Source organism: Colwellia sp. SU-HH01217 (genome assembly GCF_057543495.1).
The window spans coordinates 57,672-115,342 of record NZ_BAAJLX010000011.1; the positions used below are offsets into that span (position 1 = coordinate 57,672).

Annotated in this window: 50 protein-coding genes (1 of these 50 only partly in view); 36 read left to right on the plus strand and 14 right to left on the minus strand. The window is 38.2% G+C overall.

Translation table 11 applies throughout. The annotated features are described in order from the left end of the window. Together AC27G3_RS13350 and AC27G3_RS13355 are read left to right on the plus strand one after the other, a co-directional pair. Positions 1-1,325 carry the 3' portion of a hypothetical protein gene (locus tag AC27G3_RS13350; RefSeq protein WP_487122318.1) on the plus strand. It extends 283 nt beyond the left edge of the window, so only the last 1,325 of its 1,608 coding nucleotides appear in the window; the start codon falls outside the window, past its left edge; its stop codon occupies positions 1,323-1,325. A 108-nt stretch (positions 1,326-1,433) separates the two neighbouring features. After that, on the plus strand, positions 1,434-2,030 hold the full coding sequence (locus AC27G3_RS13355) for a YjaG family protein (protein WP_487122320.1): 597 nt from the start codon (positions 1,434-1,436) through the stop codon (positions 2,028-2,030). Between the two features lie 31 nt (positions 2,031-2,061). On the opposite strand, the gene rsmD is transcribed toward AC27G3_RS13355, so the two are convergent. Continuing rightward, a complete protein-coding gene (gene rsmD, locus AC27G3_RS13360) occupies positions 2,062-2,646 on the minus strand; it encodes a 16S rRNA (guanine(966)-N(2))-methyltransferase RsmD (RefSeq protein WP_487122322.1) in 585 nt (194 codons plus the stop codon). Between the two features lie 77 nt (positions 2,647-2,723). On the opposite strand from rsmD, the gene ftsY reads away from it, so the two are divergent. The 12 genes from ftsY (at position 2,724) to hemB (ending at position 15,248) form a co-directional block, all read left to right on the plus strand. Further along, a complete protein-coding gene (gene ftsY / locus AC27G3_RS13365) occupies positions 2,724-3,941 on the plus strand; it encodes a signal recognition particle-docking protein FtsY (protein ID WP_487122324.1) in 1,218 nt (405 codons plus the stop codon). A 46-nt stretch (positions 3,942-3,987) separates the two neighbouring features. Next, positions 3,988-4,695 (plus strand): cell division ATP-binding protein FtsE, encoded by a 708-nt coding sequence (ftsE, locus tag AC27G3_RS13370; RefSeq protein WP_487122325.1) that lies wholly within the window; start codon positions 3,988-3,990, stop codon positions 4,693-4,695. Beyond that, positions 4,688-5,665: a permease-like cell division protein FtsX gene (gene ftsX, locus AC27G3_RS13375; protein ID WP_487122327.1), complete on the plus strand. Its 978-nt coding sequence runs from the start codon at positions 4,688-4,690 to the stop codon at positions 5,663-5,665. Before ftsE ends, ftsX begins: the two co-directional genes overlap by 8 nt. 233 nt (positions 5,666-5,898) lie before the next feature. Then, the gene (gene rpoH, locus AC27G3_RS13380; protein WP_487122329.1) at positions 5,899-6,762 is read left to right on the plus strand and encodes an RNA polymerase sigma factor RpoH; all 864 of its coding nucleotides are present in this window, start codon (positions 5,899-5,901) and stop codon (positions 6,760-6,762) included. Positions 6,763-7,157: 395 nt separating this feature from the next. Next, complete coding sequence (locus AC27G3_RS13385; protein ID WP_487122331.1) at positions 7,158-9,653, plus strand: TonB-dependent receptor plug domain-containing protein; 2,496 nt, start codon at positions 7,158-7,160, stop codon at positions 9,651-9,653. 228 nt (positions 9,654-9,881) lie between these two features. After that, positions 9,882-10,106, plus strand: a complete 225-nt coding sequence (tatA, locus tag AC27G3_RS13390) for a twin-arginine translocase TatA/TatE family subunit (protein ID WP_487122333.1) — start codon at positions 9,882-9,884, stop codon at positions 10,104-10,106. Positions 10,107-10,109: 3 nt separating this feature from the next. Beyond that, complete coding sequence (gene tatB / locus AC27G3_RS13395; RefSeq protein ID WP_487122334.1) at positions 10,110-10,493, plus strand: Sec-independent protein translocase protein TatB; 384 nt, start codon at positions 10,110-10,112, stop codon at positions 10,491-10,493. Continuing rightward, positions 10,490-11,266, plus strand: coding sequence for a twin-arginine translocase subunit TatC (gene tatC / locus AC27G3_RS13400; RefSeq protein WP_487122336.1), 777 nt, complete (start codon positions 10,490-10,492; stop codon positions 11,264-11,266). Before tatB ends, tatC begins: the two co-directional genes overlap by 4 nt. Next, on the plus strand, positions 11,256-11,786 hold the full coding sequence (locus AC27G3_RS13405) for a hypothetical protein (RefSeq protein ID WP_487122338.1): 531 nt from the start codon (positions 11,256-11,258) through the stop codon (positions 11,784-11,786). The genes tatC and AC27G3_RS13405 overlap by 11 nt, the downstream gene beginning before the upstream one ends. 11 nt (positions 11,787-11,797) lie before the next feature. Beyond that, a complete protein-coding gene (locus AC27G3_RS13410; protein ID WP_487122339.1) occupies positions 11,798-12,634 on the plus strand; it encodes a TatD family hydrolase in 837 nt (278 codons plus the stop codon). Positions 12,635-12,636: 2 nt separating this feature from the next. Continuing rightward, a complete protein-coding gene (locus tag AC27G3_RS13415; protein ID WP_487122341.1) occupies positions 12,637-14,157 on the plus strand; it encodes a sensor domain-containing diguanylate cyclase in 1,521 nt (506 codons plus the stop codon). Between the two features lie 47 nt (positions 14,158-14,204). Then, entirely contained in the window at positions 14,205-15,248 is a 1,044-nt protein-coding gene (gene hemB / locus AC27G3_RS13420; protein ID WP_487122342.1) for a porphobilinogen synthase, read from the plus strand. 45 nt (positions 15,249-15,293) lie between these two features. On the opposite strand, the gene AC27G3_RS13425 is transcribed toward hemB, so the two are convergent. Beyond that, positions 15,294-16,517: a hypothetical protein gene (locus AC27G3_RS13425; RefSeq protein WP_487122343.1), complete on the minus strand. Its 1,224-nt coding sequence runs from the start codon at positions 16,515-16,517 to the stop codon at positions 15,294-15,296. A gap of 249 nt (positions 16,518-16,766) precedes the next feature. Between AC27G3_RS13425 and AC27G3_RS13430 the strand changes: the two genes are divergently transcribed. After that, positions 16,767-17,390 carry a PEP-CTERM sorting domain-containing protein gene (locus AC27G3_RS13430; protein WP_487122345.1) on the plus strand — a complete coding sequence of 208 codons (624 nt, stop codon included), beginning with the start codon at positions 16,767-16,769 and terminating at the stop codon, positions 17,388-17,390. A gap of 298 nt (positions 17,391-17,688) precedes the next feature. Here AC27G3_RS13430 and AC27G3_RS13435 read toward each other — a convergent pair whose 3' ends face one another. Both AC27G3_RS13435 and rhlB read right to left on the minus strand, forming a co-directional pair. Then, positions 17,689-19,221 carry a Ppx/GppA phosphatase family protein gene (locus AC27G3_RS13435; RefSeq protein ID WP_487122347.1) on the minus strand — a complete coding sequence of 511 codons (1,533 nt, stop codon included), beginning with the start codon at positions 19,219-19,221 and terminating at the stop codon, positions 17,689-17,691. Between the two features lie 9 nt (positions 19,222-19,230). After that, positions 19,231-20,514: an ATP-dependent RNA helicase RhlB gene (gene rhlB, locus AC27G3_RS13440; RefSeq protein WP_487122349.1), complete on the minus strand. Its 1,284-nt coding sequence runs from the start codon at positions 20,512-20,514 to the stop codon at positions 19,231-19,233. Between the two features lie 116 nt (positions 20,515-20,630). Here rhlB and trxA point away from each other — a divergent pair, with 116 nt between their 5' ends. From trxA to fre, 4 genes are all read left to right on the plus strand, one after another. Continuing rightward, positions 20,631-20,957 carry a thioredoxin TrxA gene (gene trxA / locus AC27G3_RS13445; RefSeq protein WP_487122351.1) on the plus strand — a complete coding sequence of 109 codons (327 nt, stop codon included), beginning with the start codon at positions 20,631-20,633 and terminating at the stop codon, positions 20,955-20,957. A 225-nt stretch (positions 20,958-21,182) separates the two neighbouring features. Beyond that, on the plus strand, positions 21,183-22,442 hold the full coding sequence (gene rho / locus AC27G3_RS13450; protein WP_487122353.1) for a transcription termination factor Rho: 1,260 nt from the start codon (positions 21,183-21,185) through the stop codon (positions 22,440-22,442). Positions 22,443-22,565: 123 nt separating this feature from the next. Next, positions 22,566-24,050, plus strand: coding sequence for a 4-hydroxy-3-polyprenylbenzoate decarboxylase (gene ubiD / locus AC27G3_RS13455; protein ID WP_487122355.1), 1,485 nt, complete (start codon positions 22,566-22,568; stop codon positions 24,048-24,050). A gap of 66 nt (positions 24,051-24,116) precedes the next feature. Further along, positions 24,117-24,812: an NAD(P)H-flavin reductase gene (gene fre, locus AC27G3_RS13460; RefSeq protein ID WP_487122357.1), complete on the plus strand. Its 696-nt coding sequence runs from the start codon at positions 24,117-24,119 to the stop codon at positions 24,810-24,812. Between the two features lie 52 nt (positions 24,813-24,864). On the opposite strand, the gene AC27G3_RS13465 is transcribed toward fre, so the two are convergent. Genes AC27G3_RS13465 through cyaY form a run of 5 tightly spaced genes read right to left on the minus strand, consistent with a single transcriptional unit; the run spans position 24,865 to position 29,541 of the window. Then, positions 24,865-26,073, minus strand: coding sequence for a heme biosynthesis HemY N-terminal domain-containing protein (locus AC27G3_RS13465; protein ID WP_487122359.1), 1,209 nt, complete (start codon positions 26,071-26,073; stop codon positions 24,865-24,867). Next, positions 26,070-27,449 carry a uroporphyrinogen-III C-methyltransferase gene (locus tag AC27G3_RS13470; protein ID WP_487122361.1) on the minus strand — a complete coding sequence of 460 codons (1,380 nt, stop codon included), beginning with the start codon at positions 27,447-27,449 and terminating at the stop codon, positions 26,070-26,072. The genes AC27G3_RS13465 and AC27G3_RS13470 overlap by 4 nt, the downstream gene beginning before the upstream one ends. A gap of 40 nt (positions 27,450-27,489) precedes the next feature. After that, positions 27,490-28,281 (minus strand): uroporphyrinogen-III synthase, encoded by a 792-nt coding sequence (locus AC27G3_RS13475; RefSeq protein ID WP_487122363.1) that lies wholly within the window; start codon positions 28,279-28,281, stop codon positions 27,490-27,492. Continuing rightward, positions 28,265-29,200, minus strand: a complete 936-nt coding sequence (hemC, locus tag AC27G3_RS13480; RefSeq protein ID WP_487122365.1) for a hydroxymethylbilane synthase — start codon at positions 29,198-29,200, stop codon at positions 28,265-28,267. Before hemC ends, AC27G3_RS13475 begins: the two co-directional genes overlap by 17 nt. A gap of 20 nt (positions 29,201-29,220) precedes the next feature. Next, the gene (cyaY, locus tag AC27G3_RS13485; RefSeq protein WP_487122367.1) at positions 29,221-29,541 is read right to left on the minus strand and encodes an iron donor protein CyaY; all 321 of its coding nucleotides are present in this window, start codon (positions 29,539-29,541) and stop codon (positions 29,221-29,223) included. Positions 29,542-29,724: 183 nt separating this feature from the next. On the opposite strand from cyaY, the gene AC27G3_RS13490 reads away from it, so the two are divergent. From AC27G3_RS13490 to AC27G3_RS13520, 7 genes are read left to right on the plus strand one after another with little or no spacing between them, the layout of a single operon-like run. Next, entirely contained in the window at positions 29,725-29,946 is a 222-nt protein-coding gene (locus AC27G3_RS13490) for a lipoprotein (protein WP_487122369.1), read from the plus strand. After that, the gene (gene lysA / locus AC27G3_RS13495) at positions 29,946-31,193 is read left to right on the plus strand and encodes a diaminopimelate decarboxylase (RefSeq protein ID WP_487122371.1); all 1,248 of its coding nucleotides are present in this window, start codon (positions 29,946-29,948) and stop codon (positions 31,191-31,193) included. The genes AC27G3_RS13490 and lysA overlap by 1 nt, the downstream gene beginning before the upstream one ends. A gap of 37 nt (positions 31,194-31,230) precedes the next feature. Then, on the plus strand, positions 31,231-32,061 hold the full coding sequence (dapF, locus tag AC27G3_RS13500) for a diaminopimelate epimerase (protein WP_487122373.1): 831 nt from the start codon (positions 31,231-31,233) through the stop codon (positions 32,059-32,061). A gap of 18 nt (positions 32,062-32,079) precedes the next feature. Then, on the plus strand, positions 32,080-32,829 hold the full coding sequence (locus AC27G3_RS13505; protein ID WP_487122374.1) for a DUF484 family protein: 750 nt from the start codon (positions 32,080-32,082) through the stop codon (positions 32,827-32,829). Positions 32,830-32,843: 14 nt separating this feature from the next. Next, positions 32,844-33,587, plus strand: a complete 744-nt coding sequence (locus tag AC27G3_RS13510; RefSeq protein WP_487122376.1) for an HAD-IA family hydrolase — start codon at positions 32,844-32,846, stop codon at positions 33,585-33,587. Between the two features lie 59 nt (positions 33,588-33,646). Next, complete coding sequence (gene uvrD, locus AC27G3_RS13515; protein WP_487122378.1) at positions 33,647-35,842, plus strand: DNA helicase II; 2,196 nt, start codon at positions 33,647-33,649, stop codon at positions 35,840-35,842. Between the two features lie 33 nt (positions 35,843-35,875). Then, positions 35,876-37,138 carry a diguanylate cyclase gene (locus AC27G3_RS13520; protein WP_487122380.1) on the plus strand — a complete coding sequence of 421 codons (1,263 nt, stop codon included), beginning with the start codon at positions 35,876-35,878 and terminating at the stop codon, positions 37,136-37,138. Positions 37,139-37,145: 7 nt separating this feature from the next. On the opposite strand, the gene rarD is transcribed toward AC27G3_RS13520, so the two are convergent. Then, entirely contained in the window at positions 37,146-38,048 is a 903-nt protein-coding gene (gene rarD, locus AC27G3_RS13525) for an EamA family transporter RarD (protein ID WP_487122382.1), read from the minus strand. Positions 38,049-38,529: 481 nt separating this feature from the next. Here rarD and AC27G3_RS13530 point away from each other — a divergent pair, with 481 nt between their 5' ends. Further along, on the plus strand, positions 38,530-39,411 hold the full coding sequence (locus AC27G3_RS13530; RefSeq protein ID WP_487122384.1) for an NAD(P)-dependent oxidoreductase: 882 nt from the start codon (positions 38,530-38,532) through the stop codon (positions 39,409-39,411). A gap of 178 nt (positions 39,412-39,589) precedes the next feature. Here the strand turns inward: AC27G3_RS13530 and AC27G3_RS13535 are convergent, their stop codons facing one another. Next, entirely contained in the window at positions 39,590-40,327 is a 738-nt protein-coding gene (locus tag AC27G3_RS13535) for a FadR/GntR family transcriptional regulator (protein ID WP_487122386.1), read from the minus strand. Positions 40,328-40,632: 305 nt separating this feature from the next. On the opposite strand from AC27G3_RS13535, the gene AC27G3_RS13540 reads away from it, so the two are divergent. The 7 genes from AC27G3_RS13540 (at position 40,633) to eda (ending at position 51,981) form a co-directional block, all read left to right on the plus strand. Further along, the gene (locus AC27G3_RS13540) at positions 40,633-43,986 is read left to right on the plus strand and encodes a TonB-dependent receptor (RefSeq protein ID WP_487122388.1); all 3,354 of its coding nucleotides are present in this window, start codon (positions 40,633-40,635) and stop codon (positions 43,984-43,986) included. A 111-nt stretch (positions 43,987-44,097) separates the two neighbouring features. After that, entirely contained in the window at positions 44,098-46,356 is a 2,259-nt protein-coding gene (locus AC27G3_RS13545; RefSeq protein ID WP_487122389.1) for a chondroitinase-B domain-containing protein, read from the plus strand. 9 nt (positions 46,357-46,365) lie between these two features. Then, positions 46,366-48,636, plus strand: coding sequence for a heparinase II/III domain-containing protein (locus AC27G3_RS13550; protein ID WP_487122390.1), 2,271 nt, complete (start codon positions 46,366-46,368; stop codon positions 48,634-48,636). Positions 48,637-48,646: 10 nt separating this feature from the next. Then, on the plus strand, positions 48,647-49,048 hold the full coding sequence (locus AC27G3_RS13555) for a cupin domain-containing protein (RefSeq protein WP_487122452.1): 402 nt from the start codon (positions 48,647-48,649) through the stop codon (positions 49,046-49,048). Then, on the plus strand, positions 49,048-50,346 hold the full coding sequence (locus AC27G3_RS13560) for an MFS transporter (RefSeq protein ID WP_487122392.1): 1,299 nt from the start codon (positions 49,048-49,050) through the stop codon (positions 50,344-50,346). Before AC27G3_RS13555 ends, AC27G3_RS13560 begins: the two co-directional genes overlap by 1 nt. 50 nt (positions 50,347-50,396) lie before the next feature. Beyond that, positions 50,397-51,353: a sugar kinase gene (locus tag AC27G3_RS13565; protein WP_487122394.1), complete on the plus strand. Its 957-nt coding sequence runs from the start codon at positions 50,397-50,399 to the stop codon at positions 51,351-51,353. 13 nt (positions 51,354-51,366) lie between these two features. Beyond that, a complete protein-coding gene (gene eda, locus AC27G3_RS13570; protein ID WP_487122396.1) occupies positions 51,367-51,981 on the plus strand; it encodes a bifunctional 4-hydroxy-2-oxoglutarate aldolase/2-dehydro-3-deoxy-phosphogluconate aldolase in 615 nt (204 codons plus the stop codon). A gap of 32 nt (positions 51,982-52,013) precedes the next feature. On the opposite strand, the gene AC27G3_RS13575 is transcribed toward eda, so the two are convergent. Next, complete coding sequence (locus AC27G3_RS13575; RefSeq protein WP_487122398.1) at positions 52,014-52,469, minus strand: thioesterase family protein; 456 nt, start codon at positions 52,467-52,469, stop codon at positions 52,014-52,016. A gap of 145 nt (positions 52,470-52,614) precedes the next feature. Between AC27G3_RS13575 and recQ the strand changes: the two genes are divergently transcribed. Continuing rightward, complete coding sequence (gene recQ / locus AC27G3_RS13580) at positions 52,615-54,429, plus strand: DNA helicase RecQ (protein WP_487122400.1); 1,815 nt, start codon at positions 52,615-52,617, stop codon at positions 54,427-54,429. A 122-nt stretch (positions 54,430-54,551) separates the two neighbouring features. On the opposite strand, the gene AC27G3_RS13585 is transcribed toward recQ, so the two are convergent. Beyond that, positions 54,552-54,851, minus strand: coding sequence for a c-type cytochrome (locus tag AC27G3_RS13585; protein ID WP_487122402.1), 300 nt, complete (start codon positions 54,849-54,851; stop codon positions 54,552-54,554). A 397-nt stretch (positions 54,852-55,248) separates the two neighbouring features. Between AC27G3_RS13585 and AC27G3_RS13590 the strand changes: the two genes are divergently transcribed. Further along, on the plus strand, positions 55,249-56,520 hold the full coding sequence (locus AC27G3_RS13590; RefSeq protein WP_487122404.1) for a GGDEF domain-containing protein: 1,272 nt from the start codon (positions 55,249-55,251) through the stop codon (positions 56,518-56,520). Positions 56,521-56,535: 15 nt separating this feature from the next. Here AC27G3_RS13590 and AC27G3_RS13595 read toward each other — a convergent pair whose 3' ends face one another. After that, positions 56,536-57,513, minus strand: a complete 978-nt coding sequence (locus AC27G3_RS13595) for a GGDEF domain-containing protein (RefSeq protein ID WP_487122406.1) — start codon at positions 57,511-57,513, stop codon at positions 56,536-56,538. Positions 57,514-57,671: the final 158 nt, after the last annotated feature.

Sequence of the window (57,671 nt, forward strand, 5' to 3'; positions counted from 1 at the left end):
TTAGCGAAGCAGAAATTAAAAAGTTAACAGAAGCCAATGGTTCGAAGTCTTCAGAAAACGAAGCTTTGCTAAAAGCTAAATCTGAAGAAATCGTTGCTTTACAAGCAAAGCTTGACGCCTTTATTAAGCAAGAATCTGAAACTGTTGATAAAATTGCTAGCGCTGAAAAACAAGTAAAAGAACTGTCTGAAAGTAATGCAAAGCTCGAACAGTCTGCAGCTACCTTAATTAAATCTGATTCAGCTAAAGTTGTGGCATTAGATTTACAATCTAAACAAATTTCAGAACTGCAGTTACAAGTTAATAAAGCGAATAGCGATTTAGAACAGCTACAGTTAGAACAAAGTAAGCTGCTAGAAGCAAAAGCAAGTGGCTCTTCTGAAGAAAAGAAACAAATCACCGAGTTAAATGCCAAACTTGCTCAACTTAATGAAAAATTAGCCTTATCAGAAAATAAGCAAAAACAAACAGTTGAAGCAGAAGAGCAACATAAAAAAGCCATTGAAGCTTTGAATAAAGAACAAGAGGCTTTAAAGGCGATTATTGCGACTCATAAAGAAAAAGTAACAACCGATGAGACTGCATTAAAACAAAAAGAGAGTGAAGCGGAAGCTAGCAAGCAGCAAATCGAAAAACTAACGGCAGAGTTAGCTGCAGAAAAACAAAAAGTTGAAGCTCAAAGTGCAGAATTTCAATCACTCAAAGAAGCCAACAGTGATCAAGATAAAGATAAGGCTGCCGCAGCAGATAAACTTAGCGAGTTAGAAGCGGCTAATGCAGCATTGCAAAAACAGTGTGATTCACTAACAGAAGAACAAAAAGCAAGTAGTGAAAAAATACAACTAGCTGCTAAAGATCATCAAGAACAAATGAGCAAATTGAGTGAAAAGCAATTAGTTGATGAAAAAAGATTTACTACAGACAGTCAATTATTGAAAGATTCTCAAGCCGCATTAGCAACTGAAAAACAAAAGCTAGAAACACAACTTACTGAATTACAAGCTAAACTTGAAGGCAGTGAAGCTGAACTTGCTAATCAAAAGTCTGGAGCAGGTCAATATCAAGAAAAACTTGCAGCATTAGAAAAGCAGCTTAGTGAAGCACAAAGCGAACATGGTAATGCTCAACAACGTATTGATAGTGCAAAAGCCAAATTTGCCAGCGATAGCGATCAAGCACGAGAAACCATTAAGTACCTTCGCGATGAGAATCACGAAATTACCACTAAATTTGAGCAACGTGTCGGTGAATTAGAAGATAAACTGACAGAGTATCGTTTACGATTTGAATATGCACAAAGACAATTGGCTAAAAACGAAGGTTAGTTAAACGATAAAAAGGCATTTATGATTAAATGCCTTTTTTCTATTAGCCTTATCTGTATTGAATGAGTAAAAAATACTTCCTTTTTAATTAATAATAGAGTGTTAATTTTGACTACACGCCTTGCGTTAAATACCCTCAGCCAGTGGCAACAAATTGCTTTTTGTGGTGCACTTTTAGAGCGAATGTTACCTAACTATAAAATGTTTAGTGAAGCCCAGGAGTTTGGTGACTATCGGGTAGTTCGTAATCAACTTGATTTAATTTGGCAATGGTTAGATAAAAACAATCGATGTAAAATTAATTTTTCTGCACAGCTTACTAAGTTAGAAGAACAAACCCCAAACCCTGAGCATTTTGACTCTTTTGGTGTTTTTCCTGCCTTGGATGTATGTATGGCATTAATGTCATTGTTACAAGCGATGCAAGATAAAGACGATGAAGGCATGTCGAATGTTGGACGCTTATCTCACAACAGTGTCAGTTTTTATGTGGAGCTTTTGTTGGCAGAAGAACTGGATGCGCAAAGCGAAGATGAGATTAGTCCTGAACAAATAAGTCAACATCCGTTAATGCAATGGGAAGAAGATACACAAACAGAGTTGTTTCATTTTCTCAAAACAGCACCTGAAAATAAACAGAGCTGTATAAAAGCTAAAGCGTTAGTTCTTGAAGAGGGCTTGTCTAATTTAGGGATAGAAATTTAACTCACGCTTAAAAGTGGTTGTTGGGGTGACTTTAACGCTTTTGATAAAGCTGATAACTTACCTGTCCTGCCACTTTTTCTTTTAACAGTTGCCAATTCTCAGGCAAATGCTGTTTTTGTCCATTTGCTTCCATTTCAACATAAATTAAAGCATCACTTGTTAACCAACCCTGGTTAAGTCGAACTGCGCATTGTTCGACAAGCTGTTTATTAAAAGGAGGATCTAAAAAGACTAAATCAAATGGTTCTGCCGTATTTTGTAAATACTCTAAGGTATTCGTCTGCTTTATTGTTATGTTGTCAGCTTTAAGCAGTTGTTTGTTTTCTTTTAGCTGATTAGCAGCGTTTTTATTTAACTCTAACAAGGTAACTTTCTCTGCGCCGCGAGATAGCGCCTCAAAACCCAAACTCCCTGAGCCTGCAAAACAATCTAAGCAGTTAGCCTCTTGAATATAAGGCATTAACCAGTTAAAAACAGTCTCTTTAACTCTGTCTGTTGTTGGCCTTAAACCGTCAGCCATTAATACCGGTAATTTACGTCCACGGTGTTTTCCTGCAATAATTCTAATGCTGCCTTTTGCGCTATTTTTTGTTGGATGCTTTTTTGTATGATTCATATCACTGACAGCTTAATTTTTAGGTGTTACTATAGCGGCAATTATAACCTTATCCCCGTCTTGATTGAAAAAAATTTATGTCTAAGAAAAAAGGTATGTTCTCTTGGTTAGGTTTAGGTGGCCAGAAAGAGAAAGAAGCGAAAGAAACGATAGCGAATGAAGAAGCGCCTACAACTGATATTGACTCACCTCAAGAATCTCCAGAAACTCTAATACCTTCTGACGATACAGAAAATGGTAATAAAGTTGAAGCTGAGCAACAAGAAGTTATTGAAAAAGCTATAGAAACAACAACGAATAACCTGCCAGAGCCAGAGCCAGAGCCAGAGCCAGAGCCAGAGCCAGAGCCAGAGCCAGAGCCAGAGCCAGAGCCAAAATCAGGATTTTTTAGTCGGTTAAAACAAAGTTTAACAAAAACACGCCAAAATTTAGGTGGTGGGTTATTTGATTTATTTCGTGGTAAGAAAATCGATGAAGACTTATTTGAAGAGTTAGAAACACATCTACTATTGGCTGATGTCGGTGTTGATACAACCAGTAAAATAATTGCGTCTCTAACAGAGTCTGCCAACAGAAAACAATTAAAAGATGCCGAGGCACTCTACGACTTACTTAAAGTAGAGCTGAAAAAAATTATTGAGCCAGTATCTAAACCGTTAGCGATTAATTCTGACAATGGACCGTATGTTATTTTAATGGTGGGCGTTAATGGCGTAGGTAAAACCACTACAATAGGAAAATTGGCTAAACAGTTCCAAGCACAAGGTAAATCGGTGATGTTAGCAGCAGGCGATACTTTCAGGGCGGCAGCGGTAGAGCAACTAGAAGTATGGGGAGAGCGTAACGATATCCCTGTGGTGGCTCAGCATACCGGTGCTGATAGCGCTTCTGTTATTTTTGATGCTATTAGTGCTGCCAAAGCACGTAAAGTTGATGTGTTGATTGCTGATACCGCTGGACGTTTGCAAAATAAAGGTCACTTGATGGAAGAGCTTAAAAAAGTTGTTCGCGTGATGAAAAAAATCGATGAAAATGCACCACACGAAGTGATGTTAACTATAGATGCAGGTACAGGACAAAATGCTTTAAGTCAAACCAACCTGTTTAATGAAGCGGTTAATTTAACAGGCTTAACGCTGACTAAGCTTGATGGTACCGCTAAAGGTGGCGTTGTTTTTGCCGTCGCAGATAAATTCTCTATTCCTATTCGTAATTTAGGGGTTGGTGAAGGTATAGACGATTTACGTCCGTTTAATGCCGATGATTTTATTGAAGCTTTGTTTGAAAAGTCATAATCTTACATAATGCCCTTAAACAACTAGTGATTATAATAACTATAATATGATTCGTTTTAATAATGTAAATAAAACATACCCTGGTGGTTTTCTCGCGTTAAAGCAAGTGAGCTTTGATTTAGAACAAGGGGAAATGGCCTTTTTAACCGGACATTCGGGAGCTGGTAAAAGTACGTTATTAAAATTAATTAGTTTAATGGAAAAGCCCAGCTCTGGTAGCATTAAAATTAATGGTACTGAATTAGCCAATATAAAATATAACGAAATTCCTTATGTTCGTCGTGGTATAGGTATGATCTTTCAAAATCATAATTTACTCACCGATCGTACTGTTTTTGACAATGTTGCCCTCCCTTTAATTATTGAAGGCTACAGCCATAAAGAAATAAAAAAACGGGTGGAAGTTGCTTTAGAAAAAGTGCATTTAAGTAATAAAATTCGATGTTATCCTTACATGTTGTCTGGTGGTGAACAACAGCGTGTGGGGATCGCTAGAGCCATAGTGAATAAACCTCCAGTATTATTAGCCGATGAACCCACAGGTAATCTAGATCCTAAATTGTCGATGGATATTATTCGATTATTTGAAGAGTTTAATGCCGTAGGTGTAACTGTGTTGATCGCCACGCATGACTTGGGGTTAATTGCTCGCATGAAATATCGAACGCTGACGATTAAAGAAGGCACCATGATAACAGATGGTCTTAATCATGGTGAAACCGCGAATATTGGTCAAGGAGTGAGTTATGAGTAACCCTTTGCCAACAATGGAATCACCTAAGCGATCGAGTGCTATTCGGCGATTACTTTCTTTACCAGTTCGTCATGCTCAACAAGCTGTTGGCAGCTTAGGCGATTTATGGCGCACTCCTTTTACCACCGTTATGACTGTTTTAGTGTTAGGTATTAGTTTAACTTTGCCGGCAACGCTGCATTTGTTTGTAAAAAATGCTAAGCAAGTCACTGAGCAGTGGGACAGTGCTTCTGAAATTAGCTTATTTCTAAATTTATCGGTAAGTGATAAAGCGGCTCAAAATTTAGTACAGCGAATTATGCTGTATCCAGAGGTTGCTAAAGTTAAATATATTTCTAAAGACGATGCTTTAAAAGAATTCAAAGTGTTATCTGGCTTTGGTCAAGCATTGGAGTATTTAGATAATAATCCTTTACCTGCAACGATATTGGTAACACCGACTCAAAGAGCTTCACAAGCACATGCCGCAGGCGACTTGCTTACTAAGTTAGAGCAAGAGCGCGAAGTTGAGCAAGGCAAATTAGATTTAGAATGGTTATCGCGTTTAGAGGCTATGGCCGCATTAATAGAAAATATTGTCTCAAGTGTGGCATTTTTACTGTGTTTGTCTGTGGTACTTATTATTGGTAACACCATACGCTTAGCCATTATTAATCAGAAAGATGCCATAGCTGTAATGAAACTAGTGGGAGCGACTGACAGTTTTATCCAGCGTCCTTTTTTGTATTCAGGTATGTGGTATGGAATTTTTGGCGGCGTATTTGCGAGCATCGCTATTGCATTACTGGCCTATTACCTTTCTGGCGCGTTAACGACTCTCACCGACTTATATGGTAGCAACTTTGTCCTACAAGGCTTAACTTTTGATGAAAGTATGATACTGATTGGTTTTGCGGTCGGCTTAGGTTTATTAGGTAGTTATATCTCCGTTCGACAACATATTCGTGATATTGAGCCGAAAACAGATTAATAAGTTAAATAGAGCGGTACATTTATGTTATTTGCTTTGTTATTGATCTTCTTAGCATAAATGACTTTTTTAAATGGATGGCGATTACTGCTGTTACAATTTCATACAAGTTTAATATTAAATTTGAAATATACTGTTGTCTTAACCTATCTGGTAGGTTAATGTGGTTCGCTTATCGCTCGCGAGCACAGGAAAAATGTGTTATCATAGCGAGATAGAACAGGAGATTTAAAATGAGTAATTCTACACAGTCAATGGCGCTAACTTTACCTAAAAGTGGCAGTATCGAATCTTATATGCAATCAGCATATAGCATTCCTGTACTTACCGCTGAGCGTGAACATGAACTGGCTACTCGTCTTTATAACGAAAACGATTTAAATGCGGCACAAGAGTTAATTATGTCACATCTTAGATTTGTCATTCATGTTGCAAAAGGCTATTCAGGCTATGGTTTACCACAAGCAGATTTAGTACAAGAAGGTAACGTGGGTTTGATGAAGGCAGTAAAACGCTTCAACCCTGAAGTTGGCGTACGTTTAGTGTCTTTTGCTGTTCATTGGATTAAAGCAGAAATACACGAGTATGTATTACGTAACTGGCGCATTGTTAAGGTTGCTACCACTAAAGCACAACGTAAATTATTTTTTAACTTACGTAAAAATAAAAAACGTTTAGGTTGGTTTAGTGATGAAGAAGTTAGCACTGTTGCTGACACATTAGGTGTAAGTACCAAAGATGTTTTAGAAATGGAGACTCGCATGAGTAGCCAAGACCAAGCATTTGAATTGTCATCTGATGATGATGCAGGTATTGATGCGGGCACTTTTTCTCCGGCACAGTTTTTAGAAGATAAATCTTCTGAGTTAGCAACAATTGTTGAAGAAGACAACTGGGAAGATCATTCTAACCAACGTTTATCTAATGCATTAGTAACGCTTGATGAACGTAGCCAAGATATTATTCGTACTCGTTGGTTAGTTGATAGTAAATCAACTTTACAAGAGTTGGCCGACAAATACGACATATCTGCAGAGCGTGTTAGACAACTAGAAAAAAATGCATTAAGTAAACTGAAAAACACAATGGCATTTTAATAGCGTACTTATTGTTAAATAAATTTATTAAGAAACCGACGAAAGTCGGTTTTTTTATGCCTGAAATTTGAGGTTGTTACTGGTAAACCTAGCACAATTTAAGTAGCGACATTAACGAGAATATAAAGGCTTTCAATATAAGGTGTTTATATTTTCATCTAAACCCTACTTTTTATAATGAACACTTAGAGTATATATTATACACCGAGCAAAAATACTGTATTAAAAACAAGCTAAAGTTACACAAAGTAACAGTTTGGTAATACAAATAACAATATACAAACAAAGTATTACGCCATTTTCTTCTTTGATATAGCAGGATGCAGGCACGGCTTTTATACAGCCTTTCAATAAAAACAATTTCATTTATTCGTCAAGACACATCGGAGAAAATTATGAGTTCTACAACTAAAATTAGTTGTGCCGTTCGCCGTGCGATCATGTTAGGTGCAGTTGCTGCTGCGAGTCCATCTGCTTTTGCTTTTGCAGAGGAAGATGGCGCTCAAGCAATCGAGCGAATTGCGATCACAGGTTCACGTATTAATCGTACTGATATAGAAACAGCTAGCCCTGTTACTGTTATTTCATCAGACTTTATTAGCAAAAGTGGCTACACATCAGTACAAGAAGTTTTATCAATGCAACCTGCAACTGCAGGTATGAGTTTAGGTGCCACAACCAATAATGGTTCAGGTGGTTCTGCTACAGTTAACTTGCGTGGTATGGGCGTAAGCCGTACTTTAGTGTTATTAAATGGCCGTCGTATGGTGGCTTCAGGTACAGGGGCAGACTCTTCAGTTGACTTAAACACTATCCCTGTATCAATGATTCAATCAATTGAAGTGTTAAAAGATGGCGCTTCTGCGGTATATGGTTCTGACGCTATTGCCGGTGTGGTTAACATTATTACTAAAAAAGACTTCTCAGGCACCGAAGTAACTGCTGACGGCAGCATCACTGATAAAGGTGATGGCGAAAGCGGTGGTTTTAGCATCTTAAATGGTAGTGAAGTTGTAGGTGGTAACTTAGTTGTTGGTTTACAGTACTCTAACCGTGGTGAGATAATTCAATCTGATCGTGATTTTGTACCACCGGGTGAGTCTTCATTTATTCCTGAAGGCACGCTAGGAGGGCTAACGCCTGATGGTAATGGTGGCTTCAAACCTCGCGATACTTCATATGATTACACTACAGACAGCTACGCACAAACACCGAATGAATTATTCAGCTTGTTCAGCAGCTTTAATAAAGAAATAGCTTCAGATACCGATTTAAGTGTCGACTTAATGTACACTCGACGTGAGTCAAATCAGCAAATGGCACCGCAACCTGCTGATATAATGCTAGATGTATGTCAGCCGGGCGGTGCAAATAATGGTCAGTGTATTGAAGATAAATATTCCTCTCAATTTATTGATGCTGACGGTAACTTACCAGAAGAATTACAATACAAACGTCGTATGACAGATGCTGGTCCACGTATCTACGATCAAGAAACTAATACTTATAGAGCATCTGTTGCTTTGTCAGGCTACCTTGACAATGATGACCAGTGGGACATTTCTGCAACTTATGGCCGTAATGACTCAAAAGACAAAGTAGAAAACTCTATTCATGCTGGCAATATGGAGCAAAGTATTTATAGCCATCAAGATCAATGGTTTACTAATACAGGTATTAATAATGCTTTTCTAACCTCACAAAGTGTTATGTATACAGAAACCAACGAAGGCGGCAACGAACAGTTTACTTTGGCGGCAGGCTACAACGGTGTTAGTGAAAATGATATCGGTTATGCGTTTGGTGTTGAATCTCGTTTTGAAAGCGGTTATTACACGCCTGATTTAATCACGCAAGCAGGGGAAAGTACTGCTGCGCAACAAGATCCAACTGACGGCAATTACTCAGTTCAATCAATTTATGCAGAAGTGTCAGTACCAGTAACCGACAAATTTACGGTTGAAGGTGCTACTCGTTACGATGATTACTCTACTTTCGGTGGCGCAGCCACTTGGAAAATAGGTGCAACTTATAACTTTACCGACAGCTTTATGTTACGAAGTGTAGCGGCAACAGGGTTTAGAGCGCCAAGTGTAAGTGAGTTATACGGTGGTAACTCAGGTTCATTCGATTATTTAGAAGATCCATGGGGAAATGAAGAAGATCCACAAATTCTAGTTAATTACACGAGTGATCCAAACTTAAAACCTGAAGAGAGTGAATCTTTTACTGTTGGTGCTGTTTGGGAAGTTACAGAAGGTGTGTCAACAACACTTGATTACTGGAAGTTTGATATTACCAATGCTATCAGTCGTGTTAATGTACAAAGTGAGATGAACCAGTGTTTTGATGGTGATCAACTTGCTTGTGACACAATCAACATCACTCAAGCGGGTGACTTATCTCACATGACTTCAACGTTAACTAATATTGGTCAACAAAACACCTCAGGTGTTGATTGGAATATTAATTACACGCATGATCTATTTAAAGTGTCGCTTGATACAACTTACTTACTTGATTTTGAAGAAGACGGTGTAAGTTATGAAGGTACCATTGATGGTAACATGGGTGGCTACTCTCAATTAAAGTCTAACTTATCTGTGTACGCAGATATCACCGAAGATGCAAGCGTGCTTTACACCGCACAATTTATTCAAGGTATGGACGGTAATGCGTGGGGAGATGAATACTCAACAGATAATGTTATTTATCATAATCTTTCTAGCTCTTATTACATAAATAGCGACTGGCAAGTTACAGGTGGTATTAAAAACATTTTTGATACAGAGCCTGAAGAAGTGCCAGATGGTAACGACATGAATACCGTACCAAATATCTATGATGTAGTAGGTCGTACATTCTTTGTTAGCACGTCATACAAGTTTTAATATGGGTGCTAGGTCGTGTTGAACATTGAGTCATTTTTGATACTTTTTTAAAAGTTCAGCAGATCTGAAGAATCGATAATAAAGCGGCAGAGTATTCTGCCGTTTTTTTGGGTTTTGAATCGCTCGAATGAGCTAAAATTTGTTTTATCTCATTAATTAAGCATTCTATAGATGCTTTTTTTTATGAAAACTCTATAATCAAGATAATTCGATAAGAGGAGTATATTCATGGGTAATATGGGCGTTTGGCAACTACTAATTCTTGCCGTTATTGTAGTGCTGTTATTTGGTACTAAAAAGTTACGTAATTTAGGCGGTGATTTAGGATCAGCGATTAAAGGGTTCAAGTCTGCTGTAAGTGAAGATAAAGAAAAAACTGCAGAAACACTTGACGATAAGTCCGCTGATAATCGAGACGTAAAACAAGATACTAAAGAAAAGGATCAGGCATAGTTTATGTTTGATATGGGCTTTTGGGAGTTAATGCTGATTGGCATTCTCGGCTTATTAGTTTTAGGCCCTGAACGATTGCCTGTTGCTATTCGATCCGTCAGAGGTTGGATTTCAAGTGCTAAAAAATTTAGTGAAGGGGTTAAAACTGAGCTAAAAGAAGAGTTGCGCATTAACGAGCTTCATGAAAATTTAAAAAAAGCAGAACAAAATGACTTAAAAAACCTCAGCCCTGAAGTCGCAGAGTCGTTACAGTCGCTTAAAGAAGCTGCTGAAATGGTGACGCGCCCATATGAAAACTCTTCAGCTAAAGAGGCTTTAACTAATCCTTTAGCAGATAGTGTTAAAGAGCAATCTCCTGCCAAAGAAGAACAGAAGCCAAATTCATGAGTGAAAAAGCCCAAGCTAACCACACCTTATTTGATCACTTACTGGAGTTACGCACAAGGTTATTGCGCTCGGTATTGGGTGTATTAATCGTTTTTTGTTCGTTAGCCTACTTTGCGCAAGATATTTATCAATATTTAGCGCTACCGTTGTTATCGACAATGCCAGAAGGCACGCAAATGATTGCAACTGATGTTGCCTCTCCTTTTTTTGCGCCCTTTAAGTTAACTATTGTCTTATCAATGTTTATTGCCATGCCGTTTATTTTATTCCAGGTGTGGTCATTTATTGCTCCAGGGTTATATCGAAATGAAAAACGGTTAGTTATTCCGCTTATGGTCGGCAGTACCGTTTTATTTTATGGTGGAATTGCTTTTGCTTATTATGTGGTTTTCCCTGTAGTTTTTGCTTTTTTTAATTCAGTTGCACCTGAAGGTGTTACGATTGCAACGGATATTAGTAGCTACCTTGATTTTGTTTTAAAACTATTTTTTGCTTTCGGTGCCGCATTTGAAATTCCAGTTGTTATTATACTGTTGTGTTGGACTGGTGTGACAGATGTCGACAGCTTACGTAAAAAAAGGCCTTACATTATTGTTGGCGCTTTTTTTATCGGAATGTTACTAACGCCTCCTGATGTTATTTCACAAACTATGTTAGCGGTTCCCATGTTATTACTCTTCGAAGTGGGTGTAATTTTCGCTTCGTTTTATACTAAAAAAAGTGTCGATGAAGAGCATGAAATTGCCACTAAAGGTGTCTCAAATGAGAAGTAAATTAAGTTATTTAGTTGTATTGGTCTTGTTGTGTGTATCTCAAGTGAACGCAAAGGCCTTTAATGAAAAATTTAAAGACTGTGTCAAAATAAGTGGTGATTCACAAAGATTAGCTTGTTTTGATGCTTTGGCTACAACACCGAAAACTAAAGCGACAACAAGCACTATTAAAGCTGCAGTTGAAGTCCCAACGGTTAAAAACAGTGTTGCTAATGCTAAAGCAAGTGAAAGTGTTACTCCCACAGCAGATAAAATCGCAGAATTTGGTGGTGAAAACCTAAAGGAAGAAGAAAAAGATAAGCTTGAACAAGTTACATTTGTTGTTAAAACGGTTAAAAAATCAAATTTTGGTAAACTTCAAATTACTTTTGAAAATGGACAAGTGTGGTATCAAACCGACAGTAAATCTATAAAACTGAAAAGTGGTGACACGGTTAATATAAAGCTTGGTTTTGCTACTGCAATTTATTTAAATAAAGTGGATAGTAATCGCTCCATTCGCGTAAAGCGAAAAAAATAGATAGTCAGATTTTGATTGATATAGGCGTTAATTTAACTAATAAAAGATTCGATAAAGATCGGGCTGAAGTTATAGAACGTGCTAAAAATAAAGGTGTCAGTGCTTTATTGGTCACAGGTACCAATGTAGAGGAAAGTCGTAAAGCTCTCGGTTTATGCCAACAATACCCAAAATATCTCGCTTGTACCGCAGGTGTTCATCCTCACGATGCTGACAATGTTAGCGATAATTATCTTGAACAATTAACGACTTTAGCACAATTTGAGCACGTTAAAGCGATTGGTGAATGTGGGTTAGACTTTAATCGCAACTTCTCTGCGCCACAGCAACAAGTTAAGGTATTTCAACAACAAATAGCATTAGCCGCTGAATTACAGATGCCCCTGTTTTTACATCAACGAGATGCTTTTGACCCTTGGTTAGCTCAACTCACTCCTTTTATCGATAAAGTGCCAGCAATGGTTACACATTGTTTTACAGGCAACAAACAAGAGCTTAGCACTTGTTTGGCGGCAAATATGTATATTGGTATTACAGGGTGGTTATGCGATGAAAGAAGAGGACAAACCTTAAGAGAGATTGTTCAACATATCCCACTTGAACGATTGCTCATTGAGACTGATGCGCCCTACCTTACGCCAAGGACAATCAGGCCTAAACCCAAGAGTAGCAGAAATGAACCTGCTTATTTGTCATATGTTGTTAAAGCATTAACTGAAATTACAGGGGTCTGCTCAGAACAAATTATTGAACAAACAAGCCTCAATGCAAGACAGGTATTTGGTTTAAATCATTGTGCTAGTCAATATACTATTGGTCAGTCAATTGATGAGAATCGAGAGGGCTAACTATGTGTTATTTTAAGCGCTTAACTTGGCTAGCTTACTTTCTTTTACTCTTTACTTTTCAGTTCACGAGTTATTCAGCTATTGCAGATACTCAAACAATAGCCCCCTCAATAGTTAATCCTCAAGGTTCTATTAAGAGGGCTGTTGAAGAAATATCGATTATTGATCCTGATATTCATTCAGACAGTAGTCATTATACTCAGTATTATCATGGCTTTATTGTTGGCGGTTTAACCTTATTAGCCTTGGTTATGTTAGTTATATTTGCTAATAGCCTTAATAAAAGTGCATTGTTTTTGTTCGGCTATTTTATGAGTCGAGCCTTATTACTATTAATAATATTACAAGAAAGTACGCTTTACTTGTTTTTTAATACTGATGAGTTTCGAGCGACCTGCTTAGCTTTATTACCTGTCATTGCCTTGATATTTATGGTTTATTTTATTCTTGATGTTTTCAATATTAAAAATAAATATTCACTGTTTTACCAACGAATTAAACACTTTAGTTGGGCATCAATTTGTATCACTTTGTTTAGCTTGTTTTTTGGTGTTCAAGTTAGTTTGGTTGTCAGTTTATCGATTCAATGTCTAATATATCTGTTCTTAATCGCTTTAGGCATTATGCTATTAAAAGCACGCCAGCCTTTAGCTATTGTATTAATTATCACCTTGGTGATTGAAACTTTTGCATTAGTGACGAACATCACAAGACTTCCGCTAAGTCATTTAATATACCTTGATCATGACATTGTTTTAACTGGGCTATTTTTCTGGTCAAACGCTCTTTTGGTGTTATTTCTAGCCAGTAAGTACTTGTTTATTCGACTACAGTCGCAAACCGAGCTGCAAGAACAGACGCTAGCGAGTGCTATCAGCGCAAAAAAAGCGAATGACGAGTTACTCGCTCTACATCAAGATAATCAAGAAGAATTAGAAGCACATGTACAAGAGCGCACTTTAGAACTTCATATTGCATTGCAAGAGTTAGAAAGCTCTAACCGAGAGCTTGAACTTAAAAATACTCAGGACGACTTAACAGGACTTTATAACCGACGCTTTTACGATCAAAAAATAAAGGCAGAATATCGTCGGAGTAAACGAAATTTAACACCATTAAGTTTAGTACTTATTGATATTGATCACTTTAAAGCTGTTAATGATACTTACGGCCATTTAGCAGGTGACCAATGCCTAGCTTGGTTAGGAAAAGCAATAAAAACACGTTTAAAACGAACAGCAGATTTAGGCTGTCGTTATGGAGGTGAAGAGTTTTGTCTAATTTTGCCTGATACTGATTCTGCGGGCGCATTAGCGTTAGCAGAAAAGCTTAGAATGGATGTTAGCAATGAACCTTGTCTGTATCACGATTTATCAATTAAGCTAACGATTAGCTCTGGGGTGGCGACTTATTTGCAACAAGGCGATATTATGCCGGAGCAATTATTCGAAGGCGCTGACAAAGCGCTTTATAAAGCCAAAGAGAGTGGACGAAATCAAACGAAGGTTCATCAGTTCCCTTAACCCTATAATTACCATCTTTTTAAAAATTACACTTTAGGAATCACATTATGTCTACTGACAATACTTTTGGGCAATATCCTGCACGTAGAATGCGTCGTATGCGCAAAGATGATTTTACTCGTCGATTAATGGCTGAACACCAACTAACGGTTAATGATCTTATTTATCCTGTCTTTGTGCTAGAAGGTGAGAATCAAAGAGAGTCGATTGCTTCAATGCCTGGAGTTGAAAGAAAAAGCATTGACTTGTTGCTAGAAGAAGCTCAAGAGTTAGTCGATCTACGTATCCCTGCTATTGCTATTTTTCCTGTAACACCGAGTGATAAAAAATCATTAATGGCGGAAGAAGCCTATAATCCTGAAGGGTTAGCTCAGCGAGCAGTTCGCGCGTTAAAGTCGAAATTCCCACAATTAGCCGTAATAACTGATGTTGCATTAGATCCATTTACTACGCATGGGCAAGACGGTATTTTAAGTGAGTGTGACAAGGATAAAGCCGGCCCAGAAGGTTATGTTGTCAACGATGTCACTAAAGACATATTGGTTAAGCAGGCACTCTCACATGCTCAAGCTGGCGCAGATATTGTAGCACCATCAGATATGATGGACGGCCGTGTAGGCGCTATTCGAGAAGCACTCGAGTCTAATGGCTTTGTTAATACAAAAATCTTAGCGTATTCAGCAAAGTATGCGTCTAACTATTATGGTCCATTTCGAGACGCAGTCGGCTCTGCAGGTAATATTAAAGGTGGTAACAAACACACTTATCAAATGGATCCTGCCAATAGTGATGAAGCTTTACATGAGGTGGCTCAAGACATTGCCGAAGGTGCAGATATGGTTATGGTAAAACCTGGTATGCCTTATTTAGATATTGTTCGTCGCGTTAAAGATACCTTTAAAGTGCCTACTTATGCGTATCAAGTAAGTGGCGAGTATGCCATGCATATGGCTGCCATTAACAATGGGTGGTTAGCTGAAAAGCCGTGTGTGATGGAAGGTTTATTAGCGTTTAAGCGTGCAGGTGCTGACGGTATATTAACTTATTTTGCTAAGCAGGTTGCTCAGTGGTTAAAAGAAGAGCAAAGCTAACACATCACTAAAAAAGGGGCTTAAAATGTGCCCCTTCTGCGTAATTTACTTATGTGTTTGCATCATCGATGCAGTTTTAGGTAACGCCAGTAAGTCAGCAAAAACACGCCATAATTCCGCTTTACTATCATCATTAACCAAAGTAGCTAAGTAATCCTGTACTAAGTCTTGCCCGTAGTTGTAGGTGATAACATAAGAGCGATTGTGTTGGTAAAAAGCTAAACGTTGTTTAGATCGCTCTTCGCTGCTTAAGGTATATTTCATTAATAAGGCTATAGCTTGTGATTCGTTAATATTGCCATCGATAAAGCGCTGGGCGACCATATTATCGACATAAGATAATTGATGTAATACCGATTGAATTTGATAATACCGCTCACTCTTTTCGGGATCTATTCCAGCCAGTGGGAACAGTACGTCACGTTCAAACGCAATGCGTTCTTGCCATGGAAATGTGACTTCAATGCCGTAGTTAGCACTGCCCTCAGCTAATAAAGAGGTTGGACTAAATAAATTATAAATAGAATACTCCATCCAGCCTTTAGCGTTCACTAAGTGTTTTTCCATTTGAGCATTAAAAATATGATGACCGGGATAGCCTTCATGGGCGGCTAAATCGATGACTCGCTCAATGTAAATTGGAAAATCCGTATTGAGCTGAATTAAGCTGTAACTATTACCTTTATACCAATTATAGGCGCTCCATATTTGATCGTTAACAAGCTCAACTGCAAAGTTTTCATCATTCGGAATGTCTATATATTGGAGAGTACGTTTTCTCGCCTCATTAATGGCGACAGAAAAGACACTGTCGAGTTTGTCCACAGGAATAATAAAGTCTTTACGATAATCAATAAACCGCTGAGTTAAATTCCCTTCTCCTGGAATTAGCCGGTCAAGCTGGAAGAGTATTTTGTCAAAATGTTGTTCATCATATTTCGGTGGTTGGGCGTCGTATAAAGCTTTACATTCATCGGTAAAACTCAGTTTTACGCCCAGTAATTGATTGATATAAGCTAATGATGATTCTAAATGAGCAAATAAGTAAGCTAATCGAGCTTGCTGATCACTTTTCTCAGTAAATGTTATCAGCTTTGCTTGATGGATAAGCTCCAGTGCTTCATTTTTTAATTGTGTTAATGAGATCTCTCCACCCTTAGGACGCCATTCATTTGGACCATAATAGGCGTCAACATAATATTCACTATGTTGTCCGATTCTTAATGATAACTTGACGTAACGCTCTGCAATCGCATTGATAGCTTTCATTCAATTTCCTAGGTACTGATAAATAAACATACGAATCTCAATATTTGTGGATATTGTATACCTTTGTTGCGGTGCGAAAAAGTGATAAATGAATAAGTCGTAGGGCAATATGTCAATATACTTTACATTAATCAATATCCGCCTATTTGAATAAAACATATCCTTTTGATTTTATTGGTTAATAATTTGTTGGTGCATTTATTGCACTATTGTCTAATATCTAATTAGCCGTTTTATTAGGACGTGTAAATGAATAAATTTAACAGTGTTTTCGGTTTATTTGCCGTATTATTTACAGCATTCTCGAATGCAAACATTATAGATATTGACTACCAGTATGACGGTAGTACTCTAACTTTGATTAATGGCCCTTCGCTTTTTGGTACAGAATTAATGGTGGGCGACACGCTTAACCTTACTTATACCGCAGAAGGTCATAACTCTTACTGGGATTTCTCATCTGTTGGTATTGAAGGTAATGTGAATTTAGGTTTTCAAGACTCATTTTCTTGTGGTGCACGCTCAAGTAGTGGTAGCTATAACGCCAATTTAAATGGTAGCAACGTATTAACTAATACTTATAGTGTCCCATATCAATCTTGTGTTCATTTAGGCCCTGATTCTATTGATTTTTCAGGATTAACAATGATAGATGTATTTTCAATCTCTTATACGCTTGAGTCATCGGCAGCTGATAATAATGTTATAGGTCCATATAGTGAAGTAACGTGGTGGCAGGTATGGGAGCTTTTCGATGGTGAAGATGTTGTATTTAACTATGAGCCTGATGGCCAAATACCTGAACCAACGTCAATCGCATTATTTGCTTTAGCGATAATGGCGCTATTAACTCGTAGGTATAAAGCTTTATAAATTCAGCGCTTTAAGGGCTATATTTTAAACACTGCTTGAATGACTCAGCAGTGTTTTTTTATGCCTAAATTTTTACTTAACCTGAACTCGGTTTAAGAGATGGTTAACAGTTTGAAAAATAGGTAAATAATTATTTTACTCCACTCTAGCTTGATAGTTTTTCTTAATTCAAGGCAAATTTCGCGACAATAGCTGGCCTATTGCAAGAAATTTAACGAAGAAGTAAGGAAAAATAGCTGCTAGAGAACTATTTGTTAAACCGAGCTCAGGTTACTTAGATTACGACTAAATGAGGGGGTTAACTTAACGTGAAAGTACTGATGACTAAAGAAAAACCTAATTTCTTCAAATGTAAATTTTCTTGTTTTAATTCATCAACAATTAATGGGTGAGTCGTTAGCCAAGTGTTCGGTAAGGTTAATAATAACTGATTATTTTCGAGTTCGATTTGATAGCAAGGCAAAACATCGTCTTTGCGTCGATGGCAAAGAATGACAGCTAACCGTAAAATAGTGAGTAAGTATTTCGCTGTTTGTAATTCTACGGCCGTTTGTTCTTGCAATAATGTTAAATTGATATCGCCTTTATATAATTGCACAAAAGCGGCGAGAACTTGCCTTTCTGTTTGGTTAAAACCCGGTAAATCCGCATTTTTAATAATATAAGCCCCATGTTTTCGATGCTGCTTATATTCGAGTAATAAACCGACTTCAAGCAAGGCACAACTTGCTATTAGTAGCTTATACCCATTATCTTTTTCTAGCTTTGTTGAAAGAGATAATTGGTCAAATAAATTAACGACTTGTGCGGTAATACGTTTTGCATGTTGTTGATCTATATGAAAACGCTCAACTAAAGACGCAATGGTGCGTTGTCTTATACTTAATTGTCGCATATTGGGCAGCATTTCGTAGAGTAAACCTTCACGTAATGCGCCACTAGACAGTTGTAGTGATTTGATTGAAAAACAGTCAAAAAGCGCTATCAATATAGCTAAGCCACTAGCGAATACAGGTATTCGATCAGTGGTTAGTCCATGAATAACAATGTCATCAAAGTGCTCAAAGGCGATAAGCTCTTGATATATACTTTGTAAAAAGTCGGCAGTAATAATGGCTGGCTTGTGCTGCGCTTGCAAAATTTCAGCTAATGCTTGCATGGTACCAGAGCCGCCAAGGACGGCTTGCCAACCAATTGTTTGATAAGCATTGATTAAAGGGGATATTTGTTCTTTAGCTGCTGCGATAGCACGAGTAAAATTTTCTTGGCGAGGTGTTAAATCGGCAAAGAACTGTTTTTTAAACGTAACACATCCGATATTTAAACTAGTCACAATTTTTGCGTCAAAGCAATTACCGACAATTATTTCAGTGCTGGCACCACCAATATCTAACACTAAACGATGATCAACACTGCAAGAGGTATGAGCGACGCCTAAGTAGATTTGCTGAGCTTCTTGCTCGCCAGTTAGTACAGATATGTTTCTACCGAGTACTTTTTTAGCTTGTTTTAAAAAATCGTCGGCGTTTGTGGCAATTCTTAGGGTGGCAGTGGCTACAATACGAATGTTTTGTTCGGGGATATCTTGCAGGCGTTCAGCAAAAAAACTTAAACACTCTAAACCACGGGCAATGGCATCATCATTTAACTGGTTGTCTTCATTTAGGCCAGAGGCCAAACGTACTTTACGTTTGACCTTATCGACTACTTGTACGCTATCTTCTAATAAACGTGTAATCAGCATATGAAAGCTATTTGAACCTAAATCTATCACGGCAAATAGCGGTAATTCTGAAACAGCGTCTTTACTGTCAATAACGTTTTTTTCCATTAATAAAGCCTAAGACTTACGGCCACGATAATTGCCGCCACCACTACGATTACGGTTTTGATTGCCATTACCTTGGCGATTACCGTGTGCTCTAGGGCGTCGCTGTCTTGGTTTTGGTCGTGGTAAATCTGTCAATAACGCATCTGGATCGTATTTAGTTACCGGTAATTGATGTTCGATATACGCTTCAATGTCTGGCAAGTTAAGGGCTGAATCTTCACAGGCAAAACTAATGGCGTGACCCGTCGCACCAGCACGGCCAGTGCGACCAATACGGTGAACATAATCTTCACAATCATCAGGTAAATCATAGTTAAATACATGAGAGACACTGTCTATATGTAAACCACGTGCAGCAACATCAGTCGCCACTAAAACATCAAGATTACCCTTGGTAAAGTCTTCTAATATTTTTAACCGTTTCTTTTGAACAACATCACCCGTTAATAAGCCAACTCGAATATTATCGGCGGCTAAGTGATCGTGTACTTTTTCACAAATATGCTTTGTATTAGCAAAGATAATCGCTTTATCAGGCCATTCTTCTTCAATAAGTGTTTGTAATAAAGCCATTTTATCTTCATTTGAAGGATAGAATAACTCTTCTGAAATACGATTGTTTGTTTTTTGCTCAGGAGCAACTTCTACGCTTTCTGGTTCATTCATGTGCTCGAATGCCAACTCTTTAACGCGAAATGATAGCGTTGCTGAAAATAGCATGCTTAAGCGCTCTGTCGCTGGTGGCATTTTTCTAAACATATAACGTATGTCTTTAATAAAGCCTAAATCGAACATGCGATCGGCTTCATCTAATACAATAGCTTCAATGTGATTAAGGTTGTATATTCCTTGTTTTAAATAATCGATTAATCGGCCACATGTACCAATTAAAATATCTACACCACTTTCTAGTTCTTGGCGTTGACTTTCATAACCTTCGCCCCCATAAACTACACCAAGACGTAATCCTGTGCTTTTAGCCATTTCAATAGCATCACGATGGATTTGTATAGCAAGTTCACGAGTTGGTGCCATTATTAAGGCGCGAGGTTGGTTATGATCTGGTTGAGGTTTTTGCAGTAATTGGTGAAATGTGGCAGCTAAAAAAGCGATAGTTTTACCTTCACCTGTTTGAGCTTGACCAGCAATATCGGTACCTTTTAAAAGTATCGGTAAAGATTTCGCCTGTATCGACGTGCAATGTTGAAAGCCCATGGCTTCTAATCCGGTCACTACTTGCGGAGCAAGATTAAGATCAGCGAATTTTATTTCTGTTAAGTGTGTTTTTTTCATGGACGCTAGCTTAACAGGTATAAGTAAAAAACGGTATCGAATAAATGATGATGCGGTTATACTTCGCATTAAATTAACTAATTTAGGCAATTATGCCTACATCAACGGAGAATATAATGAGCGATAAAATTATTCAGCTTACGGATGACAGTTTTGAAGCTGATGTTCTAAATGCATCAGGCCTAGTTTTAGTCGATTTTTGGGCAGAATGGTGTGGACCATGTAAAATGATTGCACCGATATTAGATGATATTGCTGAAGAATATCAAGACCAAGTGACTGTTGGTAAATTAAATATTGATCAAAACGAAGGTACTCCACCTAAATACGGTGTTCGTGGTATCCCAACGTTATTATTATTTAAAGACGGCACTTTAGCAGACACTAAAGTGGGCGCTTTATCAAAAACACAATTGAAAGAATTTTTAGATAAAAACCTATAAATTTTTTGTTAAATATTAAAAATAAAAGGCTCAAATGGTTAATTTGAGCCTTTTTTGTGCGATTAATGCAAACGCCTTACTTTACGACACCACTAATTAGTGCTAAATTTAACTTCTCAAAGAAAATACAAATTAAGACACATCAACATCCCTATTCCTAAGTTAGTACTTTGTCATCAGACAAATACAACGAAAAACAGATAAAACATGTTAAAGAACCTCACTATGAATCTTACCGAACTGAAAGAAAAATCCATTAGCGACTTAGTAAAGCTAGCCGAATCAATGAAGCTAGATCATCTCGCTAGAACTCGTAAACAAGACATTATCTTTGCTATCTTAAAAGCACACGCAAAAAGCGGTGAAGATATTTTTGGCAGTGGAGTCCTAGAAATACTCCAAGATGGCTTTGGCTTTTTACGTTCATCCGATTCATCCTATTTAGCAGGTCCTGATGATATTTACGTATCACCTAGCCAAATAAGACGCTTTAGTATGCGCACTGGTGATACCATTCAAGGTAAGATACGCCCACCTAAAGACGGTGAACGCTATTTTGCTTTATTGAAAGTTGCAGAAGTTAACTTTGACCGTCCAGAAAATGCCCGTAATAAAATCTTATTTGAAAACCTCACACCTATTCATCCGCTTGAACGACTTACTATGGAACGTGGTAATGGTTCAACAGAAGACATTACTGCCCGAGTACTCGATTTAGCCTCACCAATTGGTAAAGGTCAGCGTGGGTTAATTGTTGCTCCGCCAAAAGCAGGTAAAACATTATTACTACAAAATATCGCGCAAAGTATTGCTTATAATCACCCTGATGCAGAGTTAATGGTATTGCTTATTGATGAGCGACCAGAAGAAGTAACAGAAATGCGTCGTTTGGTTAAAGGTGAAGTTATCGCTTCAACATTTGACGAGCCCGCTAATCGCCATGTTCAGGTAGCTGAAATGGTTATCGAAAAAGCAAAACGTTTAGTAGAACACAAAAAAGATGTCGTTATCTTACTCGATTCAATCACTCGTTTAGCTCGTGCATACAATACGGTTATTCCTTCGTCAGGTAAAATTCTTACCGGTGGTGTTGATGCGAATGCCCTACATCGTCCAAAGCGTTTCTTTGGTGCTGCTCGTAATATTGAAGAAGGTGGTAGTTTAACGATTATCGCTACAGCATTAGTTGAAACTGGTTCTAAAATGGATGAAGTTATCTACGAAGAATTTAAAGGTACAGGTAACATGGAATTACACCTGTCGCGTAAAGTTTCTGAAAAACGTGTGTTCCCTGCTATTCACATTAATCGCAGTGGTACACGTCGTGAAGAACTAATCACTAAGCCTGATGAATTACAAAAAATGTGGATTTTACGTAAAATTGTTCACGAAATGGATGAAGTTTCCGCTATTGAGTTCTTAATTGATAAACTCGCGATGACTAAAACCAACGATGAATTTTTTGATTCTATGAAACGTAAATAGTCATTACCAATGATCGAAAGAAACCAGTCTTTGCGACTGGTTTTTGTTTTTTAATAACAGACATATTAATGACTTAACTGTGACATTAATCTGGTTGCTATCCTAAGTAAGAAAAGTGCCGTTATGAAATATAGTGATTTAAGAGACTTTATCGCTCAATTAGAAAAAATAGGGCAGCTAAAACGCATTAGCCAACCTATTTCTACAGAGCTAACAATGACAGAGATTAGTGATCGTACTTTGCGTGCTAAAGGTCCTGCGCTATTGTTTGAACGCCCTATAGATAAAAACGGTGTTGAAAGCTCTGTTCCGGTACTTACAAATTTGTTTGGTACGCCAGAGCGTGTTGCCTTAGCAATGGGGCAAGAAGACGTAAGCGCGCTGCGTGATGTTGGTAAACTATTGGCTATGCTAAAAGAGCCTGAGCCACCAACGGGCTTTCGAGACGCGATTGGTAAAATACCCATTTATAAACAAGTGCTTAATATGCCGACGAAAGTTTTAAAAAAAGCGGCGTGTCAGCAACAAGTTTTTAGTGGCGATGAGGTAGATCTAACGCAATACCCTATTCAAACATGTTGGCCAGGAGATGTTGCTCCGTTGATCACTTGGGGACTTACAGTCACCAGAGGACCACATAAAGAACGACAAAATTTGGGGATTTATCGTCAGCAATTATTAGGTAAAAATAAAGTGATCATGCGCTGGTTATCACATCGTGGTGGCGCTTTAGATTTTCAAGAATTTAAGAAGTCGAATCCTGGTGAAAACTACCCTGTGTCAGTTGCTTTAGGCGCTGATCCTGCGACTATTTTAGGTGCAGTGACTCCAGTCCCTGATACTTTATCTGAATATGCCTTTGCAGGATTATTGCGTGGTAGTAAAACAGAAGTCGTTAAATGTATCAGTAATGATTTAGAAGTGCCTGCGTCAGCCGAAATTGTTTTAGAAGGCTATTTAGATCCTAACGAAACAGCGCCAGAAGGTCCTTATGGCGATCATACCGGATATTATAATGAAGTAGACGACTTCCCTGTTTTTACCGTGACTCATATAACTCAGCGTGAAAAGCCTATTTATCACAGTACATACACAGGTCGTCCACCTGATGAGCCTGCTATTTTAGGTGTCGCACTTAATGAAGTCTTTGTACCAATTTTACAAAAGCAATTTCCAGAGATTCAAGACTTTTATCTGCCACCTGAAGGTTGCTCATACCGGTTAGCGGTAGTCACGATTAAAAAACAATACGCAGGACACGCCAAGCGTGTGATGATGGGGGTTTGGTCATTCTTACGTCAATTTATGTATACCAAGTTTGTTATTGTTTGCGATGATGATGTTAATGCCCGAAGTTGGGAAGATGTTATTTGGGCAATGACTACTCGAATGGATCCCAGTCGTGACACGGTATTAATAGAGAATACTCCGATTGATTACTTAGACTTTGCTTCACCAGTTTCAGGTTTAGGATCAAAAATGGGATTAGATGCCACCAATAAATGGCCTGGCGAAACGGACCGAGAATGGGGTGAGCCTATAACAATGACCGATGAAGTGAAAACGCAAGTCGATCAGTTATGGGATGAGCTTGGGATTTTCGAATAATTAACACCGTTCAATGGTTTTGTTAATCACTGTTGGGCAGTACTGTAATAGAATAGGTTAAAAAAAATGAAAGTTATTAATTGTCAGGTTCACTCAATTACTTCACTCACAACACATGTGTATAAGGTATTGTTAAAGCCTGAGCAACCTGTCGATTTTATTCCCGGACAATATTTAAATTTTGTCATGAGCGATGAAGATAAACGTCCGTTTTCAATTGCCAGTGCGCCAAGTGCTGAATTTATTGAATTGCAAATCGGTGCTTTTGGCGCAGACAGTTATCCAATGCAGGTTATCGAGAAAATAAAGTCTAATGATAGCGTAACGATCGAAATTCCTTTAGGCAATGCACAATTGCGCACCGACAGTGAACGCCCATTGTTATTAATGGCCGGCGGTACAGGTTTTTCTTATATAAAATCAATGTTTGAACACCTTGCTGAACAAAAGAGCACTCGCGAAGTTGTCGTTTATTGGGGACTTCGTGAACCAAGCGCATGTTACGAGTTACATGAAACAGCAACTATGGTCGCGCAAATGCCTAATGCGAGTTTTATACCTGTGGTAGAACAGCCTGATGAAACTTGGCAAGGAAGAACAGGCCTTGTGCATCAAGCAGTAATGGCTGATATTGCCAATTTAGCTCCTTATGATATTTATCTTGCTGGTCGTTTTGAAATGGTTGGTTTAGTCAGAGGTGATTTTGTTGAAAAAGGCGCATTATTAGAACATATGTACGCTGATGCCTTTGCTTATATCTAAGTTTCTCTGCTTAACTCTTAGCTTAAATTCCCGCCATTGAGCGGGAATTTTTTTAGGTAATAGCTTTTTTCAGTAAGTTAAAAGCTTGTTCATGCTTGCCTTGTTCATTTAGTGCTGATGAACAAGCCTTAGCGTCACGCAAGTTGATTGAATACTCTTCAATATTAAATAAGGTGTAAAACGCTTTTTCACTCATTTGCCACTGGCCGCTCGCTAGCGCTAAATGACCTAAGCAAGATAACCACTTAACACTTTGTTGATCTTTATGTAGGTGCTTTTGAACCGCCGCAATTAAGCTTTCTGCTTTATTGGCTGTTTGCTCTAAGGGAAGACTCACCAGTTGATGTATAAAATCATCACTCGCTTCTTTTTTAAGTGAAGGTAACAATAATTCTTCTAAAGGCGCAATAATATTGTTTTGCGCTAAGATGCGGCAATAAGCAAATAAAACAGCCTCACGTTGTTTTATTTTTTTCGGTAAGCTTTGCCAGTACGCCGATAAAGCTTTTTGGTCGCGCTCACGCAGTAACTGGCTAAACATGCCACTAAAAGCGGTATTTTCACTCGTTGCTAACTGCGCTTGGTTAACATTTTTGTTTTTTCTTGCCGAGGTTAAGTGTTGTATTGCCCCTTCATAACGCTGTTCAATTAAACATAAGTCAATCTCTAGCTGTAGTAATCGAATATCATGACCAAGTTGCTTATGGTACTTATCTAAAATTAAGCGTGCTTTGTCATATTCTTGATGACTCATAAACAAGCGAACTTTAACAATTATCGACTCTAGACCCGCAATTTTCATGTGATTTTGATCGGCAGTAAACTCTTCAAGTAAGGTTAAATAGTGTTGAGTATTAGGGCGCAACCCTTGCTGTTCGGCAGCTGAAGCAGCCAGTAAGTAAGCGGTATGCTGCTGATGTGCAGGTTCTGCACTTTTTGCTAATAAATGCTCAGCTTGTTGATAATCTTTTAACACATAAGCAGAAACGCCTTTATTAAAGTCTTTAACTGCTCGTCGATGACTGGCAAAAGCAATTTTTCGCCAACCACCAAAGCCGAATCGATAGCCACCACGTAACATTTTTAAGGCCAGTAAAGTGATTAACAGTATGACAATAAACCAGAAAATAGCGGTATAAACTGTTAACTCAATAACTTTACCCTTCATTGCGATGGCGATATAACCAGGTTCGCTGATCAGCATTGGTGTTAAGGCAACTACCAGTAAAAAGAGTACGATAATGCCAATAAAGCGGATCATAATTGCTCCTCGCTTTCATCAGGTTTAGCTGATTTTTTAGCTTCCTCAATGGCTTTTGCTTTTCTGTCTGCTTCTTTTTGAATCGCTTTTTCCTTTTGAATTTGCTCTTCTAAAGTCAGCTTAGAGGGTGATGTTTTATCTTCTTCATCTTGTGCTTTTTCTTGCTCATCACTCGATGGCTTAACTGGATCGACAAGAGGTTTGAACGAGGTGTTATTGAAGATAGGTCGATCGTCAAGAATATTGTGTAGCGCAGAAAGTGACGATAAGGTACTTGGGTAATCGAAACTCACAAGTTCCTTCTTCAATTGTTTAATACGTACTAAAAATTCTTGGTTACGGGTATCTTGCATATCAAAATAATTAGATAACCAAGCTTGAATATCCTCAAGAGATTTAAGATAGAGCTGACTCTTACCTTCTCTTGCTGCCCATTGAGCTTGTTGTAATTTCAAGCTAAGATTTTCTTTTAAATTTTGTTGATATTGTGGCGATAACAAAGGCTTAGCACTGCCGTCACGAATATGAATAACAACAAAGGTGTCTAAAAAGTTTCGCCAAGTTTTGGCTAGGTTGTCTTGCCAATCGTTTACATCACTTGTAAGTGCTAAATCCGCCGTGTCCTTGTCTTTATTGACTTGCTCCATCACCAAAGGTAAATCGGTTAACTGTTTATCTAAAGCCATTAATGAAAGCACGATATTTTCGATTGGTAGAACCGGCATAAGTTGCAGTGCTTCAATATCTTGATGAATGAGTTTTCTAACAGGTAAAAAGTTAGGGCTATTAAGTTCTGCTAATCGGCTATCAGCATCTTTTAATAGGTTTATTGATGCCCGAGTATCACGTTCTAACCACATGGTTCTGGCGGCGATTCGGATCAAGTATTCCGCTTCATGAATAAGCCAGTCACTGGGTTTGTTTTGTTCAAGTCGGGCAACTGCATTTTCTAACTGTTCTAATTTTTTATTGCTATCGGCTTTAACTTTCGCTTCTACTTGCTGTAACTGAGCTGAAAACTGACTTTGCTGTTGATTAAGTTGTTGAGTGACGCTTTGCTGGGTTGCTAAATTGTCACGTTGGCTTGAAGTCGTTAATTCATTAGCTAATGCAAGGCGTTGTTGGTTTAGCCAATAAAAACTGGCAGCAGCAACGCCAATAGCAGCTAATGCTAAAAGCAAAGCGAGTAAGCCAACCTTTGACAGTTTACTTTTGCTTTCGGTTGTTTTTATCTCTTTACGGTTGTTTTTTACGCTGGCGGGCGTAGAGGTTGCTTTAGACTCACTAATTTTAGGAGGTGTCGATGTCGCAGAGGCCGACTTTTTCTCAGGAGAGTTAGCGTGATCATTTTCTTGTGATGTTTTTTTGTCTGTCATGATCTTATTCCGTAATTGACATATTGAATGCTCGAAAAGTTTAAGTTAATACCTTAATAATTGCTTGATCGTTAGCCCCGTTAGCATTAATAACGTTGCGTAAGCCAAGCGCTTGTGCATTATTTGCAATACGTTCGCTGGCCACTACCCAAGTACAAGTAGTTAACCAGTGAGTAAAAGGCAACTTTTCTTCCTGTGTTAAAGTATCAAGAAAAGCCGTTATTATGTCTACAATTCTTTGTAATAAAGCGTTACTAGTAATTACGATAGCGCTTATTTTTGCTGCTTGCCATTGTTTCACCATATTATCAGAAAATGTTCGCCATACACGTTGGTAACTTTCAAGATAGTTTACTTTGGCGCCACGTTCACTAAGTTCAGTGTATAAATGCTCTCTGCCCCCATCGCCACGGACAATAAGAATATTTTTATTGAAAACACTCGACAGAGCATCTAAGCGAAGTAACCCTTCACTGGTGTGTAGTTCAGGGCAAATAACAGAGCGAATATCGCATACCTCTAGAGCCTTTTTTGTTGCTTGACCGACAGTGAAAAACTGAATGTTTTTATCGCTAGTAAGCTTTGCCCACGTTTTTATTGGTAGTGCTTGGTTAGCGAAGTTAACCGCTGCACTACTAATAAAAATAATAATATCCGGTGAATTTATTTTTAAACTGGTGCTGATAGCTTGTTGACTGACGATTTGTTGATAGTCAAAAAAGGACTGGCAACTGGCTGAGATACCAATTGTTTCTAGTTGGTGTGCTAATTGTCGGCCTTTTTCTTCAGGACGAGTAATTAGCACATGTTGACGATTATTGTTGATCGGCATAAACCTGTTTTAAAATCACGTCGGCGCCTTGCGACAATAAAGTTTGAGCAAGACTATTTCCTATGCTTTCACCTTGTTCGAGGGTGCCTCGAATATCGCTTTGTATGATTTTACTGCCATCAACAGCACCGACTAAGCCTCGTAAGTAAATTTCGTTGTCTTCAATCACTGCATAAGCACCAATGGGGACTTGGCAGCCACCTTCCAATGCTCTATTCATGGCACGCTCGGCAAGAACGCGAATACGAGTATTGGTATCTTCTAATGGAGCAAGTAACGCCTTAATGGTTTGATCATCGGTGCGACATTCAATACCTACTGCGCCTTGCCCGTTAGCTGGCAACATAACTTCAGGTTCAATAAATTGACGAATTCGCTCAGGCATTCTTAGCCTAATCATACCGGCAGCCGCTAAAATAATGGCGTCGTATTCACCATCATCTAATTTTCTTAAACGGGTATTAACGTTACCTCGTAAATCTCGAATATCTAGATCTGGACGAGACGCTTTAATTTGACATTGACGGCGTAAACTTGAAGTACCCACAATAGCGCCTTGTGGCAGTGCATCAATACTATCAAAGTTATTTGAAACAAAAGCATCGCGTGGATCTTCTCTAGGACAAATTACTTCTAGCCCTAAGCCATCAGGAAAATCTACCGGCACATCTTTCATCGAATGAACGGCGATATCGGCACGATTTTCTAAAATTGCTACTTCAAGCTCTTTAACAAACAAGCCTTTACCGCCCACTTTGGCTAAAGGCGTATCTAAGATGACATCGCCTTTGGTGGTCATTGGGATAAGTTCAACGGTAACATCGCGATGAAAATGTTCTAGTTGAGCTTTAACATACTCTGCTTGCCACATTGCTAACGCACTTTTACGTGTAGCAATGCGGACGATTTTATTGGTCATTTGTCAGTCCTAAATAGGGATTATTGTGCTGATAAGTTGATAGGGGTATCTGCTTGTTTTGACACTGCATCAGAAAGAAATTGCCAAAACTCGCCACCACCACGATTGTCTATCCATTGGTCGTTTTCAAATGCGAAGTGATGACCATTAAATTTAGTTGCCACCCACACTTGGTGTAAAGGTGCTTGCTTGTTGATAATGATTTTGGTTTTATTGAGAAAGGTAAGCGTTAAAATTCCGCTAGCGCCTTCAAAGTCTATATCCGTTCCACATTCTTCAATAGCTTCTTCAACGGCTAAAATTAACTCGTCAGATAAGGCATTATATTGGCTGTCGTTCATTGCACTTCCTTTGTTAATAACTGGCTATTTACATTTTTATTTAGCTATAGCGTTATTAATGGCTGTAATTGATGATAAGCATGTGAGTATAATACCAATCACCTTAGAAAAAATCACTTTCAGCGTGACTTTGGTTGATAAAAAAATTGATTTAAACGACTTTCATGGCTTAAAACTCAACAAATGAATTTACAACATAAAAAACTTTTAATTTCTTGCTGCTTTTTTTCACTTATCGCATTGGCGGGTTGTGGTTTAAAAGCCGATTTGTATCAATCACCTGAGTCGGTAAAGGGTGAAGGAATTATACCTGAAGAAGATACAAAGCAAACAGAGCAAAGTGAAGATAAAATTGATAACAAAACAACTGAAGCACACAGCTCAGATAAGCAGGAGATAGAATAGTGGATTTTTTTAATCAAAAAGAGGGTTCATTATTTGCTGAAAATTGCCAAGTGTCAGCAATTGCGAAGCAATACGGCACCCCATTATATTTATACTCAAGAGCAACCATAGAACGTCATTGGCATGCCTTTAATGACGCTGCGTCTGAACAAGATCATCTTATCTGTTATGCAGTGAAAGCAAACAGTAACTTAGCGGTATTAAATGTTATGGCGCGCTTAGGTTCAGGCTTTGACATTGTTTCTCAAGGTGAGTTATCTCGTGTTTTAGCTGCTGGAGGCGATCCAAGTAAAGTTGTTTTTTCTGGGGTTGGTAAAAAGTCTTCTGAAATCGCCTTTGCTTTAGAGCAAGGAATTTACTGTTTTAATGTTGAATCTGCCCCTGAATTAGCCAGAATTAATGATGTGGCCAAGTCGATGGATAAAATTGCGCCTATATCATTAAGGGTTAATCCAGATGTTGACGCCGGTACGCATCCTTATATATCTACTGGTTTAAAAGAGAATAAGTTTGGTGTTGCCATTGACGACGCTGAAGCGATTTATCAATACGCAGCGAGCTTATCCCACTTAGCCGTGAAAGGAGTTGATTGTCATATTGGTTCACAATTAACCGAGTTAACGCCATTTTTAGATGCTTTAGATCGAGTATTACTTTTGGTTGATAATTTAGCCGCTAAAGGTATTAAGTTATCTCACTTAGATGTTGGTGGCGGATTAGGTGTATGTTATCAAGCGGAAAATCCACCGCATCCTGAACAATACGCCAAAGCGCTGGCTGATAAATTAACGGGTTATGATCTTAAACTTATTTATGAACCCGGTAGAGCAATAATGGCGAATGCTGGCATCTTAGTAACCGAAGTCGAATTTTTAAAAGAAAACGAAGACAGAAACTTTGCGATTGTTGATGCGGCCATGAATGACTTAATTCGGCCGGCACTTTATCAAGCGTGGCAAGCAATTATCCCTGTAGAGCAGCGTGACGACGTGCCTGTTAAACAATATGATGTTGTTGGCCCTGTGTGTGAAACAGGCGACTTTTTAGGTAAAGAACGTGAATTGGCAATAAAACCAGGCGATTTACTCGCTGTTCGTTCTTCTGGAGCTTATGGTTTTACCATGAGCTCAAATTACAACAGCCGCCCTCGTGCTGTTGAAGTTATGGTTGATGGTGGGCAAACTCATATTGTGCGCCAAAGAGAAACCATTGAGCAGTTATGGCAGGGTGAAACATTATTACCGTAAGGTGTTGGTTTTCGTTTTTTAATAAGAAGATGAATAAATGTTAGTAAACTTTTCTAAAATGCATGGCTTGGGCAATGACTTTATGGTTATTGATAATGTGACCCAGAGCGTTTATTTGTCTACCGAGCAAATTAAAAAGCTTGCCGATCGTAATTTTGGTATTGGCTTTGACCAATTGTTAATTGTTGAGCCTCCGTACGATCCCGATTTAGATTTTCATTATCGTATTTTTAACGCTGACGGTAGTGAAGTGGCGCAATGCGGTAATGGCGCACGCTGTTTTGCCCGTTTTGTGCGTATGAAAGGCCTTATTAATAAAAATAAAATAAAAGTCTCTACCCAATCGGGCAAGATGACGTTATTTATTGAACGTGACGGTAATGTATCTGTGAACATGCCAGTACCTCGCTTTGAGCCTAAGCAAGTCCCTTTTAACGCGCAAAAGGTAGAAGGCACTTACATTTTACGCAGCGAAGCTGAAACTGTCCTTTGTGGTGTGGTTTCTATGGGAAATCCACATTGTGTCATTACTGTCGACTCTGTTAGCGAAGCGCCAGTTGAAACATTAGGCTACGAACTTTCTCATCATGAACGTTTTCCTAAACAGGCTAATGTTGGCTTTATGGAGGTTGTTTCGCCAGAGGCCATTAAACTTAGAGTTTATGAGCGTGGTGCTGCAGAAACCTTAGCTTGTGGCAGTGGCGCTTGTGCCGCAGTGGTTATTGGCCAAATGCAAAAGAAATTAGCGAAACAAGTAACTGTTGAATTACCTGGCGGACAATTGAGAATTTATTGGAAAGGCCCCGGCAATCCAGTAAAAATGTCAGGCCCTGCAGTACATGTATTTGATGGACAAATTCAGCTTTAATCAATGTAAAATATAATTATGACCAACGAACGAATTTTAAAAAAAGAGCAAGGCCTCACTATGACAGACAATGAAAAAATATTGGGGTTGGCTGCGTTACAATCAGATGAACTGCCATTAACGGATGAGATGGTTTGCGCATATTTAACAGACAACCCAGAGTTTTTTAATCGTAACCCACAATTACTCACCAGTTTGCGATTAGCCGATAATCACCGTGGTGCTGTTTCATTAGTTGAAAGGCAACAGCAACAACTTCGTCAAAAAGCGCACGCACTCGAGGAAGAAATCACTGAACTTATGTCAGTGGCTAATAACAACGAACAGCTTTTTACACTCTATAGTGATTTGTATTTACGCCTGCTTGATTGTCAAACCGCAGAAGAGTTAATTGATTGTTTGCATCAAGCAACAACCGAATTATTATCATTGTCAGATTTAAAGTTGTGGCTACACAAAGACATCGCTATGAATCATTTTGCCCTTGTTAAAAACGATTGTACGGGGGTTATGCAAAATAGATTAACTAAAGAAGACTATTATTTTGGTCGATTGCAACAAAGTGAGCAGCAATTGATTTTTTCAGCGCCGACATCAGGTTCTGTCGTATTAATGAAGTTAACCAACGACTCCAATAACGTAGATTTAGGTTTTATCGCTATTAATAGCCAAGATGCAGAACATTTTGACCCACGTATGGATACCTTGTTAATTAGCCAATTTAAAAAGCTGGTTGCTAAGTTATTACAAAAGCATTTAGCGCTTTAAGTGTACGTTAATTGATGAAATATTATCGCCGCCCAACTCCTATTAAAGCGATCAGCTTTGATTTAGACGATACCTTGTATGCTAATTCGCCAATAATGATCGGCGCAGAAGAAAAAATGCTAACTTTTTTTGCCGAGCTTTTTAACGATATACCCGTTACAAATAAATTAGCCAGTAAGCATAAGTTCGTTTTTGATCAACAGTTTTGGCTGCCGTTTAAACAACAAGCCATTGCTAAGCAGCCTTTAATTTTTCATGATGTTGTCGCGTTTCGACTTGAAAGTTATTATCTAGGTGCTTGTGCATTAGGGTATTCATCTCAACAAGCAAAAATAAAAGCGCAACAAGGAATGGATTACTTCGCTGTTGTTCGCAGTCAATTTACCGTACCCCAAGCAAGCCATGAGTTACTCAAAAAATTAGCGCAACATTTTCCTCTAGTAGCTATAACTAATGGAAATGTTGATACCAAAGCGATTGGTCTTGAAGGTTATTTTCAAGATGTTTTCTATGCTGTTGGTGGCCTTAAACAAAAGCCAAGCGCGGATATGTTTCATTTGGCATGTAAACGGTTAACGATTAAACCTCAAGAATTGCTACATGTAGGTGATTGTGGCAATGCTGATATACTCGGCGCAATTGCCGCGGGTTGTCAGGCGGCATGGCTGCCTATTTATCATGTGGGTAAACCTTTAAAAGTGTTACCCCACATTGAATTGTCTTCGGTAAATGAATTGACGGATTTGTTGCCTGATTAACTCGGCACTTATATTCGATATTTTAATTTTTTTTAACTTAACAAATGTGACCTTTTCCAATGGATGTTTCTGAATTACTTGATGCTTTAAATGATAAACAACGTGAAATTGTTGCGGCACCTAAACAAAATATGTTGGTTTTAGCCGGCGCTGGTAGTGGTAAAACTCGAGTGCTGGTTCAGCGTATTGCCTGGCTAATGAAAGTTGAACAAGTATCGCCACACAGTATTCTAGCGGTAACCTTTACCAATAAAGCGGCGGCTGAAATGCGCGCGCGGGTTGAACAAGTGGTTGATGGTAATACTCACGGTATGTGGATAGGGACTTTTCATGGCTTGGCTCATCGTTTATTGCGTATGCACTTTCAAGAAGCAAAGCTACCGCAAAGTTTTCAAGTATTAGACTCAGATGATCAACTTCGTTTAGTTAAGCGTATTATCCGTTCATTAAACTTAGATGAAAAGCGTTGGCCTGCTAAGCAAATGCAGTGGTATATCAATGGCAAAAAAGATGAAGGCATTAGACCACAACACATTGAGGTGTATGACGATCCAACCGAGCAAACTTTTGTAAAAATTTACCAAGGTTATCAAGAGGCATGTGATCGATCAGGATTAGTTGATTTTGCTGAGCTCTTATTGCGCGCTCATGAACTGTGGCTAGACAACCCTGTTTTATTAGAGCATTACCAGCAGCGCTTTAGCCAAATTTTAGTTGATGAATTTCAAGATACCAATGCCATTCAATATGCTTGGTTAAACATGCTCGGTAGAGCAAAAAGCAATGTCATGATTGTCGGCGATGATGATCAATCAATTTATGGTTGGCGTGGAGCAAAAATTGAAAATATTCAACGATTTCTTGACGATTTTGATAATGCTCAAACTATTCGACTAGAACAAAATTATCGTTCAACGGCAAATATTCTAAATTCAGCCAATGAATTGATTACTAAAAATAATAATCGGTTAGGTAAAGAATTGTGGACCGAAGATGATGCTGGCGAGAAAATTTCCATATATACCGCATTTAATGAAATCGACGAAGCTCGTTTTATTGCCGGGCGAATTAATGATTGGAAAGGCAGTGATTGGGGTAAAGATGAAAACAAAGGACAATTAGACCAAGTCGCCATTTTATACCGTAGTAATGCACAGTCTCGTTTATTAGAAGAAGCATTATTACAAGCACAATTACCTTATCGTATTTATGGTGGCCAACGCTTTTTCGAACGCCAAGAAATTAAAGATGCCCTTGCTTATATGCGGTTAATCAACAATCGCGACGACGATGCAGCCTTTGAACGCATTATTAATAAACCAACTCGTGGCATAGGCGAGCAGTCTATCGGGATGGTTCGAGATGCCGCAAAAAGTTTAGAAGTGACGTTATGGCAAGCGTGTCAGCACATGTTACAAGGCGATTTATTAAAAGGACGCAGTGCTAAAACGATTGGTAATTTTATTACGTTAATCGAACAGCTTGAAGATGACTCAAAAGACTTAGATTTAGATCAACAAGTTAACTTCGTTATTAAAAATAGTGGACTTAAAGCAATGTATCAAGCCGAAAAAGGCGAACGTGCGGAGCAGCGTATTGAAAACTTAAATGAATTGGTAACAGCTTGCCAAACGTTTGAGATGGATCCAGAGCTTGAAGATGAACAAACCAAACTGACCGCATTTTTAACCCATGCGGCATTAGAATCAGGCGAGTCGCAAGCCGATGATTACGAACCAGCAGTGCAACTAATGACTATGCATTCTGCAAAGGGTTTAGAGTTTCCATTAGTATTCATTGCAGGGCTTGAAGAAGGTATGTTTCCTTCTCAGCAATCGCAAGAAGATATTAGTCGTTTAGAAGAAGAACGACGTTTATGCTATGTCGGCATGACAAGAGCCATGCATAAGCTATACTTATGTCATGCAGAAAGCCGTCGGTTGTATGGTCAAGAAAAAACTCATAAACCCAGTCGATTTCTACGTGAGCTCCCAAGTGATTGTACAGAAGAAATTCGTTTGCAAAGCCAAGTATCTCGTCCGACAACAACTGGACGATTTTCATCGACTTTTACCACCGAAACTTTTGAAAATACAGGGTTTACTTTAGGGCAACGGGTTATGCATGCTAAATTTGGTGAAGGTGTTGTGCTCAACTATGAAGGCAGTGGTGCACAATCGCGCATCCAAGTTAATTTCGAAGGATTAGGTAGTAAATGGCTAGTGGTTGCTTATGCAAGATTAGAAGCAATTTAACTCAACTAAAATAATTTATAAAAAGGGTAATGTATGCCATCAAATTCAAATCGACTATTAATCGTAGAAGACAGTAAACCTATTGCGACTGTTATTAAGCAAATTGCTAATTCGCTTGGCTTTGATGTAACCATCGCTGCTACCTTAGCGGAAGTTGAAAAAATATTACAAGGTGATAATGATTTTTTTGCTGCCACCATTGATTACGCTTTACCTGACGCCTCGGATGGTGAAGCGATTGATTGCGTATTAACTCATGGCATTCCAAGTGTAGTAATGACGGGTAAAATGGATGACGAAACACGCCAGAAGATTCTTTCTAAACCTGTGATCGACTATATACCAAAAGAAAATAGCCAAGCTTTTTTGTATTTAAAACGGATTTTGCATTGGCAAAAAACTAACCACTCAAATGGAATTCTTGTTGTTGACGACTCTGCTGCAGCTCGCAATCATGTTGTTGAATTATTAAAACGTCGTAATTTTTCAGTTTTTGTCGCTAATGACGGTGTACAAGCGTTAGATGTATTAGCGCAAAACCCTGAAATTAAAATGGTAATAACCGATCTTGAAATGCCGAAAATGGATGGTATTGAACTAACAAACGAGATCAGAAAAATAATAAACCGAGATAAACTAGCGATTATTGGCATTTCTGGCGCGAGTAATGGTATTCATTCAGCGCGCTTTATTAAAAACGGTGCTGATGATTTTTTACGCAAACCTTTTTGTCCCGAAGAGTTCTATTGCCGAATTACACAAAACATCGAAAGTTTAAATAATATTGCCCAAATTCAAAAATCGGCAAACACCGACCATTTAACGGAACTGCCTAACAGGCGTGCATTTTTCAGAGATGCTGAGCGCCTGGTTGCCAAATGCATTGAGAGAAAAATTCCTTACACTGTCGCTGTGCTAGATGTTGATTTTTTCAAAAAAATTAATGATAACTATGGTCATGCCGCTGGAGATCATGTCCTCAAAATTATCGCATTGTATATGCGTAAATTTTTAACCGGAGGCACGATTGCTCGCTTAGGTGGCGAGGAATTTTCCGCCGTTATTACTGGTATCGATGAAGATCAATTATATGCAAAATTAGATGACTTACGCCGTGAAATATCTATTGCTCAGTTAAAACATGAAGACCAACACTTCTCTATTACTGTGAGTTTAGGTGCTGTAATGAACAGTGAGTTGCCACTCACTAAACAAATGAATGAAGCTGATAACGCTTTATATATTTCCAAAGAAAATGGCCGCAATCAAATTACGTTACATGGCAGCCATGATTAATCCACTTTTATAACGTTATTGACTGTCGTCTTGCTTTAAAAGAGTCAAGGCTATAAACAATTAATGCGAGCCAGATAAAGGCAAAAGTAAGCAATTTACTTGTTAGTAAAGGCTCTTGATAATAGTACGTCGCTAAAATAAACATAATACTCGGCCCTATGTATTGAAAGAAACCTAGGGTTGCTAACGTTAACTGTTTGGCGGCAGCGGTAAAGCATAATAGCGGCGCTGTTGTGATAACGCCCGCCAACATTAATGCGATATTTAAACTCCACACATTGTCAAACATATTGCTGGTATTGCTCGATATAAAGAACAGCCAAAAAGTTAAAGCTATCGGTAACATAAGAATTGACTCAACCAGTAAACCTATAAAGGCATCTACCTGTATCTTTTTACGTAATAATCCGTATATTCCAAAAGTAAAAGCTAAGGTTAATGACACTATGGGTAAAGAGCCAATAACTATCAATTGAATGAGTACGCCAACCATTGCTAAAGCAACAGCAAATTTCTGCCAATTTCTTAACCGTTCACCAAGAAAAATCATACCTAGAGCCACACTAAAAAGTGGATTAATAAAATAACCCAAACTTGCATCAAGTAAATGATCATTATTAATTGCCCAAATAAAGACAAACCAATTTACAGCTAAAAATGCAGCACTGGCGGTTAACTTCAATAATATTTTGGGTTGCTTTAAAATCGAAGTAAACACTTTCCACTTACGTGAAACTATAATAATGATTAATAAAAGTACCGTAGACCAGACAATGCGGTGAATAAGAATTTCGCTAGGAGCTATGGTATCAATGAGTTTGAAATAAAGCGGTGCAAAGCCCCAAAGAACATAAGCTGAGATGGCATTTATAACACCTGAATGGCGGTGAGCAACTGAAGTAGTTTTCATTAAAAAGACTTAAAAAATAATTGAGCAGCTACGATCATACCACAGCCATTTTGCAAACGAACAAATATCCGTATCAGAAGGTTATAAGCATAATGGTGGTGACCAAGAAAATTTTAATGTAATACCAATTGATGTAATTGGTTGACAATAATCTTGTGTGTAGTTAATATTATTTTGTTCCTAGAGATTGTAAATATTAACAAGCAGTGACAAATGATAAATAAAGAGGCTTAATTATAGCTTTTAGTTAACGTCTTTACCTATCATATCATTATCAATATAACAGCTCAGGTCCTTACCAAACATTTGTTCGGTAATGCGCTCATTTTGTCACCTCTGACTAAAAACAGTGCCAAATAATCTATTTAATGTGGTTCACGAGCATTAGTGCGCCTAGTTATATACATAAGATATTAATCTGAGCAATAGAGGCAATGCTCTTACTCAGGTAAACATACACCAATATATTTAGGAGTTAGTTATGACAAAACCTATCATAGGTTTCATCGGTCTTGGCCTTATGGGCGGTAACATGGTTGAAAATCTACAAACACGTGGTTTTCAAGTTAATGTTATGGATCTGAATAAAGATGCTGTTGCCAAGGTAATTGCTCGAGGTAATGCAACTGAAGTTACTTCAGCAAAAGAGCTTGCTGAAAAAAGCGACATTGTAATGTTAGCACTTACCACTTCAGTAGTGGTTGAAAAGCTTGTCTATGCTGAAGACGGTATTTTAGCTGGTATTAAAGAAGGCTCTGTATTAGTTGATTTTGGTACTTCTATTCCTGCCTCAACTCGTAAAATTGGCGCAGACCTTGCCAAAAATGGCGCTGGGATGATCGATGCGCCATTAGGTCGCACACCAGCTCACGCTAAAGATGGTTTGTTAAACATTATGGCTGCAGGCGATATAGAAACCTTTAATAAAGTTAAGCCTGTTTTAGAACAACAAGGTGAAAATGTATTCCATCTTGGCGCATTAGGCGCAGGTCATACAACTAAATTGATTAACAACTTCATGGGCATGACTACTGTTACTGCTATGTCACAAGCTTTTGCTGTTGCTGATAAAGCGGGTGTAGATCGCCAACAATTATTCGAAATTATGTCAACAGGCCCGTCTAACTCTCCATTTATGGGCTTTTGTAAAAACTACGCGGTAGATGGCGTCAGTGACTTAGGTTTCTCTATTGCTAACGCTAATAAAGATTTAGGTTACTTCCTTGAAATGGTTAAAGATCTTGGCACTGTTTCACAAATTGCTGAGGGAACTTCTGCTAATCTGCAAGCGGCAGTTGCAGCTGATATGGGTAATGGGAATGTGCCTGAAATATTCGATTACTTTCTTAAATTAGCAAAGTAAATTAGTACTGATTATTCAAAGCATTAACATATATTGATGGGGTGTAGTGAATACTACACTGTTAAGGCCTTTCGTTTGAAAGGCCTTTTTTTGACTGTATTTTATTTAATTATTTAGTTAACACAACCCAGCTTACGTAACACAATAGTAAGTGTATTACGTATTAACGGCTGAGCAGTTAGTTGAGGTTTTTTAACGTAGGGATAGAGTATAAATCGCGCTTTTCATTGTTTTTGCGCTTAATCTCTTCTAGTGCTTTAGTTTCTGCCGCGTCAAATAAGGTATTAATTAAGCGATTAAAATGGCCATGCATTGCGCTTCTCGCTTGAGTGGCGTCACCCGATTTTAATGCATTATATATAGCGGTATGCTCCGCTAAGGTTTTAGCATTATCACTACTACAAACACTGTTGTAATCATTCACTATTTCAGGAGTAGACGATCTCAATTTCCACAAGTTAGACACAGATAAAATCATTGCAGTATTACGGGTTGAGTTAGCAATAATTTGATGGAAAGCTTCATCAGCGGCAGACATGTTTTTACCGTTTTCCATATCTTGCAACGTTTTTTCTAGTTGCTTTAATTCGTCAGCGGTAATTGAGGTGGCTGCTATTGCTGCGACCTCGCCCTCAATAAGTGCTCTTGCTTGAGTGACTTCAAAGGCATTGATTTTTTCACATTTTAAATTAGCAGAAGCTGAATCAAGCACATAAACACCTGAACCCGTTTTAACTTCTATTCTTCCTCTAACTTCCAGAGCAATAATGGCTTCTCTGATCGTAGGGCGGCTAACATTAAAGGTTTCAGCGAGCTCACGTTCTGGGGGTAATCGATTCCCCGCGGTATAGGTACCAGAGTCTATTGAAGCTTCAATACTTTCGACAATTCGCCAAAACAACCTGCGATTGCTCATAATAATTCCTTATTTCATGCCTTATGAGGGTTTTTATACCGACATCATAGCTATTTAAATGGATTAACGCAAAAGCAAATCGCTATTTATTTGTGAGTATTTAAAAATTTTGGTATAAACAATTAAGAGGTTTATTTAAAATAATAAAAAATCATTGGTATTACATGTTGTTGGCAGCTCAACTTTAATTGGTAATATAAATTGGTTGACAAAAAGCAGGGTTATTGGTTACATTGAAATGAGCTACAGCATAGTAGTCAGCAAAATTACATAAAACATAATATAAAGAATTTTGGGGAATGACGGTGAAATTGAATAAAATTAGCTCTGCTTTAAGGAAAAACAATATTACAAGTAAAGGTAAAGCGGCACTTGTTACGTCTGCTTTTTTAGCATTATTAACTGTACCTACCTATGCTGCAGAAGATGAAAAATCTACACAAGCCAAAATAACTGCTGTTGAAGTTGACGCACCCTCGAAAGATGGCAGTACATTAGAAGTTAAAAATAAAAATGGTGAAATAGAAGTCATTGAAATTACTGGCATGCGGGGAACGATGACTCGCTCTCTTAGTGAAAAGAAAAATAATTCTGCCATTGTTGATGCCATTGCCGCCGCAGATTTTGGTGATTTACCTGGTTTATCGTTATCTGATGTTATTGAAAATATATCTGGCGCTTCAGGACACCGCTTAAAAGGTAGCCAAAACGAAATATCAATTCGTGGTCTTGGTTCATATTGGGGTTATTCAACCTTTAACGGACGTACCATTACAAATGCTGGTCCAGGCCGTGCGGTTAACTTTAAGAAATTTCCGTCAAGTTTAGTTGATAAAGTGACTATTTATAAGTCTCAACAAGCTAACTTAGTTGAAGGTGGTACATCGGGTACTATTGAAGTGGGCTCATTACGCGCTGTCGATTATGGTAAAAGTAAAACTACTGTCGAAGCGCAAGCAGCTTACAATGATTACTATACAGCTGCTGACAATCAGTCACCTTGGGGCAATAAATTCACCTTGTCGACTGTGCAAAATTTTGAAACCGAATCTTTCGGCGATATGGGCTTTAGCTTAGGTTATGTACAAAGTAATTCAGCAAATCCAGAAGAAAACTACGGTAGTAGTACGACACTAGCGGCTTGTAGTTTTAGAGCTGCAGACGGTTCTTCGTTAACGACAAATAATGGAGATAATGAACGTTGTGGTGATCGTGATTTAAATAAAAGCAATAACAATATGCCAGATAACGACTCTATGGTAAGTCCGGGTCGTTCAGCTGATTTAGTGACTTTAGGTCCTAATGCCGATCCAGATCGATTTGGCGTGAATGGTGCTGATCATTTAGCCAAATTTGACCCTGATTCTATCTTTTTTATCCCAGACGATTCTTATTGGCGTACTGGTCAAGATAAAGATGAACGTCAAAATATTGTAGGTACTTTTCAGTGGGTTCCAAATGATAAGTGGGACATCAACTTAGATTTTGCTACCTCACGTTTAGAATATACAGAAGAACGCATGGAGTTAGCTCAAGAGCGTGCGAAGAATTTAAACCCACAATCATTACTTATCGATGACAATGGAAATTTACTTTATGAAGAGGGTGAAGGAAAGCTAACCCTGCAAGGTGAAAACCGTAACCAAGTGGATGAGTATGATGGCTATGGTATCAATGTAGATTTTGAGCCGAATGATAATTTGGTATTGTCATTCGACGGTTCATATTCAAAATCTTACCGTTATCGTTTACGTCAACGAGCAAAATTCCGTCACGAATCTACTACTGCCTATTCACTAGATTCAAGAGGAACAGTACCTAAGTTATACCTTGGTGATAGTGAGCAAATAGAGAACGCTAACTTCTTCTTAATGCCGGAAAATGGCACCTTAGTTGAAAATCCAAATTATGGCGGCGCAGCATTTGATGTTAGCGACATGGCGAGCTTTATTAATGGTGATGGTGGTGCGTATTTAGAGTACGGCCGCGAAAACGATGAACGCACGGATGATATTTGGGCGGTTCAGTTTGATAGTCAATATACCTTTGACGACTACAGTGTGGTTTCTTCAATTGAAGTGGGTGTGCGCTATTCTCGCGAACATTTATATGACTACTCTGGTATTCAAACGGCCTTTAACGTTGATGATGGATCACGTCGCCCAATTGATGATAACTGGAACTCAGACGATCATGTAGACAGAGATGGCGCAAATAATGATTTTGACAGCCTTTATCCAGCCGAGCATGCACAAGTAACCGCAGCAGCGGCAGCATGTGGCGACAATGGTCACAGCCTTGAAGGCTTTATGGATAATTCTGGTGGTGCGGCAGATGCGAGTAACTTCTTAACCTTTGATTCTGAGTGTTTAATTGGCGCTTATTTAGGTCAGGTTGGCTTTTTAACTCCAGAAGGCAATAACCCTGATGTTGGTTTCTACGATATTGGTGAAAACCCAGATAGAAATAGCGGGCAAGTAGTCGATGTAAGAGAAGACATAACAGCTATTTACGCCATGGCATGGATTGATACTGAGCTTGCTGGTGTACCTGTAACCGGTAATGTAGGTGTACGATATGTAGAAACTGAAACAAGTTCTGAATCTTGGGGCGAACGAGCAGTGTTAACGCAAAGTTTTTCGACAGATGATCCTGCTACGCCAGACGTTGATGAGAGTGGTGTAGAAAATTGGGCCTACTCTTCAGAAACGGGTCAAGTTTATTTAGAAGATGATTATTCAGAAATATTACCGAGCTTAAACTTAACTTTTCATTTAGACGATGAAATACAATTAAGAACAGCTGCTTATCGTTCAATGTCACGCTTTGCGATGAACGCGATGTCTGCAGGGCAAAGTATCACGGATTGTAATTCAGCAGATACCAGCGAAAGTGCTGATTGTGGTAGTTACGACTCTCAACTCGTGTCAGGTTCAGCGCAAGGTAATATGATGAAGCCGTACACGGCTAATAACTTCGATTTGTCTTTAGAGTGGTATCCAAGCCTTGATATGGCAGTAACTTTAGCGGGTTATTGGAAAAACTTTACGGGTGGTACTACACGAGTAATAGAAAATCGTGTACCAACGGTGACTAGTATTCTGGCTGATGGCACCACAACAGTTGGTCCATATTCACAAGAAATCCCGTTCAGTGTTAACCAAGTTTCTGATGAAGAATCCACGATTAAAGGCTTCGAATTTACATTCCAAAAGCATTTCACAGAATTACCAGGGGTATTAAGTGACTTAGGTGTACAAGCGGCTTGGAATCACGCGATATCTGATTTTAACTCTGAAGAACCAGCAAACTGGGGTATTAGCCCAGACGCTAACATTATGGGCTTCTCAAAAAATGTGGCATCAGGCTCAATTTACTGGGAAGGCGATAACTTATCTATGCGCTTAATGTATAAGTATCGTTCACGTTACTTTCAACCGAATAATTTACCGTTTCCACACAAAGGTAATCGTTGGGTAGAAGACAGTGATTATTTAGATGCGGCAATAAAATATAAATTCACTAATAGCGTGTCTGTTTCTTTAAAAGCGCTTAACTTGCTAGAAGAGGCACAAGTAATGACGCGTGGACCAGGTACAGTGTCTGATTACTCGTACTCAGGTCGCAAGTTGTTCTTAGGTGTTAAAGCCAGTTTTTAAACTTAATAGCTAAGTAGGCAAAAGACTTAATAGAGTTCTCTTTTACCCCCAGTGATTGAGAGCTCTATATTTTTACGCATTAAGTGATAAGCATTAATTTTTGAGGTATTTATGTATAAATCTACACTTTCACAAGTGGTTGTAATATCGAGCTTATTGATTATAACTACCTTGTTTTGTCAGCAATCTATGGCAAAGTCATGGTTAGTTGACACTCAACAAGCATATAAAACCGCGCTTGATAAAGTAGTACCCGGTGATGAAATTGTTTTAGCCAACGGTAACTGGGAAAACTTTGAAGTGTTATTTAGTGCAAAAGGCACTAAAGATAAACTCATTACATTACGCGGCGAAACAAAAGGTAAAGTGTTTCTAACGGGGCAATCGAATTTGCATATCGCTGGAGAGTATCTTGTAGTAACTGGCCTTGTATTTACTCAAGGCTATACACCAACAAGTGAAGTTATCTCATTTCGTCAAAATAAAAAAAACTTAGCAAATAATGTACGTGTTACTGAAGTGGTTATTGATGAGTTTAGTAATCCAGACCGTTTTGAATCTGATTATTGGGTAGGCTTGTATGGTAAAAATAATCGTTTTGATCACAGTTATTTAGCAGGCAAGCGTAATAAAGGCGTTACTATGGCAGTGCGTTTAACCGACGAAGCTAGCCGTGAAAATCATCACCGAATTGATAATAACTATTTTGGTCCTCGTCCTGTTTTTGGCTCTAATGGCGGTGAAACACTGCGTATTGGTACCAGCCATTTTTCATTAACAGGCTCGTTAACTGTGGTCGAAAACAACTATTTTGATCGTTGTAATGGTGAAGTGGAAATTATTTCTGTTAAATCGGGCAAAAACCAAATTAGAAATAACGTATTCTTTGAGTCGCGCGGCACCTTAACATTACGCCATGGCAATGGAAATGTTGTTGAGAATAATGTTTTTATTGGTAATGGTGTTGACCACACGGGTGGTATTCGCGTCATTAATCGCGACCAAGTGGTTAGAAATAACTACCTTGAAGGGTTAACAGGTTACCGTTTCGGTAGTGGCTTTACCGTAATGAATGGCGTACCAAACTCGAAAATTAATCGATATCACCAAGTTGTGAATGCAAATATTTATAACAATACCTTTGTTAATGTTGAAAATATTCACTTAGCAGCGGGTAGCGATGCAGAACGCTCTGCAGTTCCTCAAGAGACACGTATTAAAAACAACCTTATTTATAATGAAAATCATGCCGATGCTTTTAGTGTTTTTGACGATATTAGCGGCATATCTTTTGACAATAATTACATTAATAAGGTGAGCTCTCCAAAAATTAGCCAAGGCTTTGTTAACAAGCCAATAACGCTTAAGCGTGCAGAAAATGGCTTACTTTATCCAACGAACATAAAAGGTGTTGGTATTAGCGATAGCTTAAACCCTGTTAAAAAATCTGCAACCGGACCATCGTGGTATAAAAAGCTAGAGCCAGTAGTTGAGTTTTCTTCAGGTAAAACAATTGCAGTATCTCCGGGTGAAAATACTATTTTTGATGCGATAAAAACGGCAAACTCAGGAGATAAACTTTTGTTGGCGGCTGGCCAATATCAAGAAGGGAAAATCGTCAAACTTACCAAAACAATTACCATTGAGTCGGAAGAAAAAGGTGCTGCTATTATTCACTTTGAGCGAGCAACTTTTATCGAAATTGCTAATGGAGGTAGTTTGAAATTATCTGGAATAACAATAAACGGTAGTGAAGCACCTGATTCATCAGGCAATGTATTATTTAGAACAGCAAAGTGGGGAATGTACAAAAACTACCGCTTCGTCGTAGAAGATTCAACATTTGCTGATTTAGATGTTAATCATTCTTTCCATTTCTTTGATGCTGGTAGCCGCAGTTTAGCGACTGACATTACGGTAACTAATAGTGCTTTTAATAATATTACTGGTGATTTATTTCGATTAAATAAAGAAACAGACGATCTCGGTATTTATAACGCATCATACCTGACAATAACTGGTAACGTTATTAACAAGGTAGGCGGTGCTTTAGTGAAGTTGTATCGTGGTGGTAGAGACGAAAGTACATTTGGTCCTCACCTTCTCTTTAGTAAAAATACCGTAACAGACTCAGGAAAAGAAAAGCGTAATAAATCGAAAGCGTTAATTGCTCTTCATGGTGTTCAAGTGACAAACATTGCTGATAACACCATTACCAATAGCGCAGGTATTAGTGTTGAACATACTAATGGTGAGCCAAGAACAGACATTAGCAATAACACATTTAATAAAACACCTGCACCAACTGTTATTGAATTACATGCTAAAGGCCCTCATACGGCGACTTTAAACAATAATAAAGTAAATTAGAGGTAGGAAATGCAAGTATCATATTTAGGTTTATTAAGCACTGCCTTAGCATGTACGTTTCTAACCGCGTGTTCTGGGTCTACAGCAAATGTCAGTCAAGCTACGGTTGAGCAAGTTGCTTCGTCATCTAATAAGGTGATCGCTAAGGCTGAAAATCCACGTTTAGTCATTAATGCCCAAGATGTTAAGGATATGCAGGCAGCGATTAAAATACCTGGCTCATTTCAACGTAAATATTTAACAACAAAAGCAAAAGTTGATGCGCAAATAGCGACGCCAATTATAGTACCAGTACCTGCTGATGGCGGTGGAGGTTACACTCACGAGCAACATAAAGCTAATTATGCTTTCATGTTGAACGCGGGCACGGTATACCAAATTACCCAAGAAGATAAATATGCGCACTATGTCAGAGACATGCTATTAGCTTATGCTGATATGTATCCAACTCTGCCTCTTCACCCTAAACGCAAAACCAACGCACAAAATCCAGGAAAACTTTTTTGGCAAAGCTTAAATGAAGCGGTATGGCTTGTTCATACTATTCAAGCTTACGATTTAATTTTACCTGCGCTTAATCAAACAGAAAAAGATAAAATTGAAACAGGCGTATTGCGCCCTGTGGCAACTTACCTTTCTGTTGAATCTCCTGCCACTTTTAACAAAGTTCATAACCATGGCACATGGTTAACCGCAGGTGTAGGCATGACGGGTTATGTTATTGGTGAGCCAGAATGGGTAGAGCAAGCGCTGTATGGCCTAGATAAGTCAGGCACAGGTGGATTTTTAAGACAATTAGACGAATTGTTTTCTCCACAAGGTTATTACAATGAAGGGCCGTATTATCAACGTTATGCATTAATGCCCTTTATTACTTTTGCTAAAGCAATTGAGCAAAATGAGCCTGAACGTAAAATATTTGAATACCGTGACGGCATTGTTGAAAAAGCGATCGAAACTACGATTCAATTAAGCTACAACAAATTATTCTTTCCGATAAATGATGCAATCAAAAGTAAAGGTATCGACACCATTGAATTAGTTAATGGCGTTACTATCGCTTATGGTTTAACAGGTGATACAGGCTTACTCGATATTGCCAAACAACAAAACCAAGTTATTTTAACCGGCGATGGATTAAAAGTAGCTAATGCCTTAGACAAGCATTTAGAAACACCATATCAATTTAAATCAGTCGCTTTTGGCGATGGTAATGATGGTAAACAGGGCGCGCTTGTTGTTATGCGTCAAAGCGTGGGAGGAGAACAAGCATTACTGTTCAAACCTGCTGCCCAAGGTTTAGGTCATGGTCATTTTGATAAATTAACATGGCAATTTTATGACCGCCAACAAGAAATTGTCTCTGACTACGGTGCTGCTCGATTCTTAAATGTTGAAGCTAAATATGGCGGTCGTTATTTGCCAGAAAACAATAGCTATGCAAAACATACAATCGCCCATAATACGGTGGTGGTAGATCAAACATCACATTTTAATAATAATGTAAAAGTGGGAAATGCGAATCACCCAGATCTACTGTTTTTTGCACAAGACGACAAAGTTAAAATTTCGTCAGCTAAAATAGATACTGCTTACCAAGGTGTTAAGTTAAAGCGCACACTAGCACTCATTCAATTACCTAAATTAGCGCAATCGTTAGTGATTGATGTATTCGATGTCGAGAGTGATAAAGCGCATCAATATGACTTACCTGTGCATTACAAAGGACATTTAATTGATACCAATTTTGAATTAGGTACAAACACCCAAAGCATTTCCGCATTAGGTAAAGCCAATGGTTACCAACACATGTGGTTAAAGGCGAAATCTACGCCAACGGCAGGGCTCGCTAAAGTTACTTGGCTGAATGAAAATGGTCGTTTTTATACTCAAACGTCAATTGTTGATGGCGAATCACAAATGTTATTTACTCAATTAGGCGCTAACGATCCTAACTTTAATTTACGTAACGAAAATGCGTTTATTGCTCGAGTAAACAATAGTAAGAAACATAGTTTTGTCAGTGCTTTTGAACCTCATGGTGAATACAACCCATCGAAAGAATTTACCATCGATGCAACCAGTAAATTGCAATCGTTAGTCCATAAAAAAATTAATGCGGTAGACGTTGTCTCATTCAAATTTGACGATAAAACAAACTATATTTTAGCGTTTAATAGTCAACAAACAGATAGTTCAACTAACAATAAGTTTTCTTATAACGGTAAATCATTTGAATTTACGGGTTATTTTAAACTGTTCGAAATAAATAATAGGTAGTAAGGGGCGTATTATGAGTCAAAGTGCACATTTTTTATCAGGTGACGAAACAGAAATTGAAGATATCGGCGGCGGACTTAAACGCCAAATGTTGGGCTATAACCATGAGTTAATGGCGGTTAAAATTTGGTTTGAAAAAGGGGCAATTGGTTACAATCATGCCCACAGACACTCTCAAGTAACTTATGTGGTAGAAGGCGAATTCCATTTTAATATTGATGGTGTTACTACCATTATGAAAGCTGGCGATAGTTGTTTAATTCCTCCTTATGCTGATCATGGTGCTACTTGTCCATCGGGTGGTATTTTAATTGATACCTTTAGTCCTCCAAGAGAAGACTTTGTACCACCGGGTACATTCGACAATCTTGATCTTGAAAAACTCAATAGCAATCCAGCGGAGAAATCATAATGCAATTAAAAGGATTACGTTGGTGGGTTATTGCGTTAATCGCTCTAGCTACCGTTATTAATTACATTGACCGCTCAGCGCTCAGTGTACTTTGGCCTGACATCGTTGAAGAGTTGTTTCCTGATGAGTCGGTGTTAGAGCGTAAACAAATTTATGCCAACATCTCTATTGTCTTCATTTTATCGTATGCCTTTGGTCAGGCAATTTTTGGTAAAATATTTGATTGGGTAGGAACTCGACTAGGCTTTGTGCTTTCTATTGGTGTTTGGTCACTAGCGACAGCTGCTCATGCATTAGCGCAAGGTGCGTTAAGCTTTAGTATTTTCCGAGCCATTTTAGGTGTAGCAGAAGCAGGTAACTGGCCCGGTGCGGCAAAAAGTAACGCAGACTGGTTCCCGACCAAAGAACGTGCATTAGCTCAGGGTATATTTAACTCTGGTGCGGCTATTGGTGGCATTGTTGCCATTCCTTTAATCGCCTATTTAACGGTTTATTTTAGTTGGCAGATGGTCTTTGTGGTTATTGGTTTAGTTGGTTTGTTATGGCTTATCCCTTGGATCATCTTAGTTAAATCGCCACCGAAGACACACCCTTGGATCACTGAAGAAGAGCGTGAGTATATCTTAACGGGTCAAAGAACTAGTGATTCTGTAGAGATGAGTGACGAAGACGAATACAACCCTTCAACTGGTGAACTATTGTCTCGCAAACAAAGCTGGGGCGTTATCATTGCTTCTGCAGCCATTGATCCTATTTGGTGGTTGTTTGTTTTCTGGATCCCTATTTACCTTAACGAAGTTTATGCAATGGATGTTAAATCTATTGGTATATACGGTTGGGTTCCTTACGTTGGCGCTATGTTTGGTGCATGGTTTGGTGGTTTACTTGCCCAAAATCGTATAAAAGCCGGTTGGAATACTGACAAAACGCGTAAGTTAACTATTACGTTAGGCTGTTTAATTATGCTACCTGCATTATTAGCAATGGCGAATCCAGGTGGACCTACAACTGCTGTAATCATCATGGCCGTTATCTTATTTGGCTTTCAAACAGCTATTGGTAATGTTCAAACACTACCAAGTGATTTGTATGGCAAAAAAGCAGTAGGGACATTATCAGGCTTTGCAGGTATGGCAGCTAAGTTAGGTGCATTAGGACTGACAGCACTAGTACCTATTTTAACTGCTGACGGTAATTACACGCCAGCGTTTGTTATTGGTGCCTCTTTAGCGGTTATTGCGATGGCAGCAGTTTGGTTACTTATTCCAAAAATTGAACCATTAAAAAGCACTAAGTAACACAATATACAAATTAGTGTATTTTAAATAAAGTTAATAAGGTTTTGTAAATGAAAAACATTTTTCTATTCGGCGAGTGCATGGTTGAGTTAATGACGGTATCAAAAACACCGTCATCTAATACGATGAAGCAGTCTTTTGCCGGTGATGTTTTTAATACCGCTGTTTATCTAAAACGCACGTTCACTGATGTGAATGTGCATTTAGTAACCGCTGTAGGTAAAGACCAATTTAGCCTAGATATGATCCAATATTTTCAACATGAAAATATTGGCTCTAATTTTGTGTTTCAATCTGAGACAAAAATCCCTGGCTTATACTCTATTCAACTTGATGACCAAGGAGAGCGCAGCTTTACTTATTGGCGTGAAAATTCAGCAGCACGTCAAGTAATGCAACACATCGATGAAGAAGCCATTCGCCAATTATCAACAGGGGATATGTTTTTCTTTTCTGGCATTTCGTTAGCGGTACTATCACCAGAAACGAGAGCAGAGTTCTGGCAGTTAATTGATAAGTTAAGTGCGGCAGGTGTTCAAATTGTGTTTGATCCCAATTATCGCCCTCGTATGTGGAGAACGCCTCAAGAAGCACAAGAACAATTTGAATTAGCATTAAAAAAATCAGATGTCGCTTTACCCGGCGTAGATGACTTTGAGCAATTATTTGGTATGAGTACAGTTGAAGATGTAAACAACTACTGCACACCTTTTGGCGTAAAAGAGCTAATTATTAAAAATGGTGAACAAGGTATATTGGTCGTTGTTGATGGTCAAAGCTCTGAATTTGCGATTACGCCTATTGAACATGTTGTTGATACAACATCTGCGGGCGACTCATTTAATGGCGTTTACCTAGGGGCGCGCACTGAAGGATATTCAGTTAACGACGCAATTACTTTAGCATCAAAAGCCGCCGGCTTTGTTATTCAACACAGAGGGGCTATTGCTCCTGCAGATGAGTTTACTGCTTTTATAAATTCTCAGCTCGCCTCTATTTCAAAGTAACTAAGGAGTACTCATGAAATCATTTTCCGCGCTAATGGGGAAACAAACACTTTTACCTATCATTCAAGCTGATACCGTAGAAGAAGGATTAGAAATTGGTAAAGCTATGGCTGCTGCAGGTATTGGACTAGTCGAAGTGGTATTAAGAACAGAAGTTTCAATCGATGTTATTCGTGCTTTGAAAGATGCATTACCACATTTGAAGGTAGGTGCAGGCACTATTTTAAATGCCGATATTTATCAAAAGGCAATTGAAGCCGGCAGCGACTTTATTATTACGCCAACGATATCGGCGAGCTTATTAAATATTCTGTCGAAAAGCCCTGTGCCAGTATTGCCAGGTGTTTCAAACGCGTCTGATATTTTATTAGCCGTTGAGCATGGTTATACCGAGTTGAAATTGTTCCCTGCTTCACTTTCAGGTGGCGCGCCTTTTATTTCAGCGATGTCTTCTATTTTTAAAGAAATAGTATTTTGTCCAACAGGTGGTGTTAATGAAAGTAATCAACAAGACTACCTTAAACTAGGGAATGTTTTTGCGGTAGGTGGGACTTGGGTAGCTAAACCCGAATGGGTTAAAAACCAAGAGTGGTCTGCTATTACTCATGCGTGTAAAGCGGCAAACTAGCTAATTTTAGAATTGAAATGGGATAAACATAGCTATCCCACCATATAAGTGCCGGTTCCAAAGGCAATATGATCGCCTAGCTCGTTGTGTAATTCCATGCGAGCAACGGCGACTTTATTACCACCTCTTATAATTTTAGCGGTCGCAACAAAGGCCTCTCCTCTACCAGGGCGTAAAAAATCAGTCCGTAAATCAATGGTTCCTAGTTTTCTCAGGCTTTGTTGAATTGTCTCTGAAGAAAGATCGTCTAATTGCTCAATAATATGAGCAGCAGCAACTACTCCTCCAGCAAGATCGAGTGCAGAAGCGGTTACACCACCGTGTAGAATTTTCTGTACAGGGTTTCCAATAAGTTTATCTTGCCAAACAAAGCGAATTTCCGATTGTTCACTGTTAAATTGAGTTATCTTAAGGCCAAGTAGCTGATTAAATGGCATGTTTAGTGTCCAAAGTTCAGCTATTTGTTGATAAATTAGTTCTTTATTCATAAAGTAATGACCATCTGGTCGGATGACTGTGTTTGTTAGGTTACCTCAGTTTTATTAATAAATCGATAAAATTAAAGACGAACAAATTGCATGCCTTAATCAGCATGAGGTAAACTAGCCTTCCTGATATTATCTAAGTGATTTTTTGTTGAACCTCCCTAATACCACCACTAATGAACAAGCACTCCACGACAGCTTGCAACATCACTTTGGTTATCAAACATTTCGAAGTGGGCAATTAGCCATTATTCAGCAATTGCTACAAGGCAGAGACAGTTTAGTTTTAATGCCTACAGGTGGTGGAAAATCAATGTGTTTTCAATTGCCGGCTACTTTATTGCCTGGAGTAACCATAGTTGTTTCTCCGTTAATTGCCTTGATGAAAGATCAAGTGGATAGTTTAACTCGTCAGGGAATCTCGGCAGCATTTATCAACTCAACTTTAGATGGTGCTGAAATTAATCAAGTGTTTCAGCGTTTGGAAAACAGAGAGTTAAAATTGTTGTATGTAGCGCCAGAACGCTTAAGCAATCATTACTTTTTACAACAACTGTCGATGATTCATATTAGTTTATTTGCCATCGATGAAGCGCATTGTATTTCTCAATGGGGCCATGATTTTAGACCGGCTTATACAAAGTTACAGTGCATTAAACAAAACTTTCCCTATGTACCTTTAATGGCGCTCACAGCAACGGCTGATGTGACAACGCGAAAAGATATTTTAACGCAACTTCAACTTAATGATCCGTATATTCACCTAGATAGTTTCGACAGGCCTAATATACGATTGACCTTGGCAAGTAAATATAATGGTGAGCAGCAAATTTATGGCTACTTGAAGAAAAAAAGAGAAGATAGCGGTATTATTTATTGTAATAGCCGTTGGCAAGTTGAAAAACTCAGTAAGTTTTTGGCCTCCAAAGGGATTAATTGCTCCGCGTACCACGCAGGCATGGAACTAGAAATAAGAAATACGGTACAGGAAGGTTTTGCCAAAGATAATATTCAAGTTATTGTTGCAACTGTTGCCTTTGGGTTAGGGATTAACAAGCCAAATGTACGATTTGTTATTCATTATGATCCACCGAAAACTTTAGAGTCTTATTACCAAGAAATTGGTCGCGCAGGACGAGATGGTTTGGCAGCAGAAGCACTATTTCTTCACGATGAAAAAGATATTGTTCGAATTAAGAAACGGATCAGTGAAGGAGAAAACGAACACAGAGTAAATGTTGAGCTTCAGCGGTTTGGCGCAATGACAGGCTTTGTTGACTCTCAAACCTGCCGACGTCAGGTGGTACTAAATTATTTTGCTGAATACACCGAACAAGGCTGTGGTAATTGTGATATTTGTTTAGACCCACCTAGCCTATTCGATGGCACGCAAGAAGCACAAAAGGTGCTCTCTTGTATATTTCGTATTAATCAACAAGGTGATATTGGTTATGTCATTGAAGTCTTAAGAGGTGTTGTTACGCCAACTATTAAGAAAAATTCGCATGATAAAGTGTCAACCTTTGGTATTGGTCAAAATAAAACAGCAGGTTATTGGTTTTCTATTATTGGCCAGCTTATTCACTTAGGTTACTTGCAGCAAAATATTGAACTGCAATCAGTTTTGGTTTTAACTGAAGCGGCACGTAGTGTATTAAAGGCGACAGAGCCATTGATGCTAGCAAGCCCGAGATTACAAAAAGCCAGTTATTGGCAAAATGCTAAACCAAGCAAAGGTTACGATCGGGAGTTATTTACCAAGCTGCGTTCATTACGTAAAGAAATTGCTGATGCGGAAGATATTGCACCTTATATTGTCTTTAATGACGCAACACTTTCTGAACTAGCTCGGGTAAAACCTAAATCAACGTCAGAGCTTTTAACCATTAATGGTATTGGTGATACTAAGTTATTGCGTTATGGACAACCTTTTTTGCAACTTATTCAACAACACCTTACTTAAGTCGTATTGCAGGTAGTTAGCATTGCCTTTATTGTAGATATAAAAAAACGCTCCAAGAGCGTTTTTTGTGCTTAAAATAAAGCTATTTATAGGTTACAACCGATAACGTTATCGTTTATAAACTATTTTAAGCTAGCAAAATAAGCAGAAATGTTAGCAACATCTTCATCGCTTAATGCCATAGCCATTGGCGCCATAACAGGATCTTTACGTGCACCAGACTTAAAGTCTTTTAATTGCTTAGCAAGGTAAGCTTCTTTTTGACCAGCAAGGTTTGGGTACATTGGAATAGCAGAAATACCAGCTGCGCCATGACACGCTGCACACATGCCAGCTTTTGCTTTACCAGCAGCTGCATCGCCAGCAAAAACAGGAGAAGACATCAGGACGGTTGTTGCGAGAGCAATAGTTAATTTCTTCATAGTTATTATATCTCTTTGGATGATTAAAATTTATTCTGTAATTATATCTAAAAATTTTAGGTTGTCTTTGCTTTTTTTGACACTATTTGTTTTCCATCAAAGTTAACCCGTTAACTTCACTAAATAACATACCATTTGTCGAATTAATAAACAGCAAAAAATAGCAATAATCCATTATATTTGACAATTTTGATGAATTAAATGTACCAAAATTTTACATTTCTAGTTTACAGGCTATACTAGTTCGAGTTTGTCTGTTTATTGTTCTATGTAAGCGAAAGGAATGAATATAAGTACAGAACCGATAATAAATAATATTAACTCTCAGGATTAACCTTCGTAATAATACCTACCCTCTGAGTAAAGTTAATGTTCACCTGTAAAAGTAAACGAAGTTATGAAACTGCATTATAGATTAATCATTTTTCCAATGTTAATTGTGATTGGCGCGTTTGCGCTTAATTTCACTGTGGTTGAATACCAATTAAACAAAGTATTACCCCAGCCTTTTATTAGCTATTTAAATAATGCCCCCGAGTTACGCCAGTATTTATTGCTAGTAGCTTTGTTAACATTGCTGCTGATTGCGTTGTTTTCTTGGCTAACTATTCGGCTAATGAGAAACGAAATACAAAAAGAAAAAAACATTCAAGAACAGTTGTTAGTTAGTCACACAAAAGAACTTACCTTAATCCAAACTATGAGCACTATGCTTAACAGTGTTGATGGTTTTGATGATGCTGCACGGGTATTGCGTACTATTATTCCTCGGTTGCTTCCCTCTCTTAGTGGGGCTGTTTTTTTGATAAAAGAAGACGAAACATTAAAAGAGTTAGCGCATTGGGGGTCAGAATGGACCAACGAAATAGCCACTATTTCGACTCAGTGTTGGCAAGATAAACATGTAAATATTATCAACGACGCTAATGTTGAGAAGTTTAACGTATGCTCGTCAGAGCAATGTGCGATTAATCAACATGCTATGAATGTTAATTTAGTTGATGAAAAGGGCATAATTGGCACCATACATTTTATTAGGCAAGAGCAAGTCATAAGTGAAGAGCTTAGATTAGTGATCACCAACTTAGCGGAACAAATTAGCTTTGCTTTTTCTAATTTACGTTTAAAGGATGAATTGAGAAACCAAGCGATTAGAGATCCGTTAACTAATTTATATAACAGAAGATTTATGATGGAAGCCTTTGAACCTGCACTTCATCGAGCAGAACGCCATGAAAATCATCTTGCGGTGTTGATGATTGATTTAGATCACTTCAAACTATTTAATGATAAATTTGGTCATGAGGTGGGTGATTTTGTATTAAAAAGTATTGCAGAAAAACTTAATGATAACTTACGCTTAGAGGATATCGCCTGTCGATATGGTGGTGAAGAGTTTATTGTTATTTGCCCTGACTCAAATTTACGCGATACCTTTGTTTTAGCAGAAAAGTTAATTGCTTGTATTAATGAGCTTAATTTAAGCTATAAAGGACAAAATTTAGGAAAGATAACGCTTTCAATCGGTGCGTCAATATTTCCTAACCATGCATTATCAACACAACAATTAATTATTCAGGCTGATAAAGCTTTGTATGCGGCAAAAAGTCGAGGTAGAAACTGTGCGGTGATGGCACAAGCCAGTACACGTTATTATCAAAATATATAGTACAGACTAAATGCTTTATGTTTTAGGTAAAATTGATGCTTTTGCTTTATCAATACATTGCTCTATTGGTTCATTTAATTGTCCGGCGCTAACACCTAAAGAAATAGCCAGTTTGGGTAAACGCACACCAGTTTGAACACTGACAAATCGAAGCTTTTGTACGCCAATATTAATCTTATCAGCTATTTCGGTCGCATTGCTTTCGTCCATTTCGGGCAATAAAATAAGAAATTCATCTCCTCCCGTTCTTACAGGAATGCCACTACTTTTTACATAACTACTTATTTTATTAGCTATTTTTGATAAAATAACATCGCCTAATAAATCGCCGAAACGTTGACTAAAGTCTGATAACTGATCCACATTAATAATAATAACTGCAATTCTTTTATTTGGATCTTGGCTTTGCCATTGTTCGATATGTTGAGATATTGCTTTGCGATTATACAAGCCGGTAACTGGGTCTAAATCAATCTCTTTTCGGATCTCTTTTAGTTCTTGGCGTAAACTTTCACTTTGTTGGTGTGATTGGACTAATTGCAATTGGAGCTTATTTTGTGTGTCAGCAAAGGCAGAAGAAGCTGAACAAATGGCCTGAATTTCACTATGAACAATAGGATCCTGTACGGATTCAAGATTCGCAATACTATTTTCGAGTTGCTGGATAAAGTCTTTGGTCGCCGCACAAGAGGTTGAGCTATTTTTTAGTAAATTTCTGAGAACATTATCTAACTCGACAATCATACTTTCGCGAAATTTACTTTGTCCTAACACATGCGCTTTATAAACTTCTTCTATAAAAAAGTTATCAATGGTTTTCTTGTCATTAATTTGGTTGTGAATACTTGATGATAACGCGGGATTTTTTTGACTGTTATATTCATAACATACAGCATAATTGATTGGTGTTGCAGCGAGTTGCCATTGGGTTAATTGCTCAATAGTTAAAGCCATTATTTGATTGGCTTGTTTTATAGAGTCATGGTACTTCAATGAGTTGCCTTAATAATCAAATAAAAGGAGTAAACATCTTCTAGTAAATTTATAAAAACATCTAGTATTAAATACGAAACTTACTGGATTTTAAAGAAGAATATAAGTTATTTTATTAAAGGTTTTTTGATGAGTTCTAAGAAAGAGAAGGGAAGGCA

Bases quoted from the DNA above. Each gene is read 5' to 3' on its own strand.
- rsmD (WP_487122322.1), bottom strand. From the start codon at position 2,646: ATGAATCATACAAAAAAGCATCCAACAAAAAATAGCGCAAAAGGCAGC.
- ftsY (WP_487122324.1), top strand. From the start codon at position 2,724: ATGTCTAAGAAAAAAGGTATGTTCTCTTGGTTAGGTTTAGGTGGCCAG.
- ftsE (WP_487122325.1), top strand. From the start codon at position 3,988: ATGATTCGTTTTAATAATGTAAATAAAACATACCCTGGTGGTTTTCTC.
- ftsX (WP_487122327.1), top strand. From the start codon at position 4,688: ATGAGTAACCCTTTGCCAACAATGGAATCACCTAAGCGATCGAGTGCT.
- rpoH (WP_487122329.1), top strand. From the start codon at position 5,899: ATGAGTAATTCTACACAGTCAATGGCGCTAACTTTACCTAAAAGTGGC.
- AC27G3_RS13385 (WP_487122331.1), top strand. From the start codon at position 7,158: ATGAGTTCTACAACTAAAATTAGTTGTGCCGTTCGCCGTGCGATCATG.
- tatA (WP_487122333.1), top strand. From the start codon at position 9,882: ATGGGTAATATGGGCGTTTGGCAACTACTAATTCTTGCCGTTATTGTA.
- tatB (WP_487122334.1), top strand. From the start codon at position 10,110: ATGTTTGATATGGGCTTTTGGGAGTTAATGCTGATTGGCATTCTCGGC.
- tatC (WP_487122336.1), top strand. From the start codon at position 10,490: ATGAGTGAAAAAGCCCAAGCTAACCACACCTTATTTGATCACTTACTG.
- AC27G3_RS13405 (WP_487122338.1), top strand. From the start codon at position 11,256: ATGAGAAGTAAATTAAGTTATTTAGTTGTATTGGTCTTGTTGTGTGTA.
- AC27G3_RS13415 (WP_487122341.1), top strand. From the start codon at position 12,637: ATGTGTTATTTTAAGCGCTTAACTTGGCTAGCTTACTTTCTTTTACTC.
- hemB (WP_487122342.1), top strand. From the start codon at position 14,205: ATGTCTACTGACAATACTTTTGGGCAATATCCTGCACGTAGAATGCGT.
- AC27G3_RS13425 (WP_487122343.1), bottom strand. From the start codon at position 16,517: ATGAAAGCTATCAATGCGATTGCAGAGCGTTACGTCAAGTTATCATTA.
- AC27G3_RS13430 (WP_487122345.1), top strand. From the start codon at position 16,767: ATGAATAAATTTAACAGTGTTTTCGGTTTATTTGCCGTATTATTTACA.
- AC27G3_RS13435 (WP_487122347.1), bottom strand. From the start codon at position 19,221: ATGGAAAAAAACGTTATTGACAGTAAAGACGCTGTTTCAGAATTACCG.
- rhlB (WP_487122349.1), bottom strand. From the start codon at position 20,514: ATGAAAAAAACACACTTAACAGAAATAAAATTCGCTGATCTTAATCTT.
- trxA (WP_487122351.1), top strand. From the start codon at position 20,631: ATGAGCGATAAAATTATTCAGCTTACGGATGACAGTTTTGAAGCTGAT.
- rho (WP_487122353.1), top strand. From the start codon at position 21,183: ATGAATCTTACCGAACTGAAAGAAAAATCCATTAGCGACTTAGTAAAG.
- ubiD (WP_487122355.1), top strand. From the start codon at position 22,566: ATGAAATATAGTGATTTAAGAGACTTTATCGCTCAATTAGAAAAAATA.
- fre (WP_487122357.1), top strand. From the start codon at position 24,117: ATGAAAGTTATTAATTGTCAGGTTCACTCAATTACTTCACTCACAACA.
- AC27G3_RS13465 (WP_487122359.1), bottom strand. From the start codon at position 26,073: ATGATCCGCTTTATTGGCATTATCGTACTCTTTTTACTGGTAGTTGCC.
- AC27G3_RS13470 (WP_487122361.1), bottom strand. From the start codon at position 27,449: ATGACAGACAAAAAAACATCACAAGAAAATGATCACGCTAACTCTCCT.
- AC27G3_RS13475 (WP_487122363.1), bottom strand. From the start codon at position 28,281: ATGCCGATCAACAATAATCGTCAACATGTGCTAATTACTCGTCCTGAA.
- hemC (WP_487122365.1), bottom strand. From the start codon at position 29,200: ATGACCAATAAAATCGTCCGCATTGCTACACGTAAAAGTGCGTTAGCA.
- cyaY (WP_487122367.1), bottom strand. From the start codon at position 29,541: ATGAACGACAGCCAATATAATGCCTTATCTGACGAGTTAATTTTAGCC.
- AC27G3_RS13490 (WP_487122369.1), top strand. From the start codon at position 29,725: ATGAATTTACAACATAAAAAACTTTTAATTTCTTGCTGCTTTTTTTCA.
- dapF (WP_487122373.1), top strand. From the start codon at position 31,231: ATGTTAGTAAACTTTTCTAAAATGCATGGCTTGGGCAATGACTTTATG.
- AC27G3_RS13505 (WP_487122374.1), top strand. From the start codon at position 32,080: ATGACCAACGAACGAATTTTAAAAAAAGAGCAAGGCCTCACTATGACA.
- AC27G3_RS13510 (WP_487122376.1), top strand. From the start codon at position 32,844: ATGAAATATTATCGCCGCCCAACTCCTATTAAAGCGATCAGCTTTGAT.
- uvrD (WP_487122378.1), top strand. From the start codon at position 33,647: ATGGATGTTTCTGAATTACTTGATGCTTTAAATGATAAACAACGTGAA.
- AC27G3_RS13520 (WP_487122380.1), top strand. From the start codon at position 35,876: ATGCCATCAAATTCAAATCGACTATTAATCGTAGAAGACAGTAAACCT.
- rarD (WP_487122382.1), bottom strand. From the start codon at position 38,048: ATGAAAACTACTTCAGTTGCTCACCGCCATTCAGGTGTTATAAATGCC.
- AC27G3_RS13530 (WP_487122384.1), top strand. From the start codon at position 38,530: ATGACAAAACCTATCATAGGTTTCATCGGTCTTGGCCTTATGGGCGGT.
- AC27G3_RS13535 (WP_487122386.1), bottom strand. From the start codon at position 40,327: ATGAGCAATCGCAGGTTGTTTTGGCGAATTGTCGAAAGTATTGAAGCT.
- AC27G3_RS13545 (WP_487122389.1), top strand. From the start codon at position 44,098: ATGTATAAATCTACACTTTCACAAGTGGTTGTAATATCGAGCTTATTG.
- AC27G3_RS13550 (WP_487122390.1), top strand. From the start codon at position 46,366: ATGCAAGTATCATATTTAGGTTTATTAAGCACTGCCTTAGCATGTACG.
- AC27G3_RS13560 (WP_487122392.1), top strand. From the start codon at position 49,048: ATGCAATTAAAAGGATTACGTTGGTGGGTTATTGCGTTAATCGCTCTA.
- AC27G3_RS13565 (WP_487122394.1), top strand. From the start codon at position 50,397: ATGAAAAACATTTTTCTATTCGGCGAGTGCATGGTTGAGTTAATGACG.
- eda (WP_487122396.1), top strand. From the start codon at position 51,367: ATGAAATCATTTTCCGCGCTAATGGGGAAACAAACACTTTTACCTATC.
- AC27G3_RS13575 (WP_487122398.1), bottom strand. From the start codon at position 52,469: ATGAATAAAGAACTAATTTATCAACAAATAGCTGAACTTTGGACACTA.
- AC27G3_RS13585 (WP_487122402.1), bottom strand. From the start codon at position 54,851: ATGAAGAAATTAACTATTGCTCTCGCAACAACCGTCCTGATGTCTTCT.
- AC27G3_RS13590 (WP_487122404.1), top strand. From the start codon at position 55,249: ATGAAACTGCATTATAGATTAATCATTTTTCCAATGTTAATTGTGATT.